The 57,671-nt window shown below is 46.3% G+C and carries 55 protein-coding genes and 1 tRNA gene (1 of these 56 running past the window's edge); 7 read left to right on the plus strand and 49 right to left on the minus strand.

Annotation, left to right across the window (positions count from 1 at the left end):
- Positions 1-266 precede the first annotated feature (266 nt).
- Complete coding sequence (locus KCG48_RS11450) at positions 267-1,664, plus strand: relaxase/mobilization nuclease domain-containing protein (protein WP_211802340.1); 1,398 nt, start codon at positions 267-269, stop codon at positions 1,662-1,664.
- Between the two features lie 135 nt (positions 1,665-1,799).
- On the opposite strand, the gene KCG48_RS11455 is transcribed toward KCG48_RS11450, so the two are convergent.
- From KCG48_RS11455 to KCG48_RS11555, 21 genes are all read right to left on the minus strand, one after another.
- Entirely contained in the window at positions 1,800-3,098 is a 1,299-nt protein-coding gene (locus KCG48_RS11455) for a hypothetical protein (RefSeq protein WP_211802341.1), read from the minus strand.
- Between the two features lie 112 nt (positions 3,099-3,210).
- The gene (locus tag KCG48_RS11460) at positions 3,211-3,633 is read right to left on the minus strand and encodes a hypothetical protein (protein WP_211802342.1); all 423 of its coding nucleotides are present in this window, start codon (positions 3,631-3,633) and stop codon (positions 3,211-3,213) included.
- A complete protein-coding gene (locus KCG48_RS11465; protein WP_211802343.1) occupies positions 3,630-4,202 on the minus strand; it encodes a hypothetical protein in 573 nt (190 codons plus the stop codon). The genes KCG48_RS11460 and KCG48_RS11465 overlap by 4 nt, the downstream gene beginning before the upstream one ends.
- A 391-nt stretch (positions 4,203-4,593) precedes the next feature.
- Complete coding sequence (locus tag KCG48_RS11470; RefSeq protein WP_211802344.1) at positions 4,594-4,884, minus strand: zinc ribbon domain-containing protein; 291 nt, start codon at positions 4,882-4,884, stop codon at positions 4,594-4,596.
- Positions 4,881-8,384 carry a PKD domain-containing protein gene (locus tag KCG48_RS11475; protein ID WP_211802393.1) on the minus strand — a complete coding sequence of 1,168 codons (3,504 nt, stop codon included), beginning with the start codon at positions 8,382-8,384 and terminating at the stop codon, positions 4,881-4,883. The genes KCG48_RS11470 and KCG48_RS11475 overlap by 4 nt, the downstream gene beginning before the upstream one ends.
- Positions 8,385-8,397: 13 nt before the next feature.
- The gene (locus KCG48_RS11480; RefSeq protein ID WP_211802345.1) at positions 8,398-9,087 is read right to left on the minus strand and encodes a zinc-ribbon domain-containing protein; all 690 of its coding nucleotides are present in this window, start codon (positions 9,085-9,087) and stop codon (positions 8,398-8,400) included.
- A 64-nt stretch (positions 9,088-9,151) separates the two neighbouring features.
- Complete coding sequence (locus KCG48_RS11485) at positions 9,152-9,673, minus strand: hypothetical protein (RefSeq protein ID WP_211802346.1); 522 nt, start codon at positions 9,671-9,673, stop codon at positions 9,152-9,154.
- 128 nt (positions 9,674-9,801) lie between these two features.
- Positions 9,802-11,253 (minus strand): helix-turn-helix transcriptional regulator, encoded by a 1,452-nt coding sequence (locus tag KCG48_RS11490; RefSeq protein ID WP_211802347.1) that lies wholly within the window; start codon positions 11,251-11,253, stop codon positions 9,802-9,804.
- 222 nt (positions 11,254-11,475) lie between these two features.
- Positions 11,476-11,763: a DUF1905 domain-containing protein gene (locus tag KCG48_RS11495; RefSeq protein ID WP_211802348.1), complete on the minus strand. Its 288-nt coding sequence runs from the start codon at positions 11,761-11,763 to the stop codon at positions 11,476-11,478.
- Positions 11,764-11,956: 193 nt separating this feature from the next.
- Positions 11,957-12,697 (minus strand): Qat anti-phage system TatD family nuclease QatD, encoded by a 741-nt coding sequence (qatD, locus tag KCG48_RS11500; RefSeq protein WP_211802349.1) that lies wholly within the window; start codon positions 12,695-12,697, stop codon positions 11,957-11,959.
- A gap of 44 nt (positions 12,698-12,741) precedes the next feature.
- The gene (gene qatC / locus KCG48_RS11505) at positions 12,742-14,097 is read right to left on the minus strand and encodes a Qat anti-phage system QueC-like protein QatC (protein ID WP_211802350.1); all 1,356 of its coding nucleotides are present in this window, start codon (positions 14,095-14,097) and stop codon (positions 12,742-12,744) included.
- A 3-nt stretch (positions 14,098-14,100) separates the two neighbouring features.
- Positions 14,101-14,916 carry a Qat anti-phage system associated protein QatB gene (qatB, locus tag KCG48_RS11510; protein ID WP_211802351.1) on the minus strand — a complete coding sequence of 272 codons (816 nt, stop codon included), beginning with the start codon at positions 14,914-14,916 and terminating at the stop codon, positions 14,101-14,103.
- A 10-nt stretch (positions 14,917-14,926) separates the two neighbouring features.
- Positions 14,927-16,867: a Qat anti-phage system ATPase QatA gene (gene qatA / locus KCG48_RS11515; RefSeq protein WP_211802352.1), complete on the minus strand. Its 1,941-nt coding sequence runs from the start codon at positions 16,865-16,867 to the stop codon at positions 14,927-14,929.
- A gap of 102 nt (positions 16,868-16,969) precedes the next feature.
- Positions 16,970-19,723, minus strand: coding sequence for a phospholipase D-like domain-containing anti-phage protein (locus KCG48_RS11520; protein WP_211802353.1), 2,754 nt, complete (start codon positions 19,721-19,723; stop codon positions 16,970-16,972).
- 14 nt (positions 19,724-19,737) lie between these two features.
- Positions 19,738-22,620, minus strand: a complete 2,883-nt coding sequence (locus KCG48_RS11525) for an anti-phage-associated DUF1156 domain-containing protein (protein WP_211802354.1) — start codon at positions 22,618-22,620, stop codon at positions 19,738-19,740.
- Between the two features lie 2 nt (positions 22,621-22,622).
- Complete coding sequence (locus KCG48_RS11530; protein ID WP_211802355.1) at positions 22,623-23,165, minus strand: DUF3780 domain-containing protein; 543 nt, start codon at positions 23,163-23,165, stop codon at positions 22,623-22,625.
- Positions 23,162-26,278: a DUF499 domain-containing protein gene (locus tag KCG48_RS11535; RefSeq protein WP_211802356.1), complete on the minus strand. Its 3,117-nt coding sequence runs from the start codon at positions 26,276-26,278 to the stop codon at positions 23,162-23,164. The genes KCG48_RS11530 and KCG48_RS11535 overlap by 4 nt, the downstream gene beginning before the upstream one ends.
- A 111-nt stretch (positions 26,279-26,389) precedes the next feature.
- Entirely contained in the window at positions 26,390-26,641 is a 252-nt protein-coding gene (locus KCG48_RS11540) for a helix-turn-helix domain-containing protein (protein ID WP_211802357.1), read from the minus strand.
- Positions 26,642-26,825: 184 nt separating this feature from the next.
- Positions 26,826-27,095 carry a hypothetical protein gene (locus KCG48_RS11545; RefSeq protein WP_211802358.1) on the minus strand — a complete coding sequence of 90 codons (270 nt, stop codon included), beginning with the start codon at positions 27,093-27,095 and terminating at the stop codon, positions 26,826-26,828.
- Complete coding sequence (locus KCG48_RS11550; protein WP_230977111.1) at positions 27,092-27,598, minus strand: ImmA/IrrE family metallo-endopeptidase; 507 nt, start codon at positions 27,596-27,598, stop codon at positions 27,092-27,094. The genes KCG48_RS11545 and KCG48_RS11550 overlap by 4 nt, the downstream gene beginning before the upstream one ends.
- 181 nt (positions 27,599-27,779) lie before the next feature.
- Positions 27,780-28,217 carry a helix-turn-helix transcriptional regulator gene (locus tag KCG48_RS11555; protein WP_211802360.1) on the minus strand — a complete coding sequence of 146 codons (438 nt, stop codon included), beginning with the start codon at positions 28,215-28,217 and terminating at the stop codon, positions 27,780-27,782.
- Positions 28,218-28,387: 170 nt separating this feature from the next.
- Here KCG48_RS11555 and dinB point away from each other — a divergent pair, with 170 nt between their 5' ends.
- The 6 genes from dinB to KCG48_RS11585 all read left to right on the plus strand — a co-directional run bounded on the left by dinB (position 28,388) and on the right by KCG48_RS11585 (position 33,118).
- On the plus strand, positions 28,388-29,632 hold the full coding sequence (gene dinB / locus KCG48_RS11560; RefSeq protein WP_211802361.1) for a DNA polymerase IV: 1,245 nt from the start codon (positions 28,388-28,390) through the stop codon (positions 29,630-29,632).
- A 17-nt stretch (positions 29,633-29,649) separates the two neighbouring features.
- Positions 29,650-29,961, plus strand: coding sequence for a hypothetical protein (locus KCG48_RS11565; protein WP_089609006.1), 312 nt, complete (start codon positions 29,650-29,652; stop codon positions 29,959-29,961).
- 347 nt (positions 29,962-30,308) lie between these two features.
- Positions 30,309-30,734 carry a sigma-70 family RNA polymerase sigma factor gene (locus KCG48_RS11570; RefSeq protein ID WP_211802362.1) on the plus strand — a complete coding sequence of 142 codons (426 nt, stop codon included), beginning with the start codon at positions 30,309-30,311 and terminating at the stop codon, positions 30,732-30,734.
- Positions 30,735-31,203: 469 nt separating this feature from the next.
- Positions 31,204-31,434: a helix-turn-helix domain-containing protein gene (locus tag KCG48_RS11575; RefSeq protein WP_211802363.1), complete on the plus strand. Its 231-nt coding sequence runs from the start codon at positions 31,204-31,206 to the stop codon at positions 31,432-31,434.
- 121 nt (positions 31,435-31,555) lie between these two features.
- Complete coding sequence (locus KCG48_RS11580; protein ID WP_211802364.1) at positions 31,556-31,783, plus strand: helix-turn-helix domain-containing protein; 228 nt, start codon at positions 31,556-31,558, stop codon at positions 31,781-31,783.
- 90 nt (positions 31,784-31,873) lie between these two features.
- The gene (locus KCG48_RS11585) at positions 31,874-33,118 is read left to right on the plus strand and encodes a tyrosine-type recombinase/integrase (protein ID WP_211802365.1); all 1,245 of its coding nucleotides are present in this window, start codon (positions 31,874-31,876) and stop codon (positions 33,116-33,118) included.
- 43 nt (positions 33,119-33,161) lie between these two features.
- Here KCG48_RS11585 and KCG48_RS11590 read toward each other — a convergent pair.
- The 28 genes from KCG48_RS11590 to dndC all read right to left on the minus strand — a co-directional run.
- Positions 33,162-33,252: transfer RNA gene (locus KCG48_RS11590), tRNA-Ser, on the minus strand.
- A gap of 342 nt (positions 33,253-33,594) precedes the next feature.
- Positions 33,595-34,128: a hypothetical protein gene (locus KCG48_RS11595; protein ID WP_211802366.1), complete on the minus strand. Its 534-nt coding sequence runs from the start codon at positions 34,126-34,128 to the stop codon at positions 33,595-33,597.
- 108 nt (positions 34,129-34,236) lie between these two features.
- Entirely contained in the window at positions 34,237-35,580 is a 1,344-nt protein-coding gene (gene glmM, locus KCG48_RS11600; RefSeq protein ID WP_211802367.1) for a phosphoglucosamine mutase, read from the minus strand.
- A 109-nt stretch (positions 35,581-35,689) separates the two neighbouring features.
- Positions 35,690-36,565 (minus strand): AIM24 family protein, encoded by an 876-nt coding sequence (locus KCG48_RS11605; protein WP_211802368.1) that lies wholly within the window; start codon positions 36,563-36,565, stop codon positions 35,690-35,692.
- Positions 36,566-36,688: 123 nt separating this feature from the next.
- Positions 36,689-37,408 carry a hypothetical protein gene (locus tag KCG48_RS11610; RefSeq protein WP_211802369.1) on the minus strand — a complete coding sequence of 240 codons (720 nt, stop codon included), beginning with the start codon at positions 37,406-37,408 and terminating at the stop codon, positions 36,689-36,691.
- A gap of 21 nt (positions 37,409-37,429) precedes the next feature.
- Positions 37,430-37,630: a hypothetical protein gene (locus tag KCG48_RS11615; RefSeq protein WP_211802370.1), complete on the minus strand. Its 201-nt coding sequence runs from the start codon at positions 37,628-37,630 to the stop codon at positions 37,430-37,432.
- Between the two features lie 12 nt (positions 37,631-37,642).
- A complete protein-coding gene (locus tag KCG48_RS11620; protein ID WP_211802371.1) occupies positions 37,643-38,359 on the minus strand; it encodes a polymer-forming cytoskeletal protein in 717 nt (238 codons plus the stop codon).
- Between the two features lie 14 nt (positions 38,360-38,373).
- Positions 38,374-38,994, minus strand: a complete 621-nt coding sequence (locus KCG48_RS11625; protein WP_211802372.1) for a DUF4004 family protein — start codon at positions 38,992-38,994, stop codon at positions 38,374-38,376.
- Positions 38,995-39,281: 287 nt separating this feature from the next.
- Entirely contained in the window at positions 39,282-39,839 is a 558-nt protein-coding gene (locus tag KCG48_RS11630) for a 2-oxoacid:acceptor oxidoreductase family protein (protein WP_211802373.1), read from the minus strand.
- Positions 39,836-40,603: a thiamine pyrophosphate-dependent enzyme gene (locus KCG48_RS11635; RefSeq protein WP_211802374.1), complete on the minus strand. Its 768-nt coding sequence runs from the start codon at positions 40,601-40,603 to the stop codon at positions 39,836-39,838. Before KCG48_RS11635 ends, KCG48_RS11630 begins: the two co-directional genes overlap by 4 nt.
- Positions 40,603-41,670, minus strand: a complete 1,068-nt coding sequence (locus KCG48_RS11640) for a 3-methyl-2-oxobutanoate dehydrogenase subunit VorB (protein WP_211802375.1) — start codon at positions 41,668-41,670, stop codon at positions 40,603-40,605. The genes KCG48_RS11635 and KCG48_RS11640 overlap by 1 nt, the downstream gene beginning before the upstream one ends.
- A 12-nt stretch (positions 41,671-41,682) precedes the next feature.
- Positions 41,683-41,892, minus strand: a complete 210-nt coding sequence (locus KCG48_RS11645; RefSeq protein ID WP_211802376.1) for a 4Fe-4S binding protein — start codon at positions 41,890-41,892, stop codon at positions 41,683-41,685.
- 17 nt (positions 41,893-41,909) lie between these two features.
- Entirely contained in the window at positions 41,910-42,572 is a 663-nt protein-coding gene (locus tag KCG48_RS11650; RefSeq protein ID WP_211802377.1) for a P-loop NTPase, read from the minus strand.
- Between the two features lie 210 nt (positions 42,573-42,782).
- Positions 42,783-43,859: a butyrate kinase gene (buk, locus tag KCG48_RS11655; RefSeq protein ID WP_211802378.1), complete on the minus strand. Its 1,077-nt coding sequence runs from the start codon at positions 43,857-43,859 to the stop codon at positions 42,783-42,785.
- Positions 43,856-44,773 (minus strand): phosphate butyryltransferase, encoded by a 918-nt coding sequence (gene ptb / locus KCG48_RS11660; RefSeq protein WP_211802379.1) that lies wholly within the window; start codon positions 44,771-44,773, stop codon positions 43,856-43,858. The genes buk (KCG48_RS11655) and ptb overlap by 4 nt, the downstream gene beginning before the upstream one ends.
- Complete coding sequence (buk, locus tag KCG48_RS11665; protein WP_408004726.1) at positions 44,770-45,852, minus strand: butyrate kinase; 1,083 nt, start codon at positions 45,850-45,852, stop codon at positions 44,770-44,772. Before buk (KCG48_RS11665) ends, ptb begins: the two co-directional genes overlap by 4 nt.
- 154 nt (positions 45,853-46,006) lie before the next feature.
- Complete coding sequence (locus KCG48_RS11670) at positions 46,007-47,602, minus strand: NAD(P)/FAD-dependent oxidoreductase (RefSeq protein ID WP_211802394.1); 1,596 nt, start codon at positions 47,600-47,602, stop codon at positions 46,007-46,009.
- A gap of 42 nt (positions 47,603-47,644) precedes the next feature.
- The gene (locus KCG48_RS11675) at positions 47,645-48,871 is read right to left on the minus strand and encodes a CdaR family protein (RefSeq protein WP_211802381.1); all 1,227 of its coding nucleotides are present in this window, start codon (positions 48,869-48,871) and stop codon (positions 47,645-47,647) included.
- Positions 48,838-49,689, minus strand: a complete 852-nt coding sequence (gene cdaA, locus KCG48_RS11680; RefSeq protein WP_211802382.1) for a diadenylate cyclase CdaA — start codon at positions 49,687-49,689, stop codon at positions 48,838-48,840. Before cdaA ends, KCG48_RS11675 begins: the two co-directional genes overlap by 34 nt.
- Before the next feature lie 153 nt (positions 49,690-49,842).
- Positions 49,843-50,157, minus strand: coding sequence for a thioredoxin (gene trxA, locus KCG48_RS11685; RefSeq protein ID WP_211802383.1), 315 nt, complete (start codon positions 50,155-50,157; stop codon positions 49,843-49,845).
- Between the two features lie 190 nt (positions 50,158-50,347).
- Positions 50,348-50,572 (minus strand): hypothetical protein, encoded by a 225-nt coding sequence (locus tag KCG48_RS11690; RefSeq protein WP_211802384.1) that lies wholly within the window; start codon positions 50,570-50,572, stop codon positions 50,348-50,350.
- A 158-nt stretch (positions 50,573-50,730) separates the two neighbouring features.
- Entirely contained in the window at positions 50,731-52,344 is a 1,614-nt protein-coding gene (gene ptsP, locus KCG48_RS11695) for a phosphoenolpyruvate--protein phosphotransferase (RefSeq protein WP_211802385.1), read from the minus strand.
- Between the two features lie 53 nt (positions 52,345-52,397).
- Positions 52,398-52,982 (minus strand): citrate lyase holo-[acyl-carrier protein] synthase, encoded by a 585-nt coding sequence (citX, locus tag KCG48_RS11700; RefSeq protein ID WP_211802386.1) that lies wholly within the window; start codon positions 52,980-52,982, stop codon positions 52,398-52,400.
- Positions 52,900-53,328, minus strand: a complete 429-nt coding sequence (locus tag KCG48_RS11705; protein WP_211802387.1) for a hypothetical protein — start codon at positions 53,326-53,328, stop codon at positions 52,900-52,902. The genes citX and KCG48_RS11705 overlap by 83 nt, the downstream gene beginning before the upstream one ends.
- A gap of 172 nt (positions 53,329-53,500) precedes the next feature.
- On the minus strand, positions 53,501-54,625 hold the full coding sequence (locus tag KCG48_RS11710; RefSeq protein ID WP_211802388.1) for a cysteine desulfurase family protein: 1,125 nt from the start codon (positions 54,623-54,625) through the stop codon (positions 53,501-53,503).
- Positions 54,625-55,002 carry a DNA sulfur modification protein DndE gene (dndE, locus tag KCG48_RS11715; protein WP_211802389.1) on the minus strand — a complete coding sequence of 126 codons (378 nt, stop codon included), beginning with the start codon at positions 55,000-55,002 and terminating at the stop codon, positions 54,625-54,627. The genes KCG48_RS11710 and dndE overlap by 1 nt, the downstream gene beginning before the upstream one ends.
- Positions 54,999-56,906 (minus strand): DNA sulfur modification protein DndD, encoded by a 1,908-nt coding sequence (gene dndD, locus KCG48_RS11720; protein ID WP_211802390.1) that lies wholly within the window; start codon positions 56,904-56,906, stop codon positions 54,999-55,001. The genes dndE and dndD overlap by 4 nt, the downstream gene beginning before the upstream one ends.
- Positions 56,881-57,671, minus strand: partial view of a DNA phosphorothioation system sulfurtransferase DndC gene (gene dndC / locus KCG48_RS11725; protein ID WP_211802391.1) — the 3' portion only. It continues 667 nt past the right edge of the window; the window shows 791 of its 1,458 coding nt (coding positions 668-1,458); its start codon lies beyond the right edge, outside the window; it ends in the stop codon at positions 56,881-56,883. Before dndC ends, dndD begins: the two co-directional genes overlap by 26 nt.

The following is a 57,671-nucleotide window of genomic DNA, read 5'->3' on the forward strand; positions in this document are numbered from 1 at the left end:
ATAGTATATCACATTATAACCGAACATAACAGGACAAAATAATTAAAGTTTCGTGAACGATAAAGATCCCTGAAATCCGCTCAAATGAACGGACCTCAGGGATCTTTAGTTTCAGATTCGTCGCTTAACGCCAAAACTCAGGTGGTTGAGCTGCTTGGTGTATTCAATGATTCTCTGAAAGCTATTTGAGAAAAGAAAGTATAATCCTGTGACGGCGCGGTAGAGCAATCTGCTACGCCTTTTTATTTTGGAAGGAGGTGTCCGCTGTGGCAACCACGAGATTAATCCCCATGCACGTCATCAAAGGTCAGACCGTGGCCCACACGGTACATGAACGCCTTTCCTATGCCATCAATCCTGATAAAACCAACAACGGACAGCTCGTCAAGGCCTATGGCTGCGAACCGGAAACCGCTGCCGGAGAGATGCTGCTTTGCAAGAAAGAATACGAGACCTACATTGGACGCAGTGAAGAGAAGAAGAGCGACATTGTTCTCTATCAGATCCGGCAGTCCTTTAAGCCAGGAGAGATCACCCCGGAGAAGGCACAGGAGATCGGCTATGAGCTGGCCATGAGTTTTGCCAAAGGCAAGTATCAATTTGTCGTCGCCACTCACACCGATCATGCCCATATCCACAATCACATCATTTTTAACTCCACATCCATTGATCATACACAGAAATTCAGAAATTTCCTTGGCTCAAGCGAAGCAATCCGGAAAATCAGCGACAAGCTTTGCCTTGAGAACGGACTCTCGATTATCGAAGCTCCAAAGCAGGGACCGTCTCATTACGGCAAGTGGCTGGGTGACAAGAAACCGCTGTCCTGGCAGGAAAAGCTGAGACAAACCATCGATACTGTCACGGCGCAAAAGCCAGCAGATTTTGATACTTTCCTCAAGCTGATGGTGGAGTCCGGATATGAAGTGAAACAGGGGCAGTATCTGGCTTTCAAAGCCGGCGGTCAGCAAAAATTCACCAGATTGCGATCCTTGGGTGAAGGATATTCTGAAGAAGAGATAAGATCTGCGATATTCGGAAAAACTGTCCACACGCCAAAAGCCAAAAGACCTTATCGTAAAAATCCGGACAAGATCAACCTTCTGGTAGACATTCAGGCCAAGCTGCAAGCAGGAAAAGGTCCTGGTTACGAGCGCTGGGCGAAGGTTTTCAATTTGAAACAGATGGCCCAGACCATCAATTTTCTGACGGAGAATAACATCACCGACTATGAAACCCTGGTTGAAAAAACAAAAGCTGCGACGGATCGTTATCACGAGCTGTCACAGCAGATCAAGGAAATAGAAAAACGGATGACTGAATTTACTGATTTGAAGAAGCATATTATCAACTATGCGAAAACGAAGGAGATATATACCGCATATCGAGAATCCGGATTTTCAGCTAAATATTTTGAGTCGAACACCGAAAACATTCTGCTTCACCAATCCGCCAAGCAAGGTTTTGACTCGATTTCATCAAGCAAGATCCCTTCAATGAGAGACCTTCAACAGGAACTGAAAACATGCTGGGAATTGAAAAAATCCACGTTCAAGGAATATTCAATCTCAAAGAAACAATTGAAAGAATCATTAACCGTTAAGTCAAATATTGATCATTTATTATCACAAAACACCGAAAACAGAAAAGAAAAGCAGCGTTAGGCAGGTACTTGATATTTTGTCTGCGTGTACCTAAGCTGCTTTTCAATTCTAGTCACTAAAACCACGTTCTGGAATGTAATCAATTACTACTCATTCCTAAATATCCGATGCGTGCAATTATTTGTACTCTGCCCTTTACTTTACAATGATTGCGCACCTGAAGCCCAAAGGATTGCCTGCCATCCCTGGCGTATTGCTGAACGTAAAGATGCCTACACCTGGATTATTGACCGTAGATCCACCTCTATGCAAAAACACAGCATTGCCAAACATAAAACTCGATTCATCACCAAACCATGATTTATATCCAACTCCACTGGAGGTTTCGAACATTGCGTCCCCTTTGATTGCTTTGTTCAGGTTGTAATTGGCTTCGTTGGTGTCGTCTGATTTATTATACGGATAAACGGTTTTATATTTATTGCTGCCGTTTGGATCGCCATCTTCCATAATGGCTTTGCCATTCAAAAGCAGGTTGTCATTGCCATTATTAATGTACGCAGCGACTCTCTCCCATAATCCGCCAGCCATGTCATACACACCATACACATTTCCCGTTGTACTTTGGCTAGCGTTTTTAACGAGAGCTTCTTGCTCAGAGGCAGCCAATCCATCGACCCCGTTCCCACCTGCTGTTACAGAAGTTGTTTTCCCATCAGAAAGCGTAGCCTTTGTGAGATTAGGTGACACTTCAATACCATTCCTCCCATACTGACTCACTGCCAAGTAGGCGACTGCGCCCCATTCACTATTTTTGATCAAGTGAGGAAAGGAGTTTTCATAAGGCAATTCCTTACTGAGGGCAAAAGCATCTCCGATGGTGATATTATTGTACGAATACACATTAGGCTTAAAAACTAGACCGTTATCGTCCTTTGCCGCTTCAAACTTTGACACCCAGAATCCAGATATCTCCGTGTCCCAGCCACCTTCACTAACTTTATTTGTAAATGCGGGGTGAACTGTAAATTCACCTGGTATTTCTTTTGAGTTTTCATCCTTGTTGGAGTTGTTTTGCAAGAATACTATTTCCACTTTTTCATTACTAATCTTGTAAGCAAATCTAGGTATCCAAACCCAGTATGATCCATCGCTGGTCTTAGCATTTGCCCATTCTCCTGATCCGGCTTCCGGTTTTTTCTTGTAGTCATACCAAGATGTGTCTTTGTCGGGATCATTCACTTCAACCCAATCGTTGTTTTCCCATTTAATGGCTTTCATACCCTCCACCAAGGCAGGTTTGTTTACGACTTTAAACTCGGATGATGCTGGAGTATTAGTATTCGTTGGGGTATTGGTAGGGGTGCTGCCATTGTTATTTGAAGTTGGATTTTGATCAGGTTGCTTTGAACAAAAAGATAAAAACAAAAGTACGCAAATCAAGAGTACTATACCCAAACCAATTGAGACCAGAAGCTTCTTATTCTTTTCCATTAGATAAATCACTCCACTTATTTTATTTGTTTGAACGACGTGCCGTCCCACTCAATGACAGCATATTCCCCGTAAACGCCTGTTATAGTCACTTCACTTATTTGCCAAATTCTCATGGTCCAGTGCCGTGCTTTGGAGCCATCAATAAAATCAAAACCCCTCCAACCAAAATTAGGATAAGAGGACCACCTCTCAGACCAGTGTCATTTTCCATTGCGTTAAAATAGGGAAAGCTATTAAAATATCTTATTCGAACAGTTGACGTGCCGTCTGCTTTCACATAAGCTCCATCCCTGATATTTCTGGCAAATCCGTCGATCTTTTTTCCGTTCAGTGAAGTAAAAGTATAACTGGTAATATAGGTATAACGACCTGGCTTACCGTCCGAGCGCTCGCCGCCTTCTCTGCGGATATCCGTGACATATGCTGTTGTTTCTTCGCCAAAAACACCCAGTGCGACACTCATTGTTCCCCATAGGATAAACACGACACCGAGCAAAGAAATGAGCATTCGAGGCATCCGTTTACTCTTCATTGATGACTCACCGGAACTGTCTGAGCTGTTTTCTGACGGATTAGTCGCTCCACCAAAATATAGTTGTCCGGCGTGCAAAACAGGACGATATTTCCTGTCCAACCACTGCGAAGCAAAACCGTGTGACTCTGCGGTTTGTATTTTACCTTTGTAACTTGGCTCCACCGAATAAAAACCTCTTGACGTGACTGCGCCAGTAATCCCGCGCCTGCGACTGTGGGCTTGCCGGTAAGGAGACCAAGAATGACTGTAAGCGAGTTGATTACGCGATTTCTTTTTGCCTGTCTTGCTTTAGTCCTGCAGAGCACGCCATTATTGTCTAATGCAAACTCCACTTCATATTTTCCTCGATAAACTAACATAATCAGCAGCCATGTCAGTATAAGCAGTAAGGCGATGAGCCCGAGAGCATATATGGTGTCTCGGCTTCCCTTCGAACTAAGTGCAATTATTAGTGCGATCAACCCGAAAGGGATGCCAATGGCAAGCCCCAGTTGTTTCAAAATGACAGAATTTTTAAATATGGATACCTTAATTTCCCATTGGAGCACATCTTGCATACTACTCATCACTCTCCATTCCTAAGCGAATTGATAAAAGCCGCTTTCAATTTCATCTAATGCGATCATGATGGCTCCGTCGACCATGAATCGAACCGATGGTCACGCTGCCCTTTATCCCGATAAGAAACAATAATGAGGCAAGAACCAGCAAGAGCAAGCCGGGTAGTATGTTCGTCTGTCCATCAGACATGTTGATATGAGGCATAAACGTGAGATAACGCACTTCAACAATCTGCGGTGGACCGCTGATCGTGCCCTTTATTCCATGAGGAAAGCTCTTCGTCACCGATCCGGAATACTCTTTTCCGTTAGAGGCTGTAAACCTGTAAAATACTTCATACCGCGTGGCATCACGGGTATTACTATCGTCCTGCCCCGGACCCACAAAGATTCTCTGTTAATAGTCGGTTACTTCACCCGTCGTTCTCTCCCCGATGATGCCAAGCGTCATCTGGCTTATGGCAAAAGCGGCTAGCAGCAGTGATAGGAGAATAGGTGTGACTATTGTTTTCAGTTTCTTCTTATGCTGGAAACCTAAACCGGTGTTTGACATATCCTGATCTTTCTCATTGGCCATTAGAATTTTCTCGCCACAGGAGAAGCAAAAGCGTTGCCCCTCCTGGTTATGTTTTCCGCATTTTTCGCAGTACAAAGCCTTAACCTCCTCTGCAAAGCTGTATTGAATCAAGGAATCTGCTTCCACTCATAAACGAAATATGTGCCATAACCGGTGCCGCCTATCCACAGCTCTTCCCGATCTCCTTCTGAGTAACCAGCGGGGATAATGGCTGAGATGGTATCGCCGATCGACTTCACATTTTTACTGCTGTATTTGACCGAAGAGTAAATTTCAAAGTGACTCTTTTTTGCCACATTGCTAAACTTTATGTTTCCCCAATCGGCACGTGCACTTCCATGGCCGTCAAAATACGAAAGGTTGTCATCAGTAAAAGCAAGATTAAAGCTTAAACTAACAGTTTCGCCGCCCTTGATCACCGTAGGTGGGACTGAGAATGTAAGTTGGGTAGCAAAGCTTTCTCCGTTGATCTGATCAGGGTCAGGATAGGTATCAGTATCACCGATATATTTCCATGTAGATGTATAGCTCCCCGGCGAGGCCGATGCGCTTACTTCATAAATCCCACCCTTGTTTGTGTTGTCGATATTTGCCTGATAGTTTTCGTTATTAGTCTCCACCAGCACCCAGGCATACGTCTGTTTGGTTTCGGAATGTGTTGGAATGGGTTCGGAGCTTACTGGTGGAACTGTAGGGATTGCCAGGTCTTTTTCCTCCAATATGATCCGCACGCTATCGGAGGAAAGTGTCTTTCCCTGCTTGTCATACAGTGTCAACTTGACAGTGTATTCACCGACTCCCTCATAGGTATGGGAAATCTCGGAAGAACTGCCACCAGCAGTCCGCTGTAGTGATGAACCTTCACCAAAATTCCATTCAAAATCATAATCTCCTGCAGGTGATGCCTTGCCTGTGAAGGAATGCTTCACCTGACTGCTATTTTTGTCCAGTTCATAACGAACAGTCGCCGGACCTGAAATTTCGACCTTTGCATCAGCTTTTATCTCCGCTGACTGGTATTCGTGAACGAGTTTCTCGCCCCTGAATATTTTGATGTTAACCGACACATTGTCAGGCGGTTGGTCTTTCATAGGAGCGTCCACCTGAAAGGCTTTACCGTTTTCCACTCGTTCGATTTCAGTCTGATAATCTATGTTGTCATTGAGAGTTACCAGGGCGGTAAAAGGTTCATCGCCTGGAGTTTGCTTTGGCAATGTCGGGGTGAACTTCAACTTATCGCTGCTTTTCAGTGTTGTATTGCCCACTTTTTTCTCGATATCCTTTTGATTGTCCCATTTTACTGTGGTCGACGATAGTACCGACTTTACGGTTTCATCAGCGTTGACCATGTTTTGATAAACAGCGACAAGCCCGAGAGATTCACCCAAGGTATAGGGGATCAGTGCATTTTTCAGACCTTCATCCGCCGAGTTTATGATGCCAACGTGAGGCTCAAAGGATTCGCGGTCAGACATTTCAAGTCCGTCGAGACGATATACGTCACCACGCATGGAGGTGGGGGTGCTTTCAAACCAGAATGAGCGCGTCAGGGCGGTTTCGTCCTTCCACATATATTCGGGCGTCAAACTATACCGGAAAATCCCCACGCCATTTTCCCGTATATCCATCGTTGAGCTGACCTTTTCCCGGGGTATCGCCTTGGTATCAAGAAGTCCACCAGCAATGACTGTCACTTCAGGCATGAAGTTGCGAGAGAAAGCTTCCCTCCAGAAGTTCAGATAGGCTGTTTCAGCTGATTCATTCAGCTTATCCTGTACATATTTGTCAAACACGACATTAATGCTTGAAACCATGCTGTAATTCGCGGTGACAGTATTCCACATCTCCTTAAAGGCATCTTTCCGCTCCGAACTACTTGGCTGCCGTGTAGCCAGAATATAATCCAAGAAAGATGATACTCCGTAATCATGGCTGCCGTTACTTGCATAGTAGGGTCGATTTGCCTCAATAGATGCATGGATCGGCGCACCAATTCCTATATTTGAACCGATAAATCGCCCAGCATACTCTGCTGTTGCCTCCATAAACCAGGCATTATTTGCAAAGAAACGGTAAACCTCAGTGGTATTTCCAGTAAAACGGTTGTCAAGAAGATCTTTAAGTCCGGTAGTTGACATGTATAGTTGCTTGAGACCAAGCGTACGGTATTGCACAGTGTGGAACAGCTCGTGAGCGCAGGTAGATACAAGATCATCTTCTGGATATTCTGAAGGCATGATGATATTACCGGTTGTGGCACTTTTAGCCTGGGCCCCGGTATTGTTGTAGCGTGGATCAATGTAGACATTGATGGGATCAGGAACAGCCTCAGTAACGGGGTTTTTTCCAGGAGAGCCTGACACAAGCCTTTTCTTTGAAAATGTAGTGACTTTGTCCGCTCCGAACAGGTCTTCATATTCCTGATAAGCGGTAGAAAAAGCTGCCGCCATGAGGTAGGCCTTATCAGTGATGGAGGGGTCGTTTTTCGCGTCAGACTCCCTGAAATACACGATTACCCGTTCATTATTATCCGTTACTCTCAAAAATTTTTCTGTCGTCGCATCTTTAACATTGACCCAGAGGTTCTGGCTGAGCTCAACGACTTCGTCTCTGGCATTCCCAAGCTTTTCAGTGGCATAATCAATTTTCTTACTGGCTTCATCAACTGTATTTTGAGCCAGCCTACCGAAGCCTGTTCGCATATCACTGACAAAGCGCCTGAAACTGCTGAAATGAGTAGTAGAAAGATAGACGCGGGCTTGCCCCTCGTCGTACCAGGTTTCGGCTGAAACCCAAAGACCTGAGAACTCATTGTAGATCTGGAAGGCCGAGTGATTCGCCTCCTCGGCGTCTGTCGCGTCAATGCCGAAATATACGGGTTTTTGAAAAAATAAATGACCACCGTCAGGGCCGGTGATTTCAAACTCGTCAGCTACAGTCCAGTATGGACTATCGTCGAACGAGGGGGCACTGTATTTATATATCACTATTTCCTGATCCTGCGTTACACTTCCTGCGGGTGCAATGAAGACAAAGCCCTCTCCCTCGACGATACTCTCCTTCGCCGGGGTCAGCATAACCCTTTTAAGCTCGGTCTTAGCATTTTCCAAAAATACGTGTTTTACGGTCTTTTTTTTGAAAAAAGGCGGATTAGCTAGTAGAATCTCTTTTTTCCCCGCAGAAATATCTTGTGGAACTAGCAATGTGATTGTTTTTTCTTCCCAATCGATGATGGGTGTATCCTTGCCGTCTATAGCAGCCCGACAATTTTCTGAATCATAATAGCCAAAGCCCTCTCCACTAATGGTGATGGCCCTGTTCGCATAAGGCTGTCCGCCTATTTCTTTGATATGTACATCAGATCCTATGGGCAGTAAATCCATTAGTCCTGGGAATTGTGTCACCAGCAGAGCGATGGCCAGCACCACAGCAACCACTGAAATAATGAGTTTTGCATGAGGAGATTTACGCTTTTTAGCAGTAGCTGGTGGTGGTGTGGGGGTATGGGTTTGCACCTTATCAGGCGATCTGTATACCTCAATGCCACAGGAGGGACAGAATTTGGCATTTGGACTCAACTGTGTGCCACAGTTTGTGCAGTATTTTTCCATAATCGAATCCTCCTTACTTTAGCAGTGGGCATTTACAACGCCAACACACATCGTCGCTTATGTCGCATAAAGTCGCGCAGGCGCTGCAAAAGATGATACTGTCATTTGATTTGTCGTACTTTTCATAAGAATTTAATCCTGCGTGATGACGTACCTGGTCGCCTACCCGAAAATAATCATAGAGTGTCGTGTCATCCTCAGCAGTGATCCTATGCGTTTTGCCATGTACATCCCGCACTAGCACTGCGTACTCAGTATAGTAGTGGATTTCATAGTCATTATTGCCGTTTCCGGTACTCTGTCGACGATTTTTCTTCTTACTGGTTTTATCAACCACAACGCCATCCCAGGTTTTACTTCTCTTCCTGGCTATGATGGTATAGAGGGAGATAATCAAGAACATGCCACCGATTCCCAGACCGATGTATAAAGCCTGCGGGTTCTCCATTTCATTGCTTGTTTCCCCGTATATATAAAAACCGAGGACTGCTGCAGCGGCCAGAAAGATGGAGAAAATGGCTGACCAACGATTGGTGTTTTTGAGATATCCGGCAAATGCTGGGTCGTGAATTCGCTTTGAGTAACCAATACTCCCAAGATTCACAGTAGGTGTAGTGTCTATAGAAGTACTAATCTGTGCTCCGCATCCTTCGCAAAATCGGGCTTTATCCAAAATAGCAGTTCCACAATGTTCACAATACATGATTATTCCTCCTGCCCGTTTGATTTTCGTGAGTCCTTCGTCTGTTTTTATAACAATCATCAAGCTATTCTGTGACGATTGGGGTGATTCCGGTTTCATATCTAAATTTCTCAATAATGCTGACGAGAACATCTCGATCCGGTCTTTGGTGCATAAGCCGGATATTCCGGACCTCCTCATCCGTACCGTAGTCGATAGAAATGAAGTCCCTTCCAATTTCAACTGCCTTTAATTTGATACCGTCTTGGTTGAATTTCACGACCTTGAATCCAAGTAAAATGCCAAACCCGGAAATAAACATTTCGATGGTTTCGAATGGCTGCGCTCCATTTATTTCCTTTTTCCTTGGATCTCGAAGGACAGCAGGCTGAATATGGAGAATTTGATTTTCGATGATTAGTTGTGCATCTTTCATTTTTTTGCTCAAAGTAAAAAATATGACCATACCAATAAGTCCTGCTGTTAATGCAAGGATAGCGTAGAAATTCCAATGCGGAGGCTGAAGGATAATCAACGTTACTAATAAGGCAGCACAAAAAAGTGAGGCTGCCAGAATACACTGTGCGTACCACGACATTTTATTCAAATTAATCCCCCCCTCGCTCGTTATGGCTTATCTTCATATTATGTTTTAAGAGCGATGTGCGCATCGCCAGGGTGGGTGATTTTAACTTAAAAACCCCTCACCATTTCGGGTGAGGGGTCTAATTATCTTCATTTTTCAGTGTTAATTGGATCTGCGTACGGGTTTTTTATATCCAGAAGAAGATTCATCAGCTCAGTCCTGCTCTGAACGCCTGCTTTCGAATAGATGTTCTTTACATGAGTTTTTATTGTGTTTTCACTTACATGCAGCTCAACAGAAATCATTTTATACGTCTTGCCTTGAATGAGCAGTGCAGCAATTTCGCCCTCGCGCTCAGTCAGCTTCTCATATGTGTTAAATTTTTGTATGAGCATAGTTTGGTCTTGGGTTGGCATTTCAATAATTGTGGTCAAATAGACATGGTTTTTAAGTAGACTGATCAGCCGAGAATGTAAGGGAGGGAGAAGGACAAGTGTAAAACACACGACCCCAAGCGCTAATAGTGTGGGGTTTTGACTTTGGGCGCTTGCGCCAGCAGTCGCGTTTCCGATAAGCCCACCGAGCAACACGCCGAGGACGTTGGCGGAGAGGCCAATGCCCATAATTCGGGCCGGATTCTTATCCAGTTCCAACATTTCGCCCAGGATGCTCCACCAAAACAGGTCGTATACACCAAAGGCCCCCAGCATAAGTGTGTTGATTACAATATATTCCGCCCATGAACGCCCCATCAGCAGGAAGGCGATGAACGAAAACCCGATCATAGCAATAGCCACGTAAAGGATATAGGATCGATTTGTTTTCCGGGGAAGATTACGCATGATGACCAGCGCTATAATGTAAGGCGCGGCTCCATACCAGCTAGTAAGCCATTCCAGATGCGCGAAGGCAGGAGCCTGAACCTGATACATTAAGCCCGCATTAATGCTGATCGCTACTATGAACAGACATAAAAATCCAAGTGGGCCTGCTTTGCTTATTCTTGTTTCGCCATCACTTGGGACCATTGGAACTTCCAATGCTTCCCCTACGGGGAGTTTAATAGCAAAAAGAAACGATGTCCCCAGCACAAGAATTGACATCCCAAGTCCTGCTTGTGGGGAAATATAAATAGTTGTCAGATTAAGCAAGATCATAAGGATATTTGAGAAAATAAGTCCGTCAGCCATTGTTTTAATGCGCTCATTTTTAGGCGTGTAGTGTTTGAAATAAAACCCCCATGCCGCCACGCAACAACCGACTAGAAATGCTGCCGAGTTCAGGGCTACTGTCCATAGAATTGAAGGCGGTTGGAAAAATGCACTGGATGCCAGAATGCAAAATGCAATGGATATAAGGATCAGCTTTTTGGCTGTGCGTATATTTTTTACAAATAAACCGCAGGCAAGCAGTCCGGCAAAATGTGCAGCCATTGTGCCGAACACAAAAGAACGGGCTGAAATGTGATGGTAATCCGCGAGTGCGTATAATATTTTCCCTTCAAACGGAAAGGCAAGAAGCCAAGAGAAAAAAAGAGAAAAGACGATAATAGACAGGCGTCGGTTGTCTATTTTAAATGTCCTATGTGTACCTTCTGACATACACCTTTCCTCCTTTCATCAATAAAAGTCTGCTTGACGGTACAATTCAACTTTGATGATATTGCTCAAACGAGCTACCGAAATATTCTGACCAGCAGCACTATTCCTTTATTTACAGATCCTTCATTCGCCCTCGATGTAATCACTTTGCTACTGAATAAAGGAATCGATGTCATCTTTAGTAAATTCCTTGAAAGATTTTGGATTTTGCCCTGAGATGTTTCAAGCATTCCAATCGTGCAAAAACAAAGTCACATTAACTGTATCTCCGCCGCTTTTACCGATTGCATCTCTGATCTTTCTATTGATCGAGATGATCTTGTCTTCATTTTTTCTTGGAGCCAAATTAATGCTTTTTATTTCATAACCAACAATTGTCCCGGACACCTTTAGAAAACCCCATTTCCCCTCAATATCTGCAGTACCTGGAATTCTAAGGTGGTATGTCCACGCTCCAAATCCTTTCTTATATTCCAATTTGAGTTCTTGATTATCAACAATCTTTATCATTATGAGTTCAGCTCCTTTCTTTAGAATTTTTCAAATAGATATATATTAATTTTACTCAAAGGCACTAAATTGTTACTTGATGAATGATTTATTCAGCTTGTAGTAATGGGTCTGGGATTCTCCCAGGATGAAAAATCAAATGTGATTTTCGCAAGTGTATTAACACTTGCATTGCTTGCCAATATCATTATCATCAAACTTCCTTCAGTAGTCGACGACTTGTTTCTGCAATTATTAACGATGTATCTTTCCCCTTCATTATGGTTAGCTCACTAATGCAACGATTCAGTACTTGCTTAAGCTGTTCAGCAGTCTTTATATCTGATATGAACGGAGCATCAGATTCCAATAATAATCGGTCGACAGGGACTTTCTGTATTATCGACCGGCCATTTGGAGAATTAAGCATATACTCATTAACCGAGAAAAAGCAGCCGAGCTCAATGGCCCTATCGAGTTGTTTTAACGACCCTGAATACCAATGCAAGATACAATTATTATGCTTAGTGCAATCGTATTTTTCTAAAATATCCAGCACATTTTTATCTGAGCGAACGGAATGGATCGATATAATCTTCATCATTGGTGAGCTCTGGCACCACCCAATGATTTGTGAAAACACCTCAATTTGTTGTTCTTTTGAACGATAGAATTGTTTATTGAAATCCAAGCCAACTTCGCCAACAAATCTGGTTGTGTGTATGTATTTTTCAACCAAGGCAAGCTCATGAATTCTTTCAGAAACAAGCTGCGGATGTAAGCCTAACGCGACTTGGACATTAGGGAAAACAGTGAGTTTTTTTTTCTCAATCTCATACGCCTTTGGCGTTGTTGTCATAGCCAATAAATTGATTCGTTCCTCCAGAGCCGCTTTGCTGAAGTTGTCCATGGATTGCATCAGATCAACGTGGCAGTGCATATCATAAATGTCCATAACCAGTCACCACCCTTACGCCTGATTTATACCCCCGCTTGCTTCTACTCACCATTATCGGAATTTTTAATTATCCATGCATCGACTTCCAAAAGCCCTCTACGATATACTTCCGACAGCTTTCGCAAATAAGCGCTATCGCCAGAAAGGGGGCCACTCTTGTGAATTAATATTTTAGCCAGTTGAGGCTGTTCTTTGATTTTTTTTATCGCGATTTGAAAAGACCGAAGTTGTACTCCTTTGCCTTTTGCGTGGTTGGCGGTAATTTCGGAAACGCTGCCAATTAAGTAAGGAGTGTTATCTCTTTCAACCCTAAATGCCTTGTTCATTGCCGCTCTACGAATGATACAAGGAACACAATACCCGCAATGTTGAGGAGTAGCACCGCTCCAGCGGGCTTTCTGCGGGGAAGAACAGGAAATGGAATCTTGAATCACTTGCATGAGAAATTCCTTGTCCAAACACTCATCAGCCATTTCTCCTTTTGTCTTATTCCAATATGGATTATGAACGGAGAATTCAATTTCTAAGCCCTGAAGCACCTGATTCCATGAATCCAAATAGAATGGATGTGTTGTCCGAGTGCTGTGCGATCCGGTGCGCAGTTCATCCAACGGTATATTTAAAGCTATCAGGCCATTTTCGGGAACTTCCAGGGTAGATACACCTTTCATCCCACTCATGGCAAAGACACCAAATGCTATAAACAAAAAAGACCGGCTTCTCGTTGTGTTTTCATTTCCTCCGCCAGGAATTAGGTTTTTCTCAAAGACCATCCATAAATCGAGATATAGTGGATTAAGATCGGGATATTTATCTTTTAAATGAGATAACAACTTACTTTGGGCGTTCTTTGTGTGAGAGTCACCCGCATGACTTATAAGCGCAGTTTTATTCATGTTTTCCAAGTGATTGATAGTCCCAATCAAGCTGTCCATTCCGCCTGAAAAAAGGGTAACGGCGTCAAATTTCGGCGGTGGAGTTTCATCCTCTGATTTTGCCGAAAGTTTCTCATCTCTTTTGATGAATGATATTGACCATCTGTCTCCCGTAAGAAAATTAAGCATCCTTATAAACAATTCTTCAAGCGGCTTCCACTTTTCAAAATTATAAACAGGTATTGCAATGGCGATTTCTCTTGTCCAACTATCTTGCGAGTGGAGCCCACGTGAAATTCGTGTATCGGCCAGATAAACTAAACCCGCGAGGCAGAGAATATCAATGCCATCTTCGGTTGGATAAATGCCATTATCCCTAAGGATTTTCAAAGAGTGATCTATTCCATAACGAAAGGCGTTATCGTTATCCCTGAAAGGTATGGCAACTTCCACGTAATCTTCTTTGTTCGTCAGGATGACTTCTTTGGAAGTATAATCACCAATTAGAAAGTATCTATTCATGCGCTATTCCTCCAGTTCTGACAAAATATCATATGCTGTGTGATATATAGTATCAACAATGGTTTTTGTTAGCGATGTATCTATAGCCTTAATATCTATATTAAGTTTGGAAACAGCGTCTGAAACTGCGCCCTTAATGAATTCCTTGATTTGCTCTTGGATGCTTTCGACTTGTGCGACATCTTTAGGCAAGGCAAATAGCTTGTTTCCGATATCATTTACGAGCCGCCCCTCTATGACATTAGCCATATAAATTTCCGCAAAGACGAGGAATTCAGGCGGAGTAAGGTCTTCAAAAGGTTTGTTCTCCCAATCGGGTAAAGTGTAAAGCGCTTCAATATACGAGTTTCTGGCAATTCCTTCATCAGTGCTCCCTCCGTCGGGACAGACAAAGTCCATTATTTGTACCAGAACGTCAGACGCGCTTTTCCCGATAATATCTCCAAGTTTGTAATCTCTGCTTGTAGCCTCTACGCCACGATTCGCGAAACTGTTAAATACAGAAAGTAGACGAGTGGTGCTGTTTCGGGCTGAACCCAACCGAGTGGTCGCGTTTTGCGAACCTCCCAATGAGTGCCTCACGTAATTAGACGCGGCCCGATGCAAATGTCCGCTCCCGTTTCCACCGCTATTCACATAGCGCGTAAAGCTACCGCGAGGCGCCGAAAAGCGTTTAGTGTCAGCCGGCTGCGGTTGCGCTGGCTGTGATTGGTTTGGTTGAGATTGTTCTGGATTTTGATCATCATCATTATCGCTCAGCCAAGACGGAACCAGCGGCGTATTTCCGCTTTGGCCTCGGTTACTTGTCGATGTTCCCATTTCATGTGCCTCACTTCCTCAGAGTTTTCAACGCAGCCTTAACAAAATCGGTTCCTTCTTTAGACAGGTTTTCAAAATATGCATTCAAACTTGCTTTTGCTTTTTCTGAAGTCACGCATTTATCCCAACCGGTACAAATCCATGCTCCAACGCTCTTGCGATCAAAAGTCTCTATCAGACTTATCAGAGATGGTTCTAATTCACCATGAAGGGTAACAAGCGCCTTAGCACCCTCGATTCCAGCAGGCTTATTAGCGATGCCGCCATTCCGGGAGATTTTTGCACATAGAATCTCAAAGACTATTTTAGCGTCTGATGTGGATAATGCCTTAATATCATCATTTGCGCTTGCTACATTCATTTCATTGCCCATCAGCTTACTGATAAGGTTCCGGAGTTGTTCGGATTTGACTTGTGCGAAGAAAAAGTCTTCTTTTTCTTTACTGGCGAAAAAATATGGACGCAAGTCGATTTCACCCAGGTGAGGTTCGATTGATACCCATGCGGTAAAATCAGCGTTGTTCTCCCACGATTCCAAGTCTTTGTTTCTTTCGGGCTTGGATATTAATGTAGTTGTTTTTGGCTTATCTGCCTTTGATATTTCAGCGCCCTCATCCAATGGCGTTTCTTCCTTAAAAGGTTCGGTGACTTGAAGCTCATAGGTACGAAGCAGAGAACACTTCCCATTGTCATCCGTTAACGCGGCTATTTTTTTATATTCGTCTACAAAGAAGTATTCCGCGAGCATCATCTTTGCCAGTATAGGGATTTGAATGGAATCTCCAAATCCCCTTGCTGTAGCGATTTTATCTCGCAACAATAACATGTTTATAAAACGCTTGATTTTTCGTGGATTACCTTGAGTGTTTTTAGCCAATATATCTGCTATTTGGTTTGATACAGTTATCTCATTTGTTACAGATGTAAAAGTCTCGCCAAGAGCCACCTTAATTTGTTCATTCGTAAAGCCTAAGTTCTCCCACGGCTTTTTCATCTTGTCGATCGCGACCGCTAATAGCTTATCGAACTCCGGGCTATCCTCTTTTAAACAAGATCCTATCAAAAGCAAGGTTATGTACATTCCGGACTCGATTTCACCCAATGCAGGGATACGAAACGGCACTTGAATCAGCTTTTCAAGGTATCGCTTCGAGTATTCGAATCCTGTCCGAATGTTGTCGTCTTCGGGTAGGTCAGGGAAGTGATTGCGAACCGCATACTCAATCATAGCTTCATCCGCCGCTATAACGAAGGCCGTAGACTTTGAGAACATAAACAGGCGGACAGCCTCCAGTGTCTCGATTGTGACCTTGGGCAGACATCTGTCCAAATCATCAATGAGTACCACGAGCTTTTTAATCTTTGATTCTTCCAGCAACTCATCAAAAGACTTTTGGAATTCAGAAAATTCCTTTGCCAGGGAATTATCCTCAAACACTTTGGCGTCCATAAGATATTGCCCAACACTATCAATGGCAGTCGTTACTTTTTCTTTATCGGATACCGAGCCCTTGAGGTAATCTAAGATGTTGCTTAATAAGCCAACAGGGGGAAAGCCAGTAGAGGCGGAAAAAGCAACACTACCCGCCGCTTTGGCGACACTAAGCCAGTTTATGTTTTTCCATAGCTTTTTTAATATGTCCTTAGCCTTTTCGGTCGGTTTCCGCTTTTCCGCCAATTCGGATACAACCGCGCTCATCAAAGCGATTTTGGCATCCTCGAAACCCTGATGTTTCCAACCGTTGAAGCGTATGCACTCAATGCCGTCTTTCTTTTCTGAAAGCTCATCCTCAACCATCGCCAAGATGCTTGATTTACCGGCACCCCAATCCCCGTGAATCCCTATAGAGATTGGACGGTCGTCACACTCTTTAATGAGTTCAGCAACTGTTTTTGCAATAGCGTGATTATTTAGCATATCAATTCTTGTTTCATTATCTGACAGAATCAAACCGACACCTCCAATTTAAGATCTTGTTGAGATATTCTTAGTCCTCTAATACGGTTCTCATTTCCGAAACAAGTCAAGTTTCAAGTTTTGAGAGGGATTTTCCTACCATCCAATCAACAACTGCTTTAGCTTTTCATCATGATCCAAGACAAATGTACTTGCTTCCCAATCTTCTGTTGCAGGTATTTTTGTCTCGTATTTGATTGTAAATGGATTTTGGTCCGGAACTTTGTCGATGCGCTCTTTTGCCTCTTCAATGTTATTCAAGGCAACGTCAATCCAAACATCCTCTAATGTATCCGGGATTTGTCCGAACATATCTTTGATGTTTTTTAGTCTGGCAGATAATACTGTGTGGACCTTATCTTCAACAGAGTCTTTATATCGCATGTTGAAAATTTTTACTTTGGGAGCGACTTGGCCTATCCGCTGGATACGACCTTTTCTCTGCTCTAGCCTTGTCGGATTCCAAGGCAAGTCAAGATTAATCAGTGTACTGAGCGTCTGGAGGTTAAGACCTTCGCTGGCTGCATCAGTCCCGACGAGGATCTTAACTTCATGGTTTTTTACTTTGGCCTTGATACTGTCTTTTGAGTCTTTGCGAAAAGTACCGTTGAGAAAATATCCGGATTTATCTCCGCCTGCATAGAGTCCAATCACATCATCGGATAGATCTTTCGAAAGTTTTTCAGCCACGAAATAAGCGCTATCATAGTATTGAGAGAATATAATACAGCCGCTATCCTTCCAGGGCTTATCACTTTCATCAATACCATTTCTTAGAATATCGAGGACCTTGATATACTTAGGATCGTTATCATGATTAAGGGAAAGCATTTTTACGAGTTCGCGAAGACATTCGGTTTCAGCATCCGTTAGATTCTTTACCTCGCTGACACTTTCTTCAAAATCATCGTCTTCCTCAAAAATTACATCAAATTCATCCTGCAATATTTCTTTTCCAGCCTCTGTCCAGGCAAGCATTTTCTTCGCTGTATTATCACCAGCGATGATCGTGCTCCCAATACGCTTCAATATAAGAGTTGACATAAAGCCGCCCGCCTTGACGCGGGATGAAAGCAAGGTGCAAAATTCCTGTGCCTTTGAGTAGGCTTGCCTCAAATATCCCTCGAGGGGGATTGCGCCATCGTCGCCCTCGCCGTATAGTTCGACCAGAATTCTTTTAAGGTAGGTCTCACCGCTCGCTGGATTGATTGTATTCTCAAGAAAATCCCTTGTTCGCCTCACGATATGGCGAATAAACGGATTGTAGTTTGCTATAAATTCGTCCGTGGTATATAAAGTCCGGATGCTATCCTTCTTTGAGCCCGAAAGGGATGCGTAATAATCAGCAGGCAAGACATAGGTTTTATCGGAAATATCAAGCCTGTCCCGAATGCGGTTTACTCTATCTTGTGCTGACGGAGTTTTGGTTGGTAGGGGATTTCGAATGATGTCCCACATTGTGATTTCGCTCTCTGGATAAGGCTCTTTCCCACAAACCATATCAAGCATCAATTGGGGCTTTTTATGCCATTCACTATACATGTCACCCATAACCTTGAAGGTCGGGAGACTTAAAGCATTTATCAGATCAAATGCTTCAATAGGATGAATCTGCACCGGAGTAGCTGTTGCCAAGAGAAGACTCTTGGTCTTAAAAGTAATCGCATTAAGAAATTGTAATAGATAATTTGGATCTGCCTTGTGCTTGTTAGGATCTTTAGTTGGATTTCGACGTCGTGCGCGGTGCGCTTCATCGAGAATGACACATTCAAATTCTTTCTGAGCAAGCAATTCAGCGGCTTCTGTTCTTCTTGACACAAGGCCTTGTGAGATGATGCCTACTCGTCTCGGGCATTTAAGTATGGATCTAACACTATCGGCTTGATAGAAATAACCATTTTCATCTTGCCAACCTGAACCGGTCCAAACAGCACTTGGCATATCTAGCAGTGTCTTCATTTCGTCCTGCCACTGCCATACAAGAGTTTTGGGCACAATAATCAAAACTGGCTTATCACCATAGAGAGCCATTAATTTTGCAGACATTGCAAGCTGCAGAGTCTTTCCCAGCCCAACCTGGTCAGCGAGAAGATACCGAGCACCACCATCCTTTTTGTGCTCTCTGAAAGCAAGCTCGACAAAATATTTTTGGTGTTCCCAAAGACCAAATTCTTTTCGATAAACCGGTTCCTCGACTGCAGCTGAAGGGACCACTTCATCGGAATTTTCTCTCCAGTCTTTCAGACCGATGACAATACGCTTTGAAATTCTGTTGAGGTCGTTGACAATAAAATCAGCCAGGTTCACTGCATATTGACTATTCCAGAAATAATCAAATTCATCTTGAACCCATTTTACAGATTCCTCTGAATCATCTTCCCACAGCATTTCGTAATTTAGTGTATAGGCGCTCTTAGTTTCATTGATACTCCCGAGAAAAGAGGTTTTAGAGCCATCTTTATAAGTGATTACTCCAGCCTTTCCGTGCATAAGACCAAAAACTTGGTCAGGAATCACTCGGATTTCAAGCTTTCCATTGCTCAGCAAACGATAAAGAGAAGAAAGACGGATACTGCTTTCAGGTGAAGTATATTTTTCTTCTGGAGAGAATTCGCACCATTCCTGTTTCATTTTTTGGGCATAGTTAGCCACTGCAATATCTTCCGGCAGAAGTCCGGAATTACAAATAACACGGACTTTGCCTTCCACGTTTTCAATGCTTTCTCCAGCAACTTCAAGAATGGAGGAGCAAAAATAACCGGCGATCCTGTCGTAAGATACTGCATTCTTCAGTTTTTCATTCAAAAATTGCTGATCTAACTTATGTCTCCTTGAAGAATAGCGATTCATAGACTATTCCCCCTTTAAATGCTGTCGTTGGTAACAAGTGAATGTAACAAATCAGCCATTGTTGCGCTTTGCTCCCAGTGCGGAGTCATATTATCAATGTCCTTGGTATCTTTGATGAAGCTAAGTAGCTGTTTGATCATGTCTCGTTTATCCCAATAATTCGGCAACTCATTTTTTATATAGCCGAGCGCTCTTGATGGATTTTCATCTTCCTTGATTCCTGTATAAATTCCCATAAATACTGTCCGAAGCAGTGAGTTTTCGAAATCAGGTACTTCACTAATGGTTCTACCAGCCATCTCAACTGGAGTTTTAAGTCTTGCAGTATTGGCCTTTTCGCTAGCCATCATTTGACCATATCCACCTATGTTGAAGCCTCTTGCAAACTCTTGATAAGTGCTAATCTGATAATTACCGTGTTTTTCGCTTTCGAGACCTTTAATATAAAACTTCTCAGCATTTGATAGGTCTTTCCACAGATAGCTTTCAAATTCTAAAGGTATGACACAATCATAAGCAATTTTTTTAGCTGCCTCGATTATTTTTACAATGCTGCTTTGAGCAGGATTATTTATGGCCAAATTTAATTCGTAATCAAGGTCAAGGTCTTCGATAGTTTTATATGATGTCAATACCTTAAGTGATGCTGCATAGGCTGCCAGTACAAAATCTGGATCGGTAAAATTAGGTTCCTCTTTATTTTCAAGTTCTAACATGCTAGCAATTTGTCTTCTAACTTCGGCTCGAATGTCGGCATTTATTTCATCTAAAAATGCCATGTCATCGCCAGTTTGCTTTCGTAGAACGAGAAGTACGGTCCCCTTTACATAGTTTCCATCTTTCAAACCACCACTTTCGGTTTCAGTAGCGATGTTCCAAGCAGCAGTAACTCTCAGACCCGATTTCCACATTATTAAAGCAAGCTGCGCCCATACTGCTGGATCACTATGTGTAAACATAACGACTTGCATTCCATCATCTGGCATATGGTTTGTTAGGTTCGAATAAATATCGATCATTGTATGGGAGAAATGGTTATCACCTTTCACCGCTAAGATGCGCTTAGAATCGGTATACCATTGTGGGAAAATCTCTTGCAATAGACGTTTATCCCATGCTAAAAAATACTCCGATAATTCATGGTAATTCACAGCATCTGCATATGGCGGATCTGTAATCCAAAAATCTGATATGGTATTAACGTCACGTGCATCTGTTATTTCGACTAGAGAATTTTTATAAGTTTGATTTTGGTTAATTGCATAGAACCAAGTTGTATCAATTGCTGCTGAACTTCTACAACCATAATTAAACAGTGTGTTAAGAGCTTGAGTCGTGAAGGTGTTCTGCAGTTTCTCATTGCCAATACCGGCGTTCCAAATACAAAGTTTTGAATTCCAATCAACACATTTGTTGATACCAAGTAGCCCCACAACTTTGTTTTTTGTATTTTTTTCTTTTTCAACTGCAGATAATAAAGTTTTCCCAATCAAAAGTTGTCGCGCATTAAATAGATGATTCCAGTGTGTCCAACCTCGTTCTCTGATAACCTGATCAGTATTATATCCGCTTTCTATTGCCATACTTGGGACAAGCCCTTGTTCCTGCCAACTTACAATATTCTCTGAAACAATTTGTTTCACATTTAATTCATTTGCCAAATCTCGTTCATTAGGAGCACGATAATATCTCTGTCCATCTTTTGTTTCGTACTTAATGGCATACAGTCGTTCATTGTATATATCATCCTCTAGAAAATCAAAGTCGGATTTCTCCCATTGTCGTAAACCAGATACTGTATTGCTGTTTTGATCAACTCGATCTCCACGCAAGATAGAAATAGGAGTAGTCATACTACAGTTTGGGCATACTAGACCTTTGCTTGTTATTGTGCCCTCTGAAGCAATTTGCATTTCTTTCGATGAGGCTGCCATTTTTATACTAATGTCATATCTATTCCCATTTTTCGAAAGAATAGCTACCGTCTTTGTTCCTTTCCCGATTAACCACGAAGGAGCTAGGGGTACTTTAATTCCGCATTCCGGGCATTTTGCTTCAACACAATACAGATAGCTAAGGGCTCTGTCTCCATTTTCATTATGTTCAATACCTAATTTTGACATCTCGGCATTAACTGAATTAAATATCTTTTCTTGAAATGACTTCATCTCTATTACTTCATCATCATTTGAGCCAAGAATGTGTATGTTTGCCCAGGTAAGTAGACCCGCAATTGGATTTAAATCACTTCCATAAGCCTTTGCACCAATTCTGGCAGCTTCAAAAGGAATGCTTCCGCCTCCAGAAAAACAGTCACCAACAGTAATTAACCGGCCATACCTTTGCATTGAAAGTTGTTCGACAAGTTCATTTAATGATTTGGCGCTTGTTCCGAGGTGATGATTGATTGCATTCCAACTGTCCTTCCGAAGCGTCTCAAGTTGTTCAGGACGCACGCAATACTTCAGCTTGTCATCATAACCCAGCGTTTTGAATAACCGCATTTCAATGTCATTTTTGTCTTGCCCATTGCGAATTTTGACTTTTGCTCCATCTACTTCAAACCATTCATTTAGAAACTGTCTAAAATGCTTGTTGCCCTGGGCGATCTCGTAAAGTTCTTTTGCAGACAACGATTTTTGTTTTCGATCTATTAGTCCGTCATTATCCATCGATAATATTTTAAGAAAAATATCCATATCAGCCTTAGGATTATCACTGCAGGGCATAAGACAACCTAAAATTGCAGCTCTGACTAGAATTAGGGGCTTTCGTCCCCACCACTTTCCAAGGCCGGTTAAAGTTTGACCATTATTAGCTTTTCTCTCTTTGTAGCTTTCTTTGCTTACTTTACTCACAGGAAACTGCTTTTCAATAAATGACATCTGATTGTCCAATGTTATTCTCCTCCCATCAAATCAGTAAATAATGAAATCTGATTTGATTCATCTACTGGATTTTCACAAAGCGCATAACGCAAAGCCATGCGCCATCCGCGTTTATCATTGATTTTTCCAGTGCTTGCATTTGTCATAGTATACAGCCACCAGCGTTCTTCAGGCTGGAGGCCCTTCCAGTTTCGAATGGCAGTTGGTATTCCAGCTGGATCATTGTTTTCAACACCCCAAAGCAGGACCATTAATTCTTTCCCAAACAACTTCTCTACAGGTGTTTCTCCAACTATAAATCTGCCAGTTGGCTTTTTGTCAGCCTTCAGCCTTGCATTGAACTCAGCTGCAACATCGTTTGAAAGCTTTGACCATTTATATCGTGACATCCTGAGTTTCAGGATGTCCTTACTGTTTATTTTTTGTTCGTCTATGTCCCAATGAAAACGCTCGTAAATCTCAACTTCTGCAGTTGCCTCTTTGGGAACAACCACGTAGAAGTGATTTTCGCTTTCCTTTGGATCATATCCAAACCCATAATATGTGTTGCTCATTGTATGATTTCCCCACTCTTTATGAGATTGTTCAAATCAAATTTGTTCATATCAAGCCATTGCGTGAATAATTCTCCAGTCAAGAACATCAGCTCTTTATAACCAAAGTCAACAATAACTTCAGTTTCCTTAAAGCTGGTATCTCGAACAAGATCTATCAGCGATTGAAGATCTCCTGCCCAATATGGAACACTTGCATTGAACTCAATATAATGATCCGTATTTGTTTTATTATAAATTTCTGCTGTAGCCCCTTTGATAAGGACTCCATCAAGTTTCGAGAGAAGAGCCAGCTCTTTATAACTCGCTTCAGTATCTCCCATTTGTTTTTTATTATGATAGCGGTAGGCGAGCGCCTTGCTCTTATCAATCGTTTTTGCTGGTTTAGCACCGCCGCCTTTTGTGACGTAGATACTCTTTTCCTCAAGCAATCTATCCTTGTAATAAACAGCGACTCTTACGTATTTGCTGTCTTGAGGAAGCACAAATTCATCGTTATAGATGCCACCATTTTCTTTAGGTTCGCTACCGTCAGTTGTATATTTCACAACATACTTTGGATTAGTGACCAGCGTCATTACATCGCCATTCGGTGTATTCCTTTGCCCATATTTAATTGGAACACTACCTGTGAACTCAACGACATCACCGGTTTTTCTTTCCCCTGTTGGATCAATACAGACGAAGCGAATAGCTGGTTCTGCGGTCACTAAAACCTGATCCATTACTTCTTTAGATGCGGAAGTTGGATCACTGCCGATGTCGTAATAGACCTTGCCGCCGATGCCTCGGATTTTCAAGGTAAATTCCTGGGTCTTTTCATCATATGATATCTGCTCTACAACAACAGAAGTAGGGTCCTTCTCAAACGGTCCCTTTACAAGATAACCATTGATTTCTCTCCATTTATCTTTTTTGATGCAATCCAGTCTCAGGCTTTCAAGCTGATCCGGATGATACCATTGCCAAGCCACTGTCGTTGCAGCTCTCTCTTTTATTTGAGAGAAGGGCAGTTCTTTGATGGTAAACAGTCTAGCTTCGCACTTCTTGCGAAGGTTCTCCAAGAACTGGTCATCCTTTGAGAAGGCCTCGTATTTAGAACTATCAGTCAAGCAGCTTATGATCTGTTCTTCGCCGTTAAATTTATTTTCTTTGAATTCAAGTTTAAATTCTGCAAGCTCAATTCCATTCTTGGTTGGATAATAAAGCGCAACAAACGTCTCCCTGATCGTTGAGAATAATGCTTGAATGGCTTTATCCAGTTGAGCTTCAGCTTCTTTATATTGCTGATCAGAAGCGGGAACGCCTTCGTTTGCCATGTTGTCAACGATTTGCTGGATAGCTTTGAGTTTCTTTGAATTGCCATAAAGCTTTTCCATCATGTTGCGCTGTCCGGAAAGGAACATGACTCTATTCTTCAGTGAAATATTGTCATGGAACTTCTTCAGCTCAGGATGCAGATCACTGCCGGGATATGGCTCATAAATGACCAGAGAAATCTTATTCTGATCCAGATCAATTTCATCGATTGCAGGGAGTACATACAGCATTTCATAGCAAACTTTTAGTTTGGGACTGAAGTTCTGTTCCAGTATGCGCTTAAGTTCCTTTTTAGCGTTCTCATTAGTGTAACTGTCAACAAGGGTGTTCATCTCGGCAACCATATTCTTTGTGTTTTGGAAATACAGCCTGCCACGATTGTCTTGTTTCATATACCAGCAAAGAGTCTTCAATTCTTCCAGACTGGATTTGATCTCGTTAATATCTGTATTAGGCGCACTTAAGTAACCGAATATTTCTGATTCGGTGAGGCCGAGTAATCCATGATTTGCTGTGGATAAAGAAGACACGAGGAGGAGCTTTGCAATATTCTGTGTAACACCTTTATTCTCAGGCTTCTCTATATCGATTACTTCTGCAATGGACTTACCATCCTGTGCAATGTCATGATTGATTGCTTCTTCTAGAGAGGGCTTGATCTGCCGGATATGACTAAGCATTTTTTGTTCATTCAAATCAAAGTCAAAAACGTTGATCAAATAATTCTCTTTTGCCATACCGCTTTCATAGAATTGGCGGACAATCTGGCGCATCAATTTAATCAGGCCTCGTGTTTGTTGGAAATTTTGGTTTTCCTTGAACCGGGCATAAAGATCTTTGATTGATGGATGGAATGGATAGGAGTCCTTGATGCCTTTAAAAACCGTTTCTGGAGTGTAGTTTGTGAACCCGAGTTTCTTGCTTTTTTCCACGCTTGTTTTGTAAGCAATGGCAACATCATTGATATTCAGTGAGTATTCGAAGCCACTTGCATCTTCAAATAGACGTTTCTGCAAAATGTGGTATATCTCATCGCTGTTAAGAGCCACAGGCGTTACTTCGATTGCTATTCGGTTCGCTTCGGCTTCAAGTTCACGGAAGCTTGACTGCAATAATTCGCTGCCTGACTCATACGCTGCTTTAAGGTCAGAGAAAACCAGGCATACATTCGCCAACTGTTCCTTACCCAATGCTGTGAAGAGATTTGAGAGCGCAGTCATGGTGACTTTGCTAAGGTCAGAGTTGCCAACCATAATTGACTTGGCATTTTCCAAATACGGAGGTAACTCATCCAGCAAGATTAAAGTCTTTTGGCCCTTAAGCAGTTCAACCCATGACTTTTCACCGGGTGCCTTGAGAGGGGAATAATAGTCCTTAAAGAACTCCTTCTTTCCGAGTTGCTCCGCGACGCTACCCCAAATCCCGAAATCAGCATTTTCTCTGCCAGAGAATGAAACAACTCGGATATCACCGATTCCTGCATAAGTAGGTCCGAGGAGATTTTCTCTTATCTCAGGATTCTGAGCCAACAGAGCAAGAGCTAACATGCTATGAGTTTTACCGCCGCCCATAGCCTGTGTCAACTTAATAACACCGGTGTCAGATTCGCCTTTAAAGCGAGCAAATGCAGTATCAAATAACACTGTCATTCCTTGGGTTTGGAAGTTTTCTCCGAAGAATTTATTCGCATCAATTCTGTTTTCTGCAAGATCGGTGAGGTTCAGCACATCCTCCCTGGCAGTGTCAGAAAATACATTTTCTCTTGGTTTTAGCATTTCATTGATTGTACGCATCGTTTTCATCCTCTCAAAATTAATCGATATTAGTTGAAGCAATTTTGCCAAATATATCCATGAGTAATCATCAAGACATTGTTGCTATTTCGTAATTACCAATATATTTGTTTAAGATGAAGACTTGTATTCATCTTCGTTGGATTCTACATCTGATGATTTATTATCAATAATCTCCATCATGTCGCAAATATCGCATTTCAAAGCCTGACAAATTTTGATAATGACCTCCGTGTTGATATTCTCATTTCGCCCAAGTTTCGCAATTGTTGAAGGGCTAATACCTGCCATCTCTCTAAGGTCTTTTTTCTTCAAGTCACGGTCGATTAGGAGCTTCCAAAGTTTTTTATAGCTTATAATCATTGCCCTTCACCTCTATTAGGATTGATATCACAAATTCATACATATGTTAATTATAACCAACCCTCTTTGACATAGCAATAATAAGTTTGCGAAATCGTAATAATAGTATGGTAAGAAGTATTTTTACAATAAAAAAGCCGATCAGCTGTTGGTCTGTCGGCGATATCAATTATGATGAAATTGCTTATTTTCGTTCCACAAACCATTTTCCAAGGTTTGTTCCGCTGATATTTGGACTTCGCTCAAAGAAAAGATAACTCTGATGACCATTGATTTGGACGGTATATCGGTCACCTTGGCCGCCAGCCTTCAACGCAGCTGCTGGGCGGACATCCAGGACCTTTTCGATGGAATATTCGCGGCCATCTTCCCAGCGGAGGCGCTTTGGGAAAAGATTCCCGTCTTCAGAGAAGGAAGCTATGACGGCTACATAGACTTTAGCCTGTGGAGTCACGTGTTCTCACCCCGATCCGAAAGGTGTTTAAGAAAATTGCTATTGGACTGGATTGGAGATTCGATCAGCCAGCCTTTACGCTTGAGAATCCGAAATTTGAAGTCAAGCAGTTCAGGAGACACTTCCAGTTCCTTGGCAACAGAGAAGAAGAAGGTGTCCTCACTGAGTAGTTCTGTTACCTCGTCATCCTCCAGCAGGTATTCAGCAGCGAACAGATTCGCTTCATACTCCATCTGAGATGATGTATCATACAATGCAAAATCATGGAAAGCCCTCATCTTTGTTGCTTCATGATGAAGGACAGCATGACCGATTTCATGGGCCAGGATAATCCGTTGGATCGGCTCCGGCAGGTCGCTGTTGATGGTGATGTGCTTTTTTCTTGATTGTCGCAGAAAGAACCCTTTACACGATTTCTCTGTACTGCCAAGCGGCATTACTTGAACGATGATTCCCATAGCTTCAGCCAGTTTCCATGGATCTTGCTCATCAAATTTTCGCATTATGCGGGATACTTCCCGGCAAATTATCTCTATCGACATGTAATCACCTTCAAATGATATAAAATCAAATACTCATCCCGCTAACGATCCTTCACTATCATTAAATCAAAGTGTCAGTACAAAAATACGGACAGTGAACGATAAAATGGTCAACTGGTTGAAAACAAAGAACGAGGAAATATTAATCCGTTTCTTTTTTTCGGCCATAAGTTTTCCGGGCTTCTTCCTTACACTTCAAATACGCCTTCATGACAGCTTCAAAAAAAGCATCCTTGGCTTCCTGATCCAGGGCTCCGCCAGCAAACAAGGCCACATTCTGCTCCAGGAGAACATCCATTTCCTTGGCTGCCTTTGGCCCCAGCCGTTCCCGAGCTTCCTCAATATAGGGAGCTTTTTCTATACCGTATTTCGGATCTATGATCTCATCATTGAGCAGAAAGTCTACGGATACCTGAAGAGCCGCAGCCAGCTTTCTGGCGATATTTCCACGAGGCTTGGTGTCCGTTGTTTCGTATGCAGCAATGGAACGTTTTGAAACGCCGACAAGCTCACCCAGTTGCTGCTGATTGAGCTTCAATTCCTCTCGAGCTTCTTTGATCTTCTCTGAGAAAGTTTTCATTTCCTTGCCTCCCGTAATGAATATAACTTCGTTAACTTCATTTTTGTATTGACTATTCTTCATTAGCCTGTTAATATTGAGCTACAAGATGAAGTTATCTTCATTATACCTTCGCAAACTTCATCTGTCAACGAAGAAGTTATAGAAACCCTTGGAAGGAGTGGCTTTTTATGAGTAAGGACCGCGCAATTCTGCATAGTGACTTGAACAGCTTCTATGCATCCGTAGAAATCATGCTGAATCCAACACTTCGAGATAAAGCAATTGCAGTCTGCGGATCAACCGAGGACCGCCATGGCATCGTCTTGGCCAAATCCGAAAAAGCCAAGAAAGCCGGGATCAAGACAGGCATGGTCAACTGGGAAGCCAGACAGAAATGCCCAGGTCTCATCATGGTTCCACCGCAATATGAGCAGTATCTGAAATACTCAAAGCTTACCCGGGAGATCTATCAGCGCTATACGGATCAGGTTGAGCCCTATGGCATGGATGAATGCTGGCTGGACGTGACCGGCAGTCTAGGTATCTGCGGAAGCGCTCTCTCCATTGCGGAGGATATCCGGCGCACCACTCGAGAGGAGTTAGGTCTTACCGTCAGCATCGGCGTGTCCTACAACAAGATCTTCGCTAAGCTTGGCAGCGACATGAAGAAGCCGGACGCCATCACTGTCATCAATCGCTGTGACTATCAAGAGAAGGTCTGGCCGCTGCCGGTTTCTGATCTCTTCTATGTAGGACGAGCAACGGACAAGAAACTTGCCCGCTACGGCATCCGGACCATTGGAGAGCTGGCCAGAGCACCCAGGGATTTTCTAAAGAGTACCCTCGGAAAGAACGGTGAAATGCTTTGGTTCTTTGCCAATGGCGAGGATTTATCCCGAGTCATGCCAAACGACTTTCAATCACCGGTAAAATCCATCGGTCATGGCACGACCTGCATCTCAGACCTGGAAACCAATGATGAGGTGTGGAAAGTCATGCTCCACCTGACCCAGGACATCAGCCATCGGCTTCGAGTCCATGACATGAAAGCCAATGGCATCCAAATCACAGTGAAGGACAACACCCTATCCTATCGTCAATATCAGACGCAGCTGCCCATGGCGACCCAAAGCCCCATGGAGATCGCCTCAGCGGCACGGCATCTGTTTGAAAATAACTACGACTGGCATACATTTGTACGGGCAGTAACTGTTCGCGCCATCAACCTCGAACCCAAATTCATGCCACAGCAGCTGATGCTCTTTGATGATGCTGCCAGACGGGCCAGGCTGGAAAAACTGGATGATACCATCGAGATCATACGTGGTCGCTTTGGGAAATGGTCCATCTATTCAGCCTCCCTGTTAGGCACTATGAAAACATCTGGAGACAGCAGTCATGAGGTCATCATGCCCGGCATCATGTACGCCTAGTACAGGAGGGATACCCTATGAGAACCGTCCAGATCAAATGCAATCGAGAAAGAAGACTCTTTGACACCATAGAAGGCTCAAAACTGAAGATTCTGATCAAGTGCAGCAATACAAAGGTCTGCCCCTACAAGTCAGACTGTCTGAGGACCACAGAGATCGTCCTTGGAGCAGAAAAGGAAGCCTTTGACGAATTCTACAAAGCCATCAACTGTCCCCATTGTGGGAAGCGACTTTTCGATGTCACTACTGACAGCGTAGGCATTGTCACCATCAAATGTGAGATGTGTGGAAAAGTCGCAACCATTCCGGTCATCGCAGACCAGGGATAAACTCATTATCTGATTATGGAGCACCGGCGCACTTTTCGAAGTAGCGACCACCGCACGAGCAGGTAATGAACAACTGAATATCAATCGATACCGAGCACCGGAGCCGATTCACTGAGCTACCACCGCCGGATGATTACTCAATTGAGAGGATCATCCGGCCTTTTTTATTCAGTAATCAGCTTTTTGGCAGTGCACCACCAATGACAGGCTCCCCGCCAAAAGGAGCCTGTCATGTTTGTTTACAGCCAAATGAATAAAGCTGGCTGTCTCGTCTCACCGAGATGCCGCAGCCCACCGCCTCCTTCTTGTTCGCTGCTAACAAGCCAACAACGAGAAGGAGAATAAAAATGAAAAAGATTAATCTGCGGGACGTATACCCGTTCTATGAGAATGATTGTTTTGTCATGGTCGATGATGAGGTCGCCGAGATCTTCGAAGAATCCAAACGCAAAGAGCAGAATTACCAGAGAAAAGTCTATTGGAACAAGGCACATTATTCACTGGATCGGGATGACGGGATCGAGCATGAAGCAATTTTTGTCTCCATGTCACCCTATGAGATCTATGAGCGGAAGATGACGAAGCAGGAGCTGTATGCAGCCATCGCCAAGCTTCCCGATATTCAGGCCAAGCGAATCTATGCTTACTACTTTCTGGAGATGACCAAGACTGAGATTGCTCAGGCAGAAGGCGTCAGTGTTATGGCTGTCTGCAAGTCCATTAGCCAAGGACTGAAGACTTTAGAAAAAGAATTGAAAAATTTTGAGGAATAGGGTTTAAAAATGACCTTCAAATCTCATGGCTTATGAGAGGGACTTTTATCTTCTCATAAAATCGATCTTTGACAACTTCATATAGGAGAACCGGATACCTTTGGTGCATGAGCCGGAAGGACAAGCCAGGCAGCATGTACGCAATGACCTTCGTTTCACGAAGAGAGCGACAAATACCATTGCTGCAGGTCGATCTTGGCAGATCGACTGGCCATGACCTTGTGCATCAGATAATTATACTTCCGTATAGTCACAGTCCGAGCGTGATCAAACCGTCGCAGGCAATGAGTACGGCCCGCCATCAGAATGGAGGGAGGTGAAAGTCCTATGAGAGCGTATGCCAGCGCTTGTCCGGTCCATCCAAAGAACCAGAATCAAATACAGCAGCCGCACCTGGTAATCCCGCCACATGAGCGGAACCATTGATTCAGGTGCGGCTGTTTCTTATTAAATGAAGGGAGGTTTTTGCATGAGCACAAATTTATCCAGTAAAGACGCCTATAGCCTCATGCTCAAAGATTATCCCGACGTCATGAATATTGATCAAATGTGTGAAATCCTTGGTGTCAGCACCAAGACGGGTTATAAGCTCCTGAAAAACGGTGACGTGACCTTTATCAAAATTGGGCGTAACTATAGAATCCCAAAAGCACACATCATATCGTATCTCAGAGTCGGAAATGAACAGCCGTCCATTTGAACCTCCACAACATTGCACGAAGCAACTTGCCCATGATACGGTCAAGATGTCAGCGGCAGTCTTTCGAAGCCAATCGCATTTGCGATGGCAGATGTTGAACAAATGATTGGAGGATAAAAAAATGTACAGAAAAAAGTCAAAAGCATTCTACGAGCGCATGCTGAAAAAGTATCCTGATGTAATGAGCATTCCCCAAATGAGCAAGGCATGCGATGTAAGCAGCAAGACGGGTTATAAGCTCGTCAGGGAAGGAAGGATCGATTCCTTAAAAATCGGTCGTAATCTCTTCGTTCCCAAGGAATATTTGATTTCGTACCTGCTCATCAGAGATGAGAATAATGTCCGATGACCACCACAACATTGCAAGTATAAATCTGCCCATGTTACGCTCATAGTGTCAACGGCAGGTAATCGGAGCTGCAAAAAGGAGGTTTTATCAATGGTAGCAGGACACCTGCAAGAAAAGAAAGGCTATTTCTACATGGTACTCACCTATAGAGACCATGAAGGAAAGCGCAAGAGCAAATGGATTTCTACGAAGTTACCCGTAAAAGGAAATAAGAAACGGGCACAGGAAATGCTTCGGGAAGCGCGGAAGACCTTCGAACCGGATATTCCGGTTTCAATGGAGGACATGCTTTTCCATGAATTTTTAGGGCATTGGCTTGAGATAGCAAAAAACACGATTCAGCTTACTACCTACGCAAGCTATGCCAGCATGTGCAAATCACCGATTGTTCCATACTTCAAAGACAAGAAGATCAAGCTGATTGATCTCAAACCCAAGGATATTCAGGATTTCTATACCCTCCAGTTGAAACGAGTGAAGGCCAGCACCGTGATTCATTATCACACCATTATCCATAGGTCTTTGAAATATGCTGTGAAGATCGATGTGATTCCCGTTAATCCGGCCAGCAAGATCGAGCGTCCAAGACAGGAACGATTCATTGGCAGCTTCTATGATAAAAACGAAGTGAATCAGTTATTTGAAGTGGCCAGAGGAACGAAACTTGAGATTCCTATACTGCTTGGGGCTTTCTATGGACTGAGAAGAAGCGAAGCGGTCGGTCTGAAATGGAGTGCCATTGATTTTAATAACAACACACTCATTGTCAGGCACACCGTTACATCCTTCAGCATTGATGGTAAAGAGATGATCTATGCATCGGATTCAACCAAGAACAAATCCAGTATGAGAACTTTGCCATTGGTGCCAGCTTTTAAGGAGAAACTTCTGGCTGCCAAAGCACAACAAGAAAGCAACCGCAAGCTTTGCGGCAGATCCTATAGCAAGGAATTTCTTGATTATATCTGTGTCAACGAGTTGGGAGTAAGAATTCGCCCAAACTATGTTACAACAGCGTTTCCCAAGCTGCTGGAGGAGCATGGTTTAAGAAAGATTCGTTTCCATGACCTAAGGCACAGCTGTGCCAGTCTTTTGCTGGCAAATAATGTGCCGATGAAGCAGATCCAGGATTGGTTAGGTCACAGTGATTTTGCAACCACCGCAAATATTTACGCTCATTTGGACTTCAACTCAAAACTGGTATCAGCACAAGCCATGGTTGATGGACTTAATTTTGTCATCGAACCAAAGCTGGAAATCCAAAAGGACGAGTTCGCTCTGATTCCAGATCGATCGGGAGGAGAGAATAATCCAAACACTTCTGCACACACATAAAAAAGCGGCTTCCCTCAGAAACTGAGGAAAACCGCGGGTTTTCTGGCGGAGGGTTAGGGATTCGAACCCTAGGTCGGCTCATCACCGACACGAAATTTCGAGTTTCGCACCTTCGACCTCTCGGACAACCCTCCAATATTTATCTTCAACATCAGGTCTCAGATATCCCTCGGAAAAAGGAGAGAACTGATGAAGAGAACAACGGTATTAAATTTTCGGACTTGTCTTGAGAAAACAAGTCAAATCAATGGTATAGGCTTCTATGTTAACACAAAGATACGACGCTTTCGAGAGCGGACCCTTCAACCACTTGGGTACTTCTCCATGATATTCCCGGAAACTTTTTTCCGAACAAAAATAGTATACCTTTTATACCGCGGGTTTACAACATAAAAGTGGCGAATTTCGGCAGTGCTTTCTGTCAAAAGAAAGGAGCAGCCCCTATGGAACTGCTCCTTGTCAATCTTGTTGTAACTTTACTTCAGGCTAAGGGTTACTTTGACTTCCGTGACATCCTTTAGCTCTTCCTGACTGACCACATAGACCACATGCCTTGTGGCAATGTCGGCAGTACCGATCTGGGCTTCCCTGCGGTTAATGAAGGCCTCGGCCACATTCCCCTTGATGACGAGGTTCTCGCCCAGAACTGAATTGGAACCGGAGCTTTCCACTAGGATGACCACAATGAGTCCGTCCTTCTCAAAGGTCGCCTCATCGATTTTCTTCAGGGCGCTTAAGCTCTTCTCATCGATGAAGAACGGATTGTCTAAAACGGCATACTCGGCTAAATAAGCCTCGAATTCCGCATAGGTTTTGATAATCAGATTCTCACTTTTCATCTCCATGGAATCTGAAGTTCGGAAATTCAGCACCGCATCCAGGGCGAGTGACTTATCCAAACTGACTTCTGGAGGAGTATTCCCCTTCATTTCCGGTGCAGCAGCGGTTTCCGGAAAACTGGCGCATGCCGTTAGGAGAAGCATGGCTAAAATAATCAGGAGTTTTTTCATGGCATCCACCTCTTTTCAATTCCATTAAACCATAGGTATGGAATATAAAGATTGCGAAAAAATAACAGATCGGTGTCAATCTGTTATTTCATCAGCTTTTCGTTTCGATTACATCCTGCTGCGGATGAGGTCCGCGATGCGGTGGGCATCGGCATTGATCTCTTCCTGGTTTTCGCCTTCCAGCATGATGCGCACCAGAGGCTCCGTGCCCGAAGGACGAATGAGGACTCTGCCGCGGCCCTGAAGCTTGGCTTCCACCTCGGCAATGGCAGCCTTGATCTCTTCATCGGTATTGTGGATGTTCTTCAGTTCATTGGGAACTTTCACGTTGACCAATACCTGGGGCAGTTCCTTCATGATGGACGCCAGCTCGCTGAGCGTCTTGCCCTTGGCTTTGACAATGCCCGCCAGCTGAATGGCCGTAACCACGCCGTCTCCGGTGGTGTTGAAGTCCTTGAAAATCACGTGACCGGACTGCTCGCCTCCGATGGTGTAGTTATTCTCCAGAATATTCTCCAGCACGTAGCGGTCGCCCACGGCCGTGATGGCCACATTGATGCCCAAGTCCTTTGCCGCTAGCATCAGACCCAGATTGCTCATGACGGTGACCACGATGGTGTCATCCTTGAGCTTTCCCTGTTCCTTCAGATAAAGTCCTGCCATGAGGATGATGAAGTCTCCATTGACGAGATTTCCCTTCTCATCCACGGCCAGACAGCGGTCAGAATCGCCGTCAAAGGCCAGGCCCAGGTCACAGCTATTCTTCACCACATAGGCCATGAGATCCTCGGGATGGGTGGATCCGCACTTTTCATTGATGTTGATGCCGTTGGGATCATTATGAATGACCAGCACTTCAGCGCCCAGGCGCTCAAAGGCCTCCACCGCTGCCCGGTAGCTGGCGCCGTTGGCGCAGTCCAGGGCAATCTTCATCCCCTTCAGGTCTCCCTGGAGGGTGCTCACGGCAAAGTCCACATAGTCCTGGGTGGCCCTGAGGTTTCTCGACATATGACCGATGTTAGCGCCTGTGGGGACAGGCACGCCCACAAAGCCGTCTTCGATGAGCTTCTGGATTTCATCCTCCAGGGCATCGCTGAGCTTAAAGCCTTCCCCATCAAAGAACTTGATCCCATTAAATTCCACGGGATTGTGGGAGGCCGAGATCATCACCCCGGCATCGGCTCCATACTTACGAACCAGATACGCCACCGCCGGTGTGGGAACCACACCTAAAGAGACTGCTTCTGCGCCAACGCTGAGAATTCCCGCGATCATGGCGCTTTCCAGAAGATCTCCGGAAATCCGGGTATCCTTCGCCACCAAAATCTTGGGCTTATGGGTGCCCTTGGTCAGCACTACTGCGCCAGCCTTTCCCAGCTGGAATGCCAGCTCTGCAGTCAGTTCCGAATTTGCAATTCCACGGACGCCGTCCGTACCAAACATTCTTCCCATTTTATACCTTCCTCAATTCAAACTGCTTAAAAATCTTTTCAGCCCTTCTATTATATTATACTATCCGGAATTTGACCATTCTTATATCTTTCATATCCGTCAGTTGAGACTACTTTTCCTTCTCTCCGGGCTTATCCTTGGAGTCATGGGGAAAGGGTTCCCGCACGGTGTTATCCAAACCTCCCACACCCATGGGCAGACCATCCTGAAGAAGATTCTCGTAGACCACCTTGGTGGGCATGAGCCAGACCTCTCCCGTTCCCTTAAAGACATTGAGAAGACCCTCCCCCGTGACCCCCGACCCGATGAGGGTCTTCGTGGTCTTTTCCACGGTGAAGGCGATTCCTCCGGTGCGCAGAATCGAGAAGTTTCCATCCACCTTCAGGGTGTCATCCACCAGGGCATACTTGAAGATCTCCGTCTCCGGTACTGGGATCTCCAGCACGACGATTCCTTTTCCCTTCAGGCGCGTCTGGAAGAAGCCCTCGGTACCAAAGAGGGCACTGCTCACGGTCTTCATGGTGACCACGCCGATCTCCACCTGATCCTCAGCGGCAAAGAATAAGGAATCATCGATGATGATCTCCTCATTTTCCAGCTCCAGCATGGCGTAGTGGCCAAAGGACGGCTCCAGAAGAAGCTCTCCTGAGCCCTGGAAGTGGGGCTTGATCACCGGTTCCCCCGAGATCTTCGAGGTGAGAAACTTCTTGGAAAGAGAAAGAAGCCCTCCCGTATTGGCCGACACTTCAATCTGCCCCCGCATGAAGCTGAGCGCCCGGGACTCCGTATATACGCCGCCTCCATTCAGCACAATGCGCAGCTGGCGCAGCTTGATGTTGGCATCGCGCATATAGGACAGCATGAATGCCGTACGGACATCCTTTCCTCCCCGGAGGTCCTCATACTCCAGGATCTGGAACGTGGAGGTCCCTTTCATTTCGCTGAGTTTGGTCAAGGTGTTGTTCATATTGACGTTGGTCTTCAATCCATGTCACCGCCTTCTTAAATTTCCAATCCGTTGACTGATTATTCCCATTATACCGCAAAATCATTCCCTTGCCATCAGGCCCAAGGAAAAGGGAGCCCCAGGGCTCCCATAAAATGCAATCTAAAATTCTTCTTTCTCCAGCACTTCGCCGTCCTCAAAAATCTTCAGGGACTCCTGGTACTCCACCCGGCGGATCTTTGATCCTTTCCCGATGCGGATGTTTCTTCCCCGCACCGTGTCGCAGTGGGTATTTTCCAGATCCAGCTCATCCCCTTCGATGAGCTCCACCGTTAAGGTGCCGCCCTTTCCCCGGGAAACAAGGCCCGCGAATATGCCCTGGTAGCCGGATTCCCGGCTGGATACCCGAAGGGACTCACAGAAGATCTCTTTCACGGTGGATTTTCCCGCCAGGTTCATCTCCCCTTTGCCCAGATTCATGCTCTGCTTCACATGGAACTCCCCATTGAAGAGCGCTTTCTCGGCATTGAGGGCCTCCGCTTCCTCCAGCTCCCCATGGACCTGGAAGGTGTCGGCGTCAATGATTTGGGCTCGGAGATTGCCAAAGACCTTCAGGTCCTGGATTTTCACGCCCTTATGGAATCGGGCGTCCCCGTAGATCTGGGTCTCCTCCGCGGTGAGGGTGCCTTTAAAGTCGGCATCCCCATAGATTTGGATCTTCCCGGCGATGACATCCTCCGCGGCATGGAGATCGCCCATGGATTTCAATGTCTCTGTACGGATTTTCCCGCGGATCGCCATATCCCCGGCGCTGGAGATCTTTCCATATTCCCCGTCGAAGATCTCCACGTCACCAGCTGATTTTACATCCTGAAGCTTCATTCTTTTCCCCCTTGTGCTTGATTAACGGAAGTTCAGCGTCCTTTCCAGATAGAGTTCCCGCTCCAAGGCCAGATTCCCATGAACCTGGACATCGTCTTTGCTTTCCTTTTGGCTTAAGAGTTTGCCCAGCCAAGTCATGCTGCTGGTGTCAAACACTCTTCCGGCGTTCAGGATGTTCCTGCTCTCGTCGGTATATACCTGATCCATTATGGTCTTTTTCATGGTTTTTTCTCCTTATATTTGGACCTGATGCTCCACTTGGGCATCCATGTGGACATCAAGGCGGTCAGTATACTCCACGGATCCGATCCGGCATCCGGCTCCGATCCGCACTTGAGCTCCCCGTACCATGGCGCAGGTGGTGTTTTCCAGGAAGATATCGTCTCCCTCCACCACTTCCACCTTCAGTGAGCCCCGGTCAAATCCCAACAGGTTACCCAGGATTCCCCGGGCGTTGTTTAAATCAGCAGTGACGCGGATGGTGCTGCCCACCAGTTCTTCCATCTCCGACTTTCCCGCCAGTTCCATTTCACAGCGTTCGCAGTTCACGACGCCCTTGGCTCGCATGGCTCCGCTCATCTTCAGCTCTTCGCATTCCACGCTGCCCACCCGGATGTCCCCGGACAGCCGCAGTTCATTGGCCTTCAGATCGCCACCCACTTTAATTCCGCCGGACATGCTGATCTTGTCCCCTTCCAGATTTCCCCCCACGGAGGAGCCCCCAGAAATTTTCAGCTCCCTGGCCTTCACATCCCCGCGGATCTGACAGGCCCCGGATACTTTACAGCAGTCGGCTTTGACACTGCCATCCACATCCACAGCACCGGAGATGGTCATGCTTTCGCACACCACATCCGACGTAATTTTCCCGGCTCCCGAGACTTTTACATTCCGATATTCCCCGCCGGTCATCTTTCCAGCCCCGGACAGATTAAGATCCTTCTTTTCCATGTTCCTTCCCTCCATCAGGTTAGCTTCAGCTTTAAGCTTTCCACAGCGTTGCGAATGCTATAGTTTTTCACCAGCGGAGGTTGGTCCGACTGGAAAATCTCCCCATCCCGATGCAGGATGGCGATACTCACCCCCAGCTTCCGGTAGACGCTGAGACTGGGATCCTTGTCTTTGATCCGGTCATAGTTTTCCGAAAGCATCCGGAGAATTCGGGAAAGATCTTCGATGCTGAGATTTCCTTTGGCCAGGAGATCCTCCGAGATGTACATGTAGAGAATATCCTCAAAGCTGTACTCCGTCTTGTCTCGAAAAATCTCTTCATACAGAAGAACGATTTCCTTGCTGAGCACTTGGAGCTTCAGGAGATTCTCCCGGGAAAAGGCCATCTTCTCCGGAATATCCGAGGAGAACTTATCGGCCAAATCATCCAGGGATACATCGTCCTTCATTTCCAGAATCTGCTGGATTCGCTCCTTGATTTTTTCTTTTGGGAAAAAGGTCTCATGACCCGTAAATGTGGACTTCTTCATGAACCAGTCCTCTGGAATCAGCTTCTTCCGCTTCCAGCGGTAGAGCTGTCCATAGGAGATATTGGCTTCCACGAGCAAATCCTTCTTGGAAATCAGTTCATCCATATTTCTCACCCCTTCGCCGTTAGTGTAACATAACATTGTTACGCTGTAAAGAGGGTTATGATGAATTGTTTAGGGATGTTTTGTAACTTCTGCTTCACTTTTCTCCCGAAATATAGCCCTGTTTCGCGATTATTAAGAATTTATCAATGCCTTGAAGATTTTGCCCGGCGCATAACAACCCTGTGGATTTTCTTCCTGTATCCCCTTCCTTGGGATCATCGCGAAACAAACCTCCCCGTAAAAAAAGAGAGCGTCTTCACGCTCTCTCTGAAACCATAGAGGTCGGACTATGCCATAACCTCGGAATTTACGCTATCTCGGGCATACTCGATGCCCTTGTCGATGGCCAGCTTGTTCATGTCAAAGAACTTTTCCTTGCCATGTTCCTTCAGGGCCTGGAGAAGCGAAGCCATGGGGATGACCCCGGTCTTGTCCACCAAAGCTCCAAGAAGAATCATGTTGGCAATGGTCTTGAATCCAATGGCCTCTGCTTCGTCCTGGGCGGGAATTCGGATGACGGTGACGTCGGTACGGGTGACTTCCCGGTTTACCAGGTTGGAATCCAGAATGATGGTTCCTCCGCTTTTCACAGTGGTCTCAAACTTGTCCAAAGAAGGACGGTTCATGACCACCAGGGTATCCGGTGCTGTCACAATGGGGGCACCAATTTCCTCATCGGAGAGAATCACGGAGCAGTTGGCCGTTCCTCCGCGCATTTCCGGACCATAGCTGGGGCACCAGGAGACATTGAGGTTCTCCACCATGCCGCCAAAGGCCAGAAACTTGCCCATGGACAGGATGCCCTGTCCGCCGAAGCCTGCAAAGATGATTTCGTGTGTCATCATTTCGCCTCCTCTACGCTGAGATCCTTCTTTACGCCCAGGGGGTAATAAGGAATCATATTATCCCGAAGCCACTGGAGGCTTTCCTCCGTGCTCAGTCCCCAGTTGGTGGGACAGATGGAGAGCACTTCCACCAGGTTGAAGCCCTTGCCGTCCACGGCATTCTGGAAGGCCTTCTTGATGGCTTTCTTGGCCTTGGCCACGGCAGCCACCTTATCCACGGAGACACGCTCAATATAGTAGGAGCCATCCAGCTGGGCGACCATTTCCGAGAAGCGGATGGGGTAGCCCTGGATATTGACATCGCGACCGTAGGGTGAGGTTTCCGTCTTCTGTCCCGGCAGGGTGGTGGGGGCCATCTGGCCGCCAGTCATGCCGTAGATGCAGTTGTTCACGAAGATCGTCACGATCTTTTCCCCGCGGGCAGCCACATGGACCGCTTCCGCAGTGCCGATGGCGGCCAGGTCGCCGTCGCCCTGGTAGGTGAAGACGATCTTGTCGGGATTGGCCCGCTTGATGCCCGTGGCCACTGCCGGAGCCCGGCCGTGGGCAGCTTCAAACATATCGCAGGCAAAGTATTCATAAGCCAGCACCGAGCAGCCCACAGGGGCCACTCCGATGGTCTTGTCCACGATGTTCAGTTCCTCCAGCACCTCGCCGATGAGCCGGTGAATGATGCCATGGGTGCATCCCGGACAATAATGGGTGGGGACATCCAGCAGCCCCTTGGTGGGCTGGAAGAGAATTGTTCGTTCCTGCTGTTCCATTACTGATTCCCTCCCCTGATTTCCATGACTTTATTCAGAATTTCCTCGGGTGACGGCACCATGCCGCCGGAGCGGCCGTAGAAATGCACAGGCTTTCTACCGTTCACTGCCAGCTTCGCATCCTGCACCATTTGTCCTTCGCTCATTTCCACCACCAGGTACCCTAGTTTCGTTTTGTCCAGGGTTTCCTCAAAGGCCTGGTCCGGATAGGGCCAGAGGGTGATGGGACGGATGAGACCCAGGTTCACGCCCTTGGCCTTGGCCAGCTTAATGACGTTCTTGCAGATTCTGGCCGTGGTGCCATAGGCCACCAGGATCAGTTCTGCGTCCTCGGTGTTCATCAGTTCATAGCGAACTTCGTTCTTCTTGATCTCCCTGAACTTTTCCTGGAGCTTGCGGTTATGTCCTTCCAGGGCATCGCTCTTCAGGAAAAGGGAGTTGATGACATTATGCTGGGCTCGGCCATTTCTTCCATTGGCTGCCCAGGTTTTCTCCGGCAGGGCTCTGCCGCTTCTTTCCTTGAATTCCACCGGTTCCATCATCTGACCCAGCATACCGTCGCCCATGACCATGACCGGCGTGCGGTACTGATCGGCCACGTCGAAGGCTTCCTGAATGAGGTCCACCATCTCCTGGATGGAGGAAGGTGCATAGACGGGCATGTTGAAATCTCCATGACCCGGTGCCTTCGTCGCCTGGAAGTAGTCGGACTGGGCAGGCTGAATTCCGCCAAGGCCTGGGCCTCCGCGGACGATATTGATGATGAGACAGGGCAGTTCCGCTCCAGCGATGTAGGAGATTCCCTCAGCCTTCAGGCTGAGTCCTGGAGAAGAGGAACTGGTCATGCAGCGGACACCGGTGCCGGCGGCGCCGTACACCATGTTGATGGCCGCAATTTCGCTTTCCGCCTGCAGAAAAACACGGTTCAGCAGGGGCATTTTCTTGGCCATATAGGCCGCCACTTCGGTCTGTGGCGTGATGGGATAGCCGAAGAAACACTGGCAGTTGGCCCGGATGGCCGCCTCGCCGATGGCTTCGTTGCCTTTCATAAGTACCTTTTCGCTCATCTTTTCTCCCCCTTATTTATACACGGTGATGACGAGATCCGGACACATCCTGCCGCAGGAGGTGCAGCCAATGCACTTGTCCATGAGCTCTGTCGGAATCCCTGCTGGGCGATACCCTTTTTCATTGATCCGGTCCGTGAAGCTGATGATCTTCACCGGACAGGCAATGACGCACTGGCCACAGCTTTTGCACCGTTCTTCCCTGAATACAACTTTTGGCATGTGTTTTCCCCCTTCTTTTAGCTCCATGGCTTCTTCATGAAAATGTCGATGGGCAGAAGCTCTCCCAGGGTTTTTCCCTGAAGATCCTCCGCCAGATCCCGCCGAGCCACCGTATAACGGTGAACCAGGCCCAGCTCCTGGGCCAGGCTGTGAACGACGGCATCCCCTTTCAGGACGTCCTCCACTGTGGTTTCGTCGGAAAGATTGGTATTGGCGATGAGATGGGTCACCTTCAGCCGGGCCGAACGCTCAATGCTCAAGATGTACTCCCGGATGCCCTTTTCATCAGGCGTCAGCGGCCTTGCGGTATTCACCACAAAGTAGAGACTGTAGGGTGTCTTTTGGAAATCCGCCCGGTACTGCCCCAGGACCAGGGCTCCCTGGTCGTCGCCGCCGATGTCCAGAAGAAAATTCGTGTCATGCCGCACAAAGATGCTGCTGACTTCTCCCGGCACCACCATGAGCTCCGCATTGGACCATTCCGGCTTTGCCGAGATGACCTCAATGTTCTCTCTGGCCAGATCTTCCTTCAGATCCCGGATACAGAAGTAGGGATTGACAATGTCGATGTCCACGATGCCGACCTTTTTCCCCTCCTGCCGAAGCTTTCGGGCCAAATTGATCGTGATCTCCGACTTTCCGCTGCCGAAATGGCCGGTGATGATGGTGATCCGTTCCAAGGGCATACCTCCTGACTTTATGGTCTTACTTCTATTCTAGTCGAAAACCCGCCAGGAATCGAATTTCCAGATTCATGACAAAATCCGGCTTCTCACCGAAGTTTAATGAATTGTTGGATTTCTGTGCAGAAATTTGTCAATCCATCTGGGGTTTTACTGCGAATAAATGCTGAATACCTTTACAATTCAAGAATTTTTCGGATTTGGCAATTATTTTGCACTGCCGTAGACCCGGGCTTCTTCCTCCCCGTGGAGCACACGGCTGGCCGCTTCGGCCAGGGCCAGAAGCTCATCTTCGCCGGGGTAGATCACGACGGGCGCCAGGAAGGCCACCCTTTCTTTAAGAAGTCCCACCATGACGGGAGAATAGGCGATGCCGCCGGTAATGAGGATGGCATCGATCTTGCCCTTCAGCACCGTGGCCGCCCCGCCGATTTCCTTGGCGATCTGGTAGGCCATGGCCTCATAAATGAGCTTGGCTTCCGCATCCCCCCGATTCATGCGCTCTTCCACCACCCGGGCATCATTGGTGCCTAAGTAGGAGACGAATCCGCCTTTGCCTGTGATCATCTTGAGGATCTCCCCCTTGGTGTATTTGCCGCTGAAGCAAAGCTCCACCAAGGGTCTCACGGGGAGCGAGCCGGAGCGCTCCGGGGAGAAGGGGCCTTCCCCGTTCAGCGCGTTATTCACATCCACCACGCGGCCCTTTGCATGGACACCGATGCTGATGCCGCCCCCCAGATGGACCACGATGAGGTTGAGGTTCTGGTAGTTTTCCCCCTTTTCCTTGGCGTAGCGCTTGGCCACGGCCTTCTGGTTCAGGGCATGGAAAATGCTGATCTTCTCCAGTTCTTTCAGTCCGGAGATCCGGGCGATGTCCTCCAGCTCATCCACCACCACGGGATCGGCGATGAAGGCCTCCTTGCCATACTCCTCCCCCAGGGCATGGGCGATGAGGGCGCCCAGGTTTGAGGCATGCTCGCCCCGGGCACTTTCCTGCAGGTCTTTCAGCATGGCTTCATTGACCCGATAGGTGCCGCTTTCCATGGGACGAAGAAGTCCCCCGCGGCCCACATAGGCGTCGAAGGCCTCCAGGGGCATGCCATTTTCCCGGAGGATTCGTTTGATTTCCTCGGTACGCCAGGCCAGCTGATCGATGACCTTCTCGTAGGCACCAAGAAGCTCCGCCTCATGGCGCAGGGTGAAGGACTTCACCTCCAGGGCATCCTCGTAGACACCGATTTTTGTGGATGTGGATCCGGGATTGATGATGAGTAATCTGCTCATTTTGCCTCCTTCTGGTTCTTCGCGGCATGAAGCACCGCCATGGCGATGGAATTGACCTTGCTTTCAAAATGGTCTGCCCGGGAGGTGACCACCACCGGCGCCTTGGCGCCCAGGAGGACCCCGCCGGACTTGCTGGCGGTGGTATAGGTGAGGGCTTTGTAGAGCACATTGCCCGCCTCGATATTGGGCATGAGGAGAATGTCCGCATAGCCGGCCACGGGGCTCTTAATTCCCTTATGTTCTGCTGCTTCCACACTGAGGGCGTTGTCCAGGGCTAAGGGCCCGTCCACCAGGCAGCCCTTGATCTGTCCCCGGTCATTCATCTTCGCCAGCATGGCAGCATCGATGGTGGCGGGCATGGCGTCATTCACCACTTCCACGGCGCAGATCACCGCCACTTTGGGCACGGGAATGTCCAGGCTCTGGACAAAGGCCACGGCATTGCTGAGGATCCCCTGCTTTTCCTTCAGCGCCGGATAGGTATTCATGGCTGCATCGGTGACAAAGAGGAGACGGTCATAGTCCGGCAGCTCAAAGGCCGCCACATGGCTGATGAGGCTGCCCGAGGGCAATCCCCGTTCCTTGTCCAGCACGGCTTTTAACAGGGACTTGGTGTCCACCATGCCCTTCATAAGGATATCGGCTTTGTGGTTTCGCACCAGTTCCGCAGCCACCTTGGCTGCCTCGGCGGGATCCTTTTCCGCTACGATGGGAAAGGCCTTCGCCTGGCCCAGGACTTCCAGCAGGGCTTCAATCTTCTCCGGATCCCCCACGAGAATGGCCTCGCAGAGGCCCAGCTCCTTGGCCTTCAACACGGCGTGGAGGACCGGCTCGTCCTCTGCTGCCGCCACGGCCAGAATCTTCTTTTCCCCCAGGAGGGTCACCTGCTGGTAGATTTCCTCAAAACTCTTCATTTCAATACTTCCTCCTCATAGCTTAGCGCCTCCTCTTCTCCGCTGAGGACACGGCGCACCCCCTCATAGAGGGCTTTCATCTCATATTCCCCCGGGACCACAAAGACCGGGGCGATAAATTCCACATACTCCCGGATCATTCCGGTCATCATGGTGGAGTAGGCCAAGCCTCCCGTGATGAGGATGGCTTTCACCTTCCCCTTGAGGACAGCAGCGCTGGCGCCGATTTCCTTGGCGATCTGGTAGGCCATGGCCTCATAGACCTTCTGGGCATACTCGTCCCCATCATGGATTCGCCGCTCCACCACTCGGGCATCGCTGGTCCCCAGATGGGACACGAGGCCCCCATTGCGCTGCAGGAGCTTCAGAAGCGCCCGCAGGTCGTATTCCCCGGAATAGGCATACTTTAAGAGGATGCCGTGGGGGAGCGTCCCGGCTCGCTCGGGGCTAAAAGGACCGCCGTGGTTGGCATTATTCACATCGATGAGCCTTCCCTTTTCCACAGGCCCGATGGAGAAGCCTCCCCCCAGATGGGCCACAATAAAGTTATCCTGCATGAAGTCAAAGTTCTGTTCTCGGCAGATTTTCCGCACCACGCCCTTCATGTTCAGGTAATGGGCAAGGGATCCCCGCTCCTCCCCCTTGAGGCCGGTGAACCGGGCCAAATCCCCCAGTTCGTCACAGGACACCGGGTCCACGATGTAGGCATTCACGCCGGCATCATCGGCAATTTCCTTGGCCAGGATAGCCCCCAGGTTGGCCGCATGTTCGCCCTGAACCGCCTCCCGCAGATCATCCAGCATCGATTCCGTCACGAGATAGGTGCCGCCCCGGATGGGCCGAAGAAGTCCTCCCCGTCCAGCCACTGCGGCAATGTCTTCCTTCCGGATGCCCCGGTCCCGAAGGGCCTGGACGATGGCATTCTTTCGCAGGGGCGCCTGATCAAGTATCCGGTCAAAGCCTTTAATTTCCTCACTGGGATGCTCCACCATGGTGGTGTGAATCTCCACCGAGGCCGTGCTGTAAATGGCGACTTTTGTGGATGTAGATCCAGGATTAATCACAAGGACATATTTCAAAGCAGTTCCCTCCTCCATAATTCTGTCACTTTCATCATAGCAGAAACCCGGGGAGGTTGAAAACACCCCTTTTAAACGTTTTCACCCTGCGGAGGACTGTACGCCATGGAAATACGGCCATGAAAAAAAGGATGGAAACTCCATCCTCTGATCTTTATCGGTGCCAGGGCCTATACGTGGCAATGACGGCTTCTGCCACTTTCATGCCATCCACGGCGGAAGAGATGATTCCTCCGGCATAGCCGGCGCCCTCGCCCGTGGGATAGACCCCACGTATGGAGGTACTCTCCAGCTCCGGGGTCCGAAGAATCCGTACCGGAGCGGAGGTTCGGGTTTCCACGCCGGTGAGGATGGCGCCTCGGTGGGCAAAGCCCTGAATCTTGCGGTCGAACTGCAGCAGGCCGTCCCGCAGTCCCTGGGCGACCACCGGGGGAAGAATCCCGTGAAGGTCCGTCAGGGTGATGCCGGGAGTGTAGGTGGGAAGGACCTCACCCAAAGTTTTCGAGGCCTTTCTTTCCAGGAAATCCTCCGCCTTCTGGCAGGGGGCAAAGTAGGGGCTTTCTCCCGCCTGGTAGGCTCTTCGCTCCAGATCCCGCTGGAAGCGAATCCCATCTAAGGGGTGATCCCCGTAGTCAGCAGGGTTCACCGCCACCACCAGGGCCGAATTGGCGTTTTTCCCGTCACGGGCATGGTAACTCATGCCGTTGACCGCAAGAAGCCCCTCTTCGCTGGCTGCCGGGACCACAATCCCGCCGGGGCACATGCAGAAGCTGTAGACGCCCCGGCCATCGGCGGCTTTCGCCGTGAGGGTATATTCCGCCGCCCGGAGGGCCGGATGTCCGGCGAACCGGCCATACTGGCTTTCATTGATGTGCTGCTGGGCATTTTCAATGCGCACGCCCACGGCCATGGATTTGGCGATCATGTCAAATCCCCGGTCAAAGAGCATGGCATAGGTGTCCCGGGCGCTGTGGCCCAGGGCCAGAAGAAGAACGCTGCAGGGAATGACCTCACCGCCGGCGGTGACGGAGACCACCTTTCCGGCTTTTACCTGAACATCCGTGACCTTGGTCGAAAAGCGCACTTCCCCGCCCAGGGCGATGATTTCATGGCGGATGTTCTTCACCACCCCTTTCAGAAGATCCGTGCCCACATGGGGCTTGTTGAGGTAGCGGATTTCCTCCGGAGCACCGGCCTCCACTAGGGCCTCCAGAATCTCCTTTACCCGAGGATCCTTGATCCGCGTGGTAAGCTTGCCGTCGGAATAGGCCCCGGCTCCCCCTTCCCCGAACTGAATGTTCGACTCGGGATTGAGCTTGCCCAAGGCCATGAATTCATCCACAGCCCGGTCCCGGGCATCCACATCTTGTCCCCGTTCCAGGACGAGGGGAGCATATCCTGCCCGGGCCAGGGTGAGGGCGGCAAAGAGCCCCGCAGGCCCCAGGCCCACCACCACGGGACGGTGGGGAAGATCCTCTATACCCGGTACGGGTAGGGTCCGGAGGGTTTCCTCCTCTCGGAGGATCTGGGGGTTTTTGTTCTTTCGGAGGATGAGCTCCTCCTTCTCCGTTTCCACGGCGATGCTGAGGACGAACTTCACGTCATCCTTTCGGGCATCCACCGACTCCTTGAGGATTTTCCAGGAGCGAAGATCCGATGGTTTGATCCGAAGCAGCTGGGCTATTTTTTCCGGAAGCTGGGTCCGGCTTTCCTCCAGCTGCAGTTCCACTTTATTAATTCTTATCATAATTTACTCCATAAAAGGAAGCCCCGGAGGGCTTCCATGCTGTCGCTAAGGTTCAGGGGGCGTCGTCTTCACCTGGATGGTGATGGAGATGACCTGGGGCGAATAGGAATCCAGAACGAGACCCACGGGAAGAACGATCCTGGGGCTGAGCTCGTACTGGCCCGGCGCAAGATTGGAAAGATCCAGCTCCGCGGTGAGGACATCTTCCGTCACCTCCAGGAGTTTGGACTCGGGACCGCTGAGGACGATGTTGATGGAACTGGTGCTGAGGACCACTTCCAGCCCTTCGCCCAGCCCAAGGGTAGTGATTTTCTTGGACACGGTCTTGGAGCCAAAGACCTCCACTTCTGCATTCACCGTCACATTGCTCACCCCGTTGACGGCGGTGATGCCGTCAGGCAGAATGATGCTCTGAAGAAGCGCCTTGGTCTCCGTGATGGTGCGAAGGAGAATCTTTTCCGTATCGATCTTGGTGATCTGGTCCAGGAGGTTATCCGGACCCGCAATGACGATCTCCTGGGGGGTCACCGTGAGGCTCTTCAGTTCGAGCCCTTCATTGACGGTGCCTTCCGTGACCACATTGAGGGGAACGGTCTTTGTCCTGTAGACGAGGACATTGACTTCCACATAGAGGGGGCTGATGACAACATTGCTCACCGTATTGCCGTTTTCATCCACGGGGGTTAGCGCCACAATCTCCTTATAGTTTTCCTGAAGATTTTCCTTGGTTCCCCGAGCCACCAGGCTGGTGACCTTATTGACGTACTCCGCTGGTCCCTTCACGGTAGCTGCCGTGGGATTGATGGTGACGCCGGCGACAAAATGGCCGGTTCCTGGCGATGCGGCATACTCCGACACGATCTTGACTTCCCGTTCCAGATAGTTGTCCAGGTAGATTTTGGCCTTGACGCTGCTGCTGGGCGTGATGTCGAGGCCCGACGGGTAGGAGGTGATTTCAATGGGAATCTCGTTTTCCCCTTTTTTCAGGGCGAGCTCATCCAGATTGGCCACCACCCGGAAATTGCTGGCCACGGTGCGGTAAACCTCCGATGCTGGTCCTTTCACCGTCAGGGTCACCATGACCTCCTGATTGGGCAAGAGCGCCAGATTCTGCTCGGAGATATTCTCCAGGTTTTCCAGCCGCACAGGGACATTATACACCTTCATGGTCTTGGTGGGATTTTCCACATTGATGATGTAGACCCAAAGGGCAAAGGACAGGATAAGACTGAACACCTTCAGGAGGATGTCCGATCGCTTCTCTTTAGCCATGCTTCGATCCTCTCCTTCCAGGTCAGTTTCTTTTCAATTTTGCTGCTGAGAATCTTGATGAGGATTTTCTGCAGACGGTCTTTGTCATAGTTTCTTACCAGCTTCCCATTAAGGGCCAGGGAGATGGTCCCGGTCTCTTCCGATACGATGAGCACCAGGGCATCGGAGACTTCGCTGAGGCCTAGAGCGGCCCGATGGCGGGTGCCCAGCTTCTTGCTGATGTCCTTGTTGGCGGTGAGGGGAAGCACGCATCCCGAAGACAGGATCCGGTCGCCCCGGATGATGGTCGCTCCGTCATGGAGCGGGGTGTTGGGCACAAAGATATTTTCCAAAATAGCCGTGGATACCAGGGCATCGATGCGGGTGCCCGTTTCACTGATATCGCCCAGTCCCGTATCCTGCTCAATGGCGATGAGGGCACCGGTCTTCGTCTGGCTGAGGTTATCCACCGCCGTGACGATTTCACCCACCACTTTTCCCAAAAGATCCGTGTCCCGGAGGACCCGCCGATCACTGAAGGCGGAGCGTCCAATATGCTCCAGCATCCGCCGGATTTCCGGCTGGAAGATGATGATCATAGACAAGACGCCGATGGTGATGGTTTTGGAGATGATGGTGTAGACCATGGTCAGGTTGAAAATATAGCTCACGGGAATGAGGAGCAGAATGAGGATGATGCCGCGAAGAAGAAGCTCGGCCCGGGTCTCGATGATCAGCTTGTAGGTCCGATAAATCAGGTACGCCACAATGAGGATGTCGACCACCGACGACACATTGATGTTCTTCACCGTATTCATAATGGTATTGAGCGTTTCCACGACGATCACCTCCCCGCTGTAAATTGTCTTGCATATTCTAAATTATACAGTATATCCGCCGTTCTTTGTCCAAAAATTTGCGGAATTTCCCGGGATTCTTGCCAAAATGCCCATAAAAAGAATCCCCAGGATAGTTCCTGCGGATTCTTGTGTCTACTTGTTCTTTTCGATGAACTGTCTCAGCTCTTCTTTGGGTCTGAAACCCACCAGCTGTCCCACGGGAACGCCCTGCTTGAACGCCAGGAGCGTCGGGATGCTGGCTACGCGGTACTTGGCAGCCTGCTGGGGATTGTTGTCCACATTGAGCTTCACAAACTTTACCTCGGGCATTTCCGAAGCCAGTTCCTCAAAGAGGGGAGCCAGCATTTTGCAGGGTCCGCACCAGGGAGCCCAGAAATCCACCAATACCAGTTCACTTGCGGAAAGCACCTCTTCTTCAAAGGTCAGTCCGGTTACTTCCTTAATCATCTATCTTCCTCCTCACAACGTTATAGTTCTCATTATACACAATCTCGACAGATTTTGTAGGGTGCCTTTGTAAATTCCACATACCCCAAAGAGGTATCACAAAATTTATGGCCAAGGGCTCCATTTCCCCGAAATCTCACTCTAAACGTTTACATCATCCCCGGAGGAACCCGCAGGTTCCCGCCTGGAATCAGGCGTTTCTTTGCAGCCACTCGTCGGCCTGAACCTTGAGGATCTGCTGGATGTTCTCCACCGGATAGGGACTTTCGGATCCGCCGCGTTGTACCAGGACATAACGGTTGTTCCGGGTCCGGAAGAGAATTTCCTCGAAGCCCCGGGGATCGCCGTAATAGCTCGTGGCCACCCGTTTGATCTCCAGTGCCTGGGTGAGATTGGGAAGTTTCTTTTCTGCCATGTGCATTCTCCTTTCATCCGTTTCCCCGTCCATTATACCATTCATCCCTAAAATCTTCAAAAGTCCCTGCCTCCCAGGGAGAGTCTACCCTTGCCAAAGGGGCCTACATCGTCGAAAAAGAGCGGATGCACCGGCATCCGCTCTCTAATTAAGCTTGGTTATTCCTGTTCGAGGATGATCTGCTTTGCCCGAAGAATGGAGGACGCGGACATGGAGAATTCATCCAGTCCATAGGCCACCAGGGTGGCAATGGCGGTTTCGTCACCGGCCATTTCGCCGCACATTCCACACCATTTTCCCTGGGAGTGGGCGCCGTCGATGGTCATCTTGATGAGACGCAGCACAGCGGGGTGCATGGGGTTGTAGAGGTAGGATACCTTCTCGCTCATGCGGTCTGCCGCCAGGGTGTACTGGATGAGGTCATTGGTGCCGATGGAGAAGAAGTCCACATACTTGGCCAGTTCATCGGCCATGACGGCGGCGGAGGGAATCTCCACCATGATGCCCCATTCAATGGATTCACTGACCTTATGGCCCTCAGCCAAAAGCTCCTGGGTGCATTCCTCCACCAGTTCCTTGGACTTCAGGAACTCGTCCAGGGAGGATACCATGGGGAACATGACCTTGAGGTTTCCGTATACGGAGGCTCTTAGCAGCGCTCTCAACTGGATCTTGAAGAGGTCGGTGCGGTCCAGGCAGAGACGGATGGCCCGATAGCCCAGGAAGGGATTCATCTCGTTGGGCATGACCAGATAGGGCAGCTGCTTGTCGCCACCGATATCCAGGGTACGGATGACCACAGGCTTGCCTTCCATCTTGTCCAGGACGTATTTGTAGGATTCGAACTGCTCGTCTTCTGTAGGCATCTCTTCCCGGTCCATGTAGAGGAACTCGGTACGGAAGAGTCCGATGCCGTCGGCTCCGTTTTCAATCACCTTGTGGACATCTTCAGGCTTGCCGATATTTCCAGCCACGTCGATGCGCTTGCCGGACTTGGTACGGGCTTCGGTATCCACGAGCTTCTTCAGCTCCTCTTTTTCCTTGTTGTAGGCTTCCTGAAGCAGGACATACTTGGTCACAGTCTCATGATCGGGATCCACGATGACCTTGCCTTCAATGCCGTCCACGATGAGGATGTCCCCATTGGAGACAGTCTCGGTGATGTCGCCCAGACCCACCACGGCAGGAATCTCCAGGGTTCTGGCCATGATGGCGCTGTGGGAGGTTCTTCCGCCGATATTCGTCAGGAAGGCGATAACTTTGGAGCGATCCAGCTGTGCGGTGTCGGAAGGGGTCAGATCATGGGCGATGACGATGGTGTTGGTGTCTTCAATGTTGAAGCTGTCGTCAATGCCAGCCAGATTGTTCATGAGACGCTTGGCCACGTCCTTGATGTCTGCGGCACGTTCGCGCATGTACTCATCATCCATGGACTCGAAGATCGCCACGTAGCTGTCCATGATATCCTGAGTGGCCTTCAGTGCGTTCTTTCCGCCTTCGATCTCGCTGGCAATGGCCCCAATGAATTCCGGATCATCAAAGAGCATGAGGTGGGCGTCAAAGACCATGGCTTTTTCTTCACCCATGGATTCCAGCGCTTTTTTCCTCACTTTTTCCAGCTGCTTTTTGGACTGCTCTGCAGCTTTGTGCAGCAGTTCCTTTTCCGCCAGGAGATCCTTTGGCGTGTCAGAAGTGATGTGGAGCTCCACATGTTTCTTGATGTACGCTTGTCCGATGGCATAACCTCTTGATGCTGGTATTCCGATTTTCATTTTTTCCCTCCAAATTTAAATTGCTGTCTGATTCAAGGCAGTTCACGGCCGTCCTAGGGCTGGATTTTCTTCTCCAGATAGCCGGTGACGTGCTCCTCAATAAAGGCAATAAGTTCTTCTTGGGTGTGCCGCTTTTCCCGGGTACAGACCGATGCAGGCTCTTTACAGAGAAAACAGGTGCGGGGCTCATAGGAGAGCTCCATGCGGCTGATGGGGTATTCCTCATCCACATCGAAGACATCGATGTCCGCAAACCGTCCCAGGTCATGGTGCTGTTCCAGGTAGATCGTGTTTTCCTTCAGGGTGGGAGCATCCCCCTTCACCACGTAGAAAATGGTGGGGCCTTCCGGGGTTTCACAAGGTTCTTTCTTGACGACCTTGTTTTTCATGATGGCTTCAAAGGCCTCTGCGACTTCGGCAATGACCGAACGGGTGATGGCATTGCTTTTGTTCATTCCGGGGTAATTGACCCGGAGTGTGATCACGGGCTGCTGAAAGGTCCGGTGCAGACGGATGATGGTCTCACACTTCTTTACCCGGTACTTCATCAGCTCTTCAAAGAGTTCCGACTTCTGTGTTCTCGTCGTGTTCAAGTTCCCCATGATGAGGGGGTTTTCCTTCGTTCTCTGATTTTCCAAATGATCCCTTCTCCTTGCTTTCTTTCGGGACAGCGCTCGGTAAACCTCGCTGAGCGAATTTACCAAAGTTCAGTCCTGCGATCGGTTTGACATCTCGACGAACAAGTACTGCCTGGGCTTCCTTCCCCCCGGTGGAAGCTTGGATGTTTCTGGGTGATCCCTTCCCAAAATTCTCAAAAGAACTCACGGAACGGATGACCTTTAGATGACGAAAAATACGGTATTCGGACGCGCAAAAATGCGGCATAATTTGCCGTCCGTGCTTGCTTCCCAACGGATCACCTTGAGCCGGAATGGGTTTAACTTTCCCCCCCAAATCCCGTTGTATTTTCACTGCATTTTTCATTCCCTATTATAACACAAACCCGTAAACCCGCATGAACGGATTTGGGGAAAAAGAAAAAACGCCAAGAGAACCAAAATGTCCCCCCGGCGATTTTGTGCAAATAACCCCAATTTAGTTGTCTTTAGTGTACCGCAGCGTCGGGGGATAATCAAGAAATTCCTGAAGAACTTCCCTACGATAAAGAAATATAAGGAAGTAGTATACTTGCTACTTCTTCAACATTATCCAAATCCGCAGGCAAAGAGACTCGAATCGTTGAAGTACTATCAGCTAAATCTAACGCTTCCAATACATGACTTTTTTCACCGATACTACAAGCACTTCCAGTACTAATAGCTATTTGATTTGAAATTTGCTTGCACAGCAACTCATTATTAATACCTGGTATTGATATGCTCAGTAAACCAGGTATTTTATTTATCTGATCTCCGTTAAATTTGACGCCAGGACATTTGCTAACTAGAATTTCTTTAAACTTTTTTTCAAGCTGGAGTAATCTCATATTATTTTCCTTTAAGTTTGCCTTAGCCATTTCACAAGCCTTAGCAAACCCGACTATATTATGCATACCTTGAGTTCCAGATCGCATTTTATACTCTTGATCCCCTCCATCCATTAATGAAGGAATTCTTCGACGTAATCCTAGATCGTCTGGACCTACGAACACAGCTCCCACCCCTTTGGGGCCGCCAATTTTATGTGCCGATATAGATAAGAAATCAAGGCTAGTTTTCTTCAAGTCTATCTCAATTTTACCCACAACTTGAGTCGCATCTGTATGAAATAAAACACCACGTTCATGACAAATACGAGAAATTTGCTCTACGTCGTTTACTACACCTATTTCATTATTTCCCCACATCAAGGACACCATTAAAGTGCTTTCATTGATCAAGCTAATTAACTCATTCAGGTCTATATGTCCTTCAGAGTTCACACTTAAGTAAGAGACTTTAGTTCCTAATCTCTCTAAATGTCTACATGTTTCAATGATTGACTTATGTTCAATTTTTGAAGTGATAATATGATTACCCTTGTTTCGATATTTTTCTACTACACCCTTAAGTACGAAATTATTGCTTTCAGTTGAACCACTAGTGAATAGAATAAATTCAGGATCGCAGTTCAGTAAATCAGCAACACACTTTCTTGATTCCTTTAATGCGCTAGAGGCCGACATAGCTTGAGGATAATATTTACTTGACGGATTCCCATAATCCGTTTGCAAATATTTTATCATGACACTGATTACTTCCGGATGAAGTGGTGTAGTTGCAGCATGGTCCAGATAATACATTAAATCGTTCCTCCCCTAGCCACCATTTCATAAAGCAATTTATCAAAACTACCCACTAGTTTTATTTCGTTTTCTAAAATTCGCAATCCTTTCTCTATGTGTGCTTTTAAGTATAAGCTGAAGTAGTCATCATCGTTGATTTGCCTATTTTCTCTGCTTTTAATTAATTCTCGAAACAATACATCATACTCACCGGTTAATGTATAGCGTTGAAATTCAATACCCTTATTATCCATTTCAAAATCAAGAGGGCCATCATCTTTCAAAGAAAATATCAAGGCATACCTACAAATAATGTTGGGCGTCAAACCAAAGTTATTAGAAATTCCTCTCAATAAAACTTCTGCATCTTTTGACAAATTCATTTTGTACTTCATGATATCATCTCAATTCTATTATAGTCTTTACTTAAATCGATTGAATAAATTGTGTTAATTAAATCATTTAAGGTTTCTGATTTTATGTTTTCAAGTTCAGAATCTGTTGCTAGAATGATAACTTGGTCCGGACAGCTAGCAATAAATTTTGACATAACTTCTTGTTGATGATTCTTATCCAACCGACCAAATAGTGTGTCAAATATCATGGGTGTGCTTCTCTCTGAAACCTTGAATAATGCATAAATGATAGATAAAACAAATAGCTGCTTTTCACCTGAAGAAAGGTTTGAAACTAACATTTTGTTTCCATCCCCTGTAACTAGGAAGACCCCTTCTGAATTTATTTTGATATCTTGAATGAATCCTTTTTTCCTAATTAAGGTTTCAAACATTTCTTTTGCATATTTTTCGATGCCGACTATTTTTCGTTGCTTTACTGTTTCAATGTACTTATCAAGTACATATTTCATGTTCCCAACAACATTGTGTACATTTTCTGATTTAATGGCTTTCCAAATTTCTGCATCTAAGACAGCGATTTTCGAACTCAATGTCACAATCTGCTTATCAATACTAAATAGTTTATCATTGTGGAGTTTTATATTGTTCTGTATATTTGATAGTTTGCTCTTCGATTCAAGAAGTTCTTTCACAAGTTTTTCTATTTTTCCTGCATCATAACTTAAAAAACTTTCATTTAAAGATTTTTGATCTTTTTGTAATGCAATATAATTCTCAAAATCCACCTTGATTTCTTCTTTTGATTCAGCCGAAAGTCTAGCAAAAAGAATTTGTAGATCTCTTAGATCTTTCGGATTTAATTCATGTATTATTTTTGTATTTCCAGAAAATCTTTCGTGAACAATATTAAATAAAATATCTAATTGTATAATATCTAAGTTTAACTTATTGCTTTCTGAAATGTATTTTTTAAGATTATCATCAAATGTGCTTTTTATTATCCTTGAAATGTTATTTTCTTCCTCTTTCGAGAGTTGATTCGATAGTTGATCAATTTCTTTTTCTAGTAATATTAAGGGTAAGATTTCCGTAATGTTCTTGTTGATTTTTTTCTTAAGATCACGCAGTTCATAATTCTTCTGTTGTATTTGTTGAGGTAAATTTTCATCTGATTCGGTAATTTCTTTTGAAATACTATTTATTTGATCTTTCATTAAGTGTTCGTCTTCAGTCAATTTCCCTACTTCATTATTAAGTGACGATTTTGTGCTCTTAATGTTTTCAAGTAATTCAATGCAATAATTTTTTTCATTCTTCAAATCATCCAATTTTTTATTGTTATGTTTTTTCACTGCATAAGTTTCTAAATCATTCTTTAATGTTTTGAACAAGTCGATATTCATTGATGATTCTATCAAGGAGTATAGATCTGTACTAAAAAAACTTAGTTGATCGATTTTTTCCCCGTCTAGATAAAAAAGTTCAAATAATTCCAGTGGATACAGCCTGTACAAAATATCAAAAAACTCATCAATTTCAATCATTGATAACCTTTGACCGTTGCATAACATACTAGTCTCTTCTACAACTTTACTATTGTTCCATTTCCAGGAACGGTTGATAATCATTGTTCCGCTAAATTTTTGCAAATTTGCTGTAAGTGCAATTTCAACAAAATACCTTGAAGATGGATTCTTTAGTGCATCTTTGTTCAAGACATTGCTTATGAAATTTACATATTTGGCATTCTCACTCTTCCTACTACCGTAGATCATCGATCCGTACAACGCAGTTTTTATTGAGTTTAAGAGTGTAGTTTTACCGGAACCGTTTTTCCCTTTAAATAGTGTTACTTTCTTTTTCTGGTCATAATTAAACTGAAATTCGCATAAGTCTTTATATATCCCGAAGTTTTCAATTGTCACCTTCGTTATTCTCATTATGTCCTCCTTGGTAGATTACTGCCAACTCTTCATGCACAATATCTCGACTTAGAATTTTATCAATAGATGCAATTATTCCAGGTCGATGTTTTAATCCTACATGCTTATTTTCTAGAGCAATGAGGGACTTAAGAATATCTTCATTCACCTCATTTTCTTCGCAAAGTGATTCCAAAAGCTCTTGATCATCTTTGCTAATAAAAGGTTGATTAACATATCCTTCAAAATATGGTTTTTTTGTCACCTCCTCATATATTGTAGGGAGCGTATCATTCCAGTCGCCTTCTTCAATCCATTGGGCTCTAATAATCTCCATTTCTTCATATGTGATTAAGTGTTGGTAATCATCTTTGCTTAAAGAAAATCTTTTGTCTTCCGATTCTTTAATTGCTTTGTTGAAGTTTACTTCAGTCTCCAACAATTCACGGAACAATTTCTTCCTGCCTTGAACGCTAAAAGGTCCTAACCCCCGCCTATCTTTTGCGTCACCTAAAAAATAAATCGATCCGTTCATTCGATAGTTTTGACGATACTCTGCCCTATCTCTTATATCTGTTAGATGGTTTCTGAATTTTAAAAGTGGTCTCAGTTCATCATACTCGTTTTGTATAAATCCCGACAATGATTTATCTTTTGAAACAACTGTGCAAACCCAACAGCCAAATCTACTCTGACCACAAGATGGAGCATTTACATCTTGTTGGATAGGACACTCAGACTCATCAGATGCATCTCTATATAATGATAAAAGTAGGTTATTAT

This window comes from Proteiniclasticum sediminis (assembly GCF_018128025.1).
Taxonomy (GTDB): Bacteria; Bacillota; Clostridia; order Clostridiales; family Clostridiaceae; genus Proteiniclasticum; species Proteiniclasticum sediminis.

Bases quoted from the DNA above. Each gene is read 5' to 3' on its own strand.
- KCG48_RS11455 (WP_211802341.1), bottom strand. From the start codon at position 3,098: ATGGAAAAGAATAAGAAGCTTCTGGTCTCAATTGGTTTGGGTATAGTA.
- KCG48_RS11460 (WP_211802342.1), bottom strand. From the start codon at position 3,633: ATGAAGAGTAAACGGATGCCTCGAATGCTCATTTCTTTGCTCGGTGTC.
- KCG48_RS11465 (WP_211802343.1), bottom strand. From the start codon at position 4,202: ATGAGTAGTATGCAAGATGTGCTCCAATGGGAAATTAAGGTATCCATA.
- KCG48_RS11475 (WP_211802393.1), bottom strand. From the start codon at position 8,384: ATGGAAAAATACTGCACAAACTGTGGCACACAGTTGAGTCCAAATGCC.
- KCG48_RS11480 (WP_211802345.1), bottom strand. From the start codon at position 9,087: ATGTATTGTGAACATTGTGGAACTGCTATTTTGGATAAAGCCCGATTT.
- KCG48_RS11490 (WP_211802347.1), bottom strand. From the start codon at position 11,253: ATGTCAGAAGGTACACATAGGACATTTAAAATAGACAACCGACGCCTG.
- KCG48_RS11495 (WP_211802348.1), bottom strand. From the start codon at position 11,763: ATGATAAAGATTGTTGATAATCAAGAACTCAAATTGGAATATAAGAAA.
- qatD (WP_211802349.1), bottom strand. From the start codon at position 12,697: ATGGACATTTATGATATGCACTGCCACGTTGATCTGATGCAATCCATG.
- qatC (WP_211802350.1), bottom strand. From the start codon at position 14,097: ATGAATAGATACTTTCTAATTGGTGATTATACTTCCAAAGAAGTCATC.
- qatB (WP_211802351.1), bottom strand. From the start codon at position 14,916: ATGGGAACATCGACAAGTAACCGAGGCCAAAGCGGAAATACGCCGCTG.
- KCG48_RS11520 (WP_211802353.1), bottom strand. From the start codon at position 19,723: ATGAATCGCTATTCTTCAAGGAGACATAAGTTAGATCAGCAATTTTTG.
- KCG48_RS11530 (WP_211802355.1), bottom strand. From the start codon at position 23,165: ATGAGCAACACATATTATGGGTTTGGATATGATCCAAAGGAAAGCGAA.
- KCG48_RS11535 (WP_211802356.1), bottom strand. From the start codon at position 26,278: ATGCGTACAATCAATGAAATGCTAAAACCAAGAGAAAATGTATTTTCT.
- KCG48_RS11540 (WP_211802357.1), bottom strand. From the start codon at position 26,641: ATGATTATAAGCTATAAAAAACTTTGGAAGCTCCTAATCGACCGTGAC.
- KCG48_RS11550 (WP_230977111.1), bottom strand. From the start codon at position 27,598: ATGCGAAAATTTGATGAGCAAGATCCATGGAAACTGGCTGAAGCTATG.
- KCG48_RS11555 (WP_211802360.1), bottom strand. From the start codon at position 28,217: ATGAAAACTTTCTCAGAGAAGATCAAAGAAGCTCGAGAGGAATTGAAG.
- dinB (WP_211802361.1), top strand. From the start codon at position 28,388: ATGAGTAAGGACCGCGCAATTCTGCATAGTGACTTGAACAGCTTCTAT.
- KCG48_RS11565 (WP_089609006.1), top strand. From the start codon at position 29,650: ATGAGAACCGTCCAGATCAAATGCAATCGAGAAAGAAGACTCTTTGAC.
- KCG48_RS11570 (WP_211802362.1), top strand. From the start codon at position 30,309: ATGAAAAAGATTAATCTGCGGGACGTATACCCGTTCTATGAGAATGAT.
- KCG48_RS11575 (WP_211802363.1), top strand. From the start codon at position 31,204: ATGAGCACAAATTTATCCAGTAAAGACGCCTATAGCCTCATGCTCAAA.
- KCG48_RS11580 (WP_211802364.1), top strand. From the start codon at position 31,556: ATGTACAGAAAAAAGTCAAAAGCATTCTACGAGCGCATGCTGAAAAAG.
- KCG48_RS11585 (WP_211802365.1), top strand. From the start codon at position 31,874: ATGGTAGCAGGACACCTGCAAGAAAAGAAAGGCTATTTCTACATGGTA.
- KCG48_RS11595 (WP_211802366.1), bottom strand. From the start codon at position 34,128: ATGAAAAAACTCCTGATTATTTTAGCCATGCTTCTCCTAACGGCATGC.
- glmM (WP_211802367.1), bottom strand. From the start codon at position 35,580: ATGGGAAGAATGTTTGGTACGGACGGCGTCCGTGGAATTGCAAATTCG.
- KCG48_RS11610 (WP_211802369.1), bottom strand. From the start codon at position 37,408: ATGAAGCTTCAGGATGTAAAATCAGCTGGTGACGTGGAGATCTTCGAC.
- KCG48_RS11615 (WP_211802370.1), bottom strand. From the start codon at position 37,630: ATGAAAAAGACCATAATGGATCAGGTATATACCGACGAGAGCAGGAAC.
- KCG48_RS11620 (WP_211802371.1), bottom strand. From the start codon at position 38,359: ATGGAAAAGAAGGATCTTAATCTGTCCGGGGCTGGAAAGATGACCGGC.
- KCG48_RS11625 (WP_211802372.1), bottom strand. From the start codon at position 38,994: ATGGATGAACTGATTTCCAAGAAGGATTTGCTCGTGGAAGCCAATATC.
- KCG48_RS11630 (WP_211802373.1), bottom strand. From the start codon at position 39,839: ATGATGACACACGAAATCATCTTTGCAGGCTTCGGCGGACAGGGCATC.
- KCG48_RS11635 (WP_211802374.1), bottom strand. From the start codon at position 40,603: ATGGAACAGCAGGAACGAACAATTCTCTTCCAGCCCACCAAGGGGCTG.
- KCG48_RS11640 (WP_211802375.1), bottom strand. From the start codon at position 41,670: ATGAGCGAAAAGGTACTTATGAAAGGCAACGAAGCCATCGGCGAGGCG.
- KCG48_RS11645 (WP_211802376.1), bottom strand. From the start codon at position 41,892: ATGCCAAAAGTTGTATTCAGGGAAGAACGGTGCAAAAGCTGTGGCCAG.
- buk (WP_211802378.1), bottom strand. From the start codon at position 43,859: ATGAGCAGATTACTCATCATCAATCCCGGATCCACATCCACAAAAATC.
- ptb (WP_211802379.1), bottom strand. From the start codon at position 44,773: ATGAAGAGTTTTGAGGAAATCTACCAGCAGGTGACCCTCCTGGGGGAA.
- KCG48_RS11675 (WP_211802381.1), bottom strand. From the start codon at position 48,871: ATGGCTAAAGAGAAGCGATCGGACATCCTCCTGAAGGTGTTCAGTCTT.
- trxA (WP_211802383.1), bottom strand. From the start codon at position 50,157: ATGATTAAGGAAGTAACCGGACTGACCTTTGAAGAAGAGGTGCTTTCC.
- KCG48_RS11690 (WP_211802384.1), bottom strand. From the start codon at position 50,572: ATGGCAGAAAAGAAACTTCCCAATCTCACCCAGGCACTGGAGATCAAA.
- ptsP (WP_211802385.1), bottom strand. From the start codon at position 52,344: ATGAAAATCGGAATACCAGCATCAAGAGGTTATGCCATCGGACAAGCG.
- KCG48_RS11705 (WP_211802387.1), bottom strand. From the start codon at position 53,328: ATGAAAAATGCAGTGAAAATACAACGGGATTTGGGGGGGAAAGTTAAA.
- KCG48_RS11710 (WP_211802388.1), bottom strand. From the start codon at position 54,625: ATGTATTATCTGGACCATGCTGCAACTACACCACTTCATCCGGAAGTA.
- dndE (WP_211802389.1), bottom strand. From the start codon at position 55,002: ATGAAGTACAAAATGAATTTGTCAAAAGATGCAGAAGTTTTATTGAGA.
- dndD (WP_211802390.1), bottom strand. From the start codon at position 56,906: ATGAGAATAACGAAGGTGACAATTGAAAACTTCGGGATATATAAAGAC.